The 57,363-nt window shown below is 72.5% G+C and carries 51 protein-coding genes and 1 pseudogene (1 of these 52 only partly in view); 14 read left to right on the forward strand and 38 right to left on the reverse strand.

Annotated elements, in window-relative coordinates:
• Positions 1 to 89 precede the first annotated feature (89 nt).
• The 5 genes and pseudogenes from ABZX96_RS07030 to hisI all read right to left on the reverse strand — a co-directional run.
• A pseudogene (locus ABZX96_RS07030) lies at positions 90 to 467 on the reverse strand (DUF2752 domain-containing protein); the annotation flags it as partial.
• A 516-nt stretch (positions 468 to 983) separates the two neighbouring features.
• Positions 984 to 1,217, reverse strand: a complete 234-nt coding sequence (locus ABZX96_RS07035; RefSeq protein ID WP_355539148.1) for an HGxxPAAW family protein — start codon at positions 1,215 to 1,217, stop codon at positions 984 to 986.
• A gap of 389 nt (positions 1,218 to 1,606) precedes the next feature.
• Entirely contained in the window at positions 1,607 to 2,263 is a 657-nt protein-coding gene (locus ABZX96_RS07040; protein ID WP_355539151.1) for a TIGR02234 family membrane protein, read from the reverse strand.
• A 523-nt stretch (positions 2,264 to 2,786) separates the two neighbouring features.
• Complete coding sequence (locus tag ABZX96_RS07045; protein ID WP_355539154.1) at positions 2,787 to 4,310, reverse strand: anthranilate synthase component I; 1,524 nt, start codon at positions 4,308 to 4,310, stop codon at positions 2,787 to 2,789.
• 129 nt (positions 4,311 to 4,439) lie between these two features.
• Positions 4,440 to 4,817: a phosphoribosyl-AMP cyclohydrolase gene (gene hisI, locus ABZX96_RS07050; protein WP_355539556.1), complete on the reverse strand. Its 378-nt coding sequence runs from the start codon at positions 4,815 to 4,817 to the stop codon at positions 4,440 to 4,442.
• A 24-nt stretch (positions 4,818 to 4,841) separates the two neighbouring features.
• Here hisI and ABZX96_RS07055 point away from each other — a divergent pair, with 24 nt between their 5' ends.
• Both ABZX96_RS07055 and ABZX96_RS07060 read left to right on the forward strand, forming a co-directional pair.
• Complete coding sequence (locus ABZX96_RS07055) at positions 4,842 to 4,982, forward strand: hypothetical protein (RefSeq protein ID WP_355539157.1); 141 nt, start codon at positions 4,842 to 4,844, stop codon at positions 4,980 to 4,982.
• Between the two features lie 199 nt (positions 4,983 to 5,181).
• Complete coding sequence (locus tag ABZX96_RS07060) at positions 5,182 to 5,814, forward strand: TIGR03085 family metal-binding protein (protein ID WP_355539160.1); 633 nt, start codon at positions 5,182 to 5,184, stop codon at positions 5,812 to 5,814.
• A gap of 58 nt (positions 5,815 to 5,872) precedes the next feature.
• Here the strand turns inward: ABZX96_RS07060 and ABZX96_RS07065 are convergent, their stop codons facing one another.
• The gene (locus ABZX96_RS07065) at positions 5,873 to 6,757 is read right to left on the reverse strand and encodes a LysR substrate-binding domain-containing protein (protein WP_355539163.1); all 885 of its coding nucleotides are present in this window, start codon (positions 6,755 to 6,757) and stop codon (positions 5,873 to 5,875) included.
• A 95-nt stretch (positions 6,758 to 6,852) separates the two neighbouring features.
• On the opposite strand from ABZX96_RS07065, the gene ABZX96_RS07070 reads away from it, so the two are divergent.
• The 3 genes from ABZX96_RS07070 to ABZX96_RS07080 are packed head-to-tail and all read left to right on the forward strand — an operon-like array spanning position 6,853 to position 10,413.
• On the forward strand, positions 6,853 to 7,665 hold the full coding sequence (locus ABZX96_RS07070) for a succinate dehydrogenase (RefSeq protein ID WP_355539166.1): 813 nt from the start codon (positions 6,853 to 6,855) through the stop codon (positions 7,663 to 7,665).
• Between the two features lie 25 nt (positions 7,666 to 7,690).
• Positions 7,691 to 9,676: a fumarate reductase/succinate dehydrogenase flavoprotein subunit gene (locus tag ABZX96_RS07075; RefSeq protein ID WP_355539169.1), complete on the forward strand. Its 1,986-nt coding sequence runs from the start codon at positions 7,691 to 7,693 to the stop codon at positions 9,674 to 9,676.
• Positions 9,673 to 10,413: a succinate dehydrogenase/fumarate reductase iron-sulfur subunit gene (locus ABZX96_RS07080; protein ID WP_355539172.1), complete on the forward strand. Its 741-nt coding sequence runs from the start codon at positions 9,673 to 9,675 to the stop codon at positions 10,411 to 10,413. Before ABZX96_RS07075 ends, ABZX96_RS07080 begins: the two co-directional genes overlap by 4 nt.
• Positions 10,414 to 10,674: 261 nt before the next feature.
• On the opposite strand, the gene ABZX96_RS07085 is transcribed toward ABZX96_RS07080, so the two are convergent.
• The 10 genes from ABZX96_RS07085 to hisD all read right to left on the reverse strand — a co-directional run bounded on the left by ABZX96_RS07085 (position 10,675) and on the right by hisD (position 18,150).
• Entirely contained in the window at positions 10,675 to 11,607 is a 933-nt protein-coding gene (locus ABZX96_RS07085) for an NmrA/HSCARG family protein (RefSeq protein ID WP_355539175.1), read from the reverse strand.
• Between the two features lie 394 nt (positions 11,608 to 12,001).
• Complete coding sequence (locus tag ABZX96_RS07090) at positions 12,002 to 12,238, reverse strand: hypothetical protein (protein WP_355539178.1); 237 nt, start codon at positions 12,236 to 12,238, stop codon at positions 12,002 to 12,004.
• A 105-nt stretch (positions 12,239 to 12,343) separates the two neighbouring features.
• Complete coding sequence (hisF, locus tag ABZX96_RS07095; RefSeq protein WP_355539181.1) at positions 12,344 to 13,108, reverse strand: imidazole glycerol phosphate synthase subunit HisF; 765 nt, start codon at positions 13,106 to 13,108, stop codon at positions 12,344 to 12,346.
• Positions 13,105 to 13,500 carry a RidA family protein gene (locus ABZX96_RS07100; protein ID WP_355539184.1) on the reverse strand — a complete coding sequence of 132 codons (396 nt, stop codon included), beginning with the start codon at positions 13,498 to 13,500 and terminating at the stop codon, positions 13,105 to 13,107. Before ABZX96_RS07100 ends, hisF begins: the two co-directional genes overlap by 4 nt.
• Before the next feature lie 44 nt (positions 13,501 to 13,544).
• Positions 13,545 to 14,273: a bifunctional 1-(5-phosphoribosyl)-5-((5-phosphoribosylamino)methylideneamino)imidazole-4-carboxamide isomerase/phosphoribosylanthranilate isomerase PriA gene (gene priA, locus ABZX96_RS07105; RefSeq protein ID WP_355539187.1), complete on the reverse strand. Its 729-nt coding sequence runs from the start codon at positions 14,271 to 14,273 to the stop codon at positions 13,545 to 13,547.
• 11 nt (positions 14,274 to 14,284) lie between these two features.
• Positions 14,285 to 14,929, reverse strand: coding sequence for an imidazole glycerol phosphate synthase subunit HisH (gene hisH / locus ABZX96_RS07110; protein ID WP_355539190.1), 645 nt, complete (start codon positions 14,927 to 14,929; stop codon positions 14,285 to 14,287).
• On the reverse strand, positions 14,926 to 15,093 hold the full coding sequence (locus ABZX96_RS07115) for a hypothetical protein (RefSeq protein WP_355539193.1): 168 nt from the start codon (positions 15,091 to 15,093) through the stop codon (positions 14,926 to 14,928). Before ABZX96_RS07115 ends, hisH begins: the two co-directional genes overlap by 4 nt.
• Positions 15,090 to 15,683 (reverse strand): imidazoleglycerol-phosphate dehydratase HisB, encoded by a 594-nt coding sequence (hisB, locus tag ABZX96_RS07120; RefSeq protein WP_355539196.1) that lies wholly within the window; start codon positions 15,681 to 15,683, stop codon positions 15,090 to 15,092. The genes ABZX96_RS07115 and hisB overlap by 4 nt, the downstream gene beginning before the upstream one ends.
• On the reverse strand, positions 15,680 to 16,831 hold the full coding sequence (locus tag ABZX96_RS07125) for a histidinol-phosphate transaminase (RefSeq protein ID WP_355539199.1): 1,152 nt from the start codon (positions 16,829 to 16,831) through the stop codon (positions 15,680 to 15,682). The genes hisB and ABZX96_RS07125 overlap by 4 nt, the downstream gene beginning before the upstream one ends.
• Entirely contained in the window at positions 16,828 to 18,150 is a 1,323-nt protein-coding gene (hisD, locus tag ABZX96_RS07130) for a histidinol dehydrogenase (protein WP_355539202.1), read from the reverse strand. Before hisD ends, ABZX96_RS07125 begins: the two co-directional genes overlap by 4 nt.
• A 330-nt stretch (positions 18,151 to 18,480) precedes the next feature.
• Here hisD and ABZX96_RS07135 point away from each other — a divergent pair, with 330 nt between their 5' ends.
• The 3 genes from ABZX96_RS07135 to ybaK all read left to right on the forward strand — a co-directional run bounded on the left by ABZX96_RS07135 (position 18,481) and on the right by ybaK (position 21,804).
• The gene (locus ABZX96_RS07135) at positions 18,481 to 20,025 is read left to right on the forward strand and encodes an oxidoreductase (RefSeq protein WP_355539559.1); all 1,545 of its coding nucleotides are present in this window, start codon (positions 18,481 to 18,483) and stop codon (positions 20,023 to 20,025) included.
• 431 nt (positions 20,026 to 20,456) lie between these two features.
• A complete protein-coding gene (locus ABZX96_RS07140) occupies positions 20,457 to 21,233 on the forward strand; it encodes an LON peptidase substrate-binding domain-containing protein (protein WP_355539205.1) in 777 nt (258 codons plus the stop codon).
• 49 nt (positions 21,234 to 21,282) lie between these two features.
• Complete coding sequence (ybaK, locus tag ABZX96_RS07145) at positions 21,283 to 21,804, forward strand: Cys-tRNA(Pro) deacylase (RefSeq protein ID WP_355539208.1); 522 nt, start codon at positions 21,283 to 21,285, stop codon at positions 21,802 to 21,804.
• A gap of 464 nt (positions 21,805 to 22,268) precedes the next feature.
• On the opposite strand, the gene ABZX96_RS07150 is transcribed toward ybaK, so the two are convergent.
• From ABZX96_RS07150 to ABZX96_RS07165, 4 genes are all read right to left on the reverse strand, one after another.
• The gene (locus ABZX96_RS07150) at positions 22,269 to 22,934 is read right to left on the reverse strand and encodes an ABC transporter permease (RefSeq protein WP_355539211.1); all 666 of its coding nucleotides are present in this window, start codon (positions 22,932 to 22,934) and stop codon (positions 22,269 to 22,271) included.
• A 68-nt stretch (positions 22,935 to 23,002) separates the two neighbouring features.
• A complete protein-coding gene (locus ABZX96_RS07155; RefSeq protein ID WP_355539562.1) occupies positions 23,003 to 23,815 on the reverse strand; it encodes an ABC transporter permease in 813 nt (270 codons plus the stop codon).
• Positions 23,816 to 23,835: 20 nt separating this feature from the next.
• Complete coding sequence (locus tag ABZX96_RS07160) at positions 23,836 to 24,849, reverse strand: ABC transporter ATP-binding protein (RefSeq protein ID WP_355539214.1); 1,014 nt, start codon at positions 24,847 to 24,849, stop codon at positions 23,836 to 23,838.
• 257 nt (positions 24,850 to 25,106) lie between these two features.
• Positions 25,107 to 26,408 (reverse strand): NYN domain-containing protein, encoded by a 1,302-nt coding sequence (locus ABZX96_RS07165; protein ID WP_355539217.1) that lies wholly within the window; start codon positions 26,406 to 26,408, stop codon positions 25,107 to 25,109.
• A 277-nt stretch (positions 26,409 to 26,685) separates the two neighbouring features.
• On the opposite strand from ABZX96_RS07165, the gene ABZX96_RS07170 reads away from it, so the two are divergent.
• Positions 26,686 to 26,862 carry a hypothetical protein gene (locus ABZX96_RS07170; RefSeq protein ID WP_355539220.1) on the forward strand — a complete coding sequence of 59 codons (177 nt, stop codon included), beginning with the start codon at positions 26,686 to 26,688 and terminating at the stop codon, positions 26,860 to 26,862.
• Between the two features lie 274 nt (positions 26,863 to 27,136).
• Here the strand turns inward: ABZX96_RS07170 and dnaE are convergent, their stop codons facing one another.
• Positions 27,137 to 30,679 (reverse strand): DNA polymerase III subunit alpha, encoded by a 3,543-nt coding sequence (dnaE, locus tag ABZX96_RS07175; RefSeq protein ID WP_355539223.1) that lies wholly within the window; start codon positions 30,677 to 30,679, stop codon positions 27,137 to 27,139.
• Between the two features lie 1,155 nt (positions 30,680 to 31,834).
• On the opposite strand from dnaE, the gene ABZX96_RS07180 reads away from it, so the two are divergent.
• The 3 genes from ABZX96_RS07180 to ABZX96_RS07190 all read left to right on the forward strand — a co-directional run bounded on the left by ABZX96_RS07180 (position 31,835) and on the right by ABZX96_RS07190 (position 34,952).
• Entirely contained in the window at positions 31,835 to 33,181 is a 1,347-nt protein-coding gene (locus tag ABZX96_RS07180; protein ID WP_355539226.1) for a DUF2252 domain-containing protein, read from the forward strand.
• 127 nt (positions 33,182 to 33,308) lie between these two features.
• Positions 33,309 to 33,974, forward strand: coding sequence for a hypothetical protein (locus tag ABZX96_RS07185; RefSeq protein WP_355539229.1), 666 nt, complete (start codon positions 33,309 to 33,311; stop codon positions 33,972 to 33,974).
• 132 nt (positions 33,975 to 34,106) lie between these two features.
• Positions 34,107 to 34,952: a thioredoxin domain-containing protein gene (locus ABZX96_RS07190; protein WP_355539232.1), complete on the forward strand. Its 846-nt coding sequence runs from the start codon at positions 34,107 to 34,109 to the stop codon at positions 34,950 to 34,952.
• 247 nt (positions 34,953 to 35,199) lie between these two features.
• Here the strand turns inward: ABZX96_RS07190 and ABZX96_RS07195 are convergent, their stop codons facing one another.
• Complete coding sequence (locus ABZX96_RS07195; RefSeq protein WP_355539235.1) at positions 35,200 to 35,829, reverse strand: dienelactone hydrolase family protein; 630 nt, start codon at positions 35,827 to 35,829, stop codon at positions 35,200 to 35,202.
• Between the two features lie 107 nt (positions 35,830 to 35,936).
• Between ABZX96_RS07195 and ABZX96_RS07200 the strand changes: the two genes are divergently transcribed.
• The gene (locus ABZX96_RS07200) at positions 35,937 to 37,127 is read left to right on the forward strand and encodes a mechanosensitive ion channel domain-containing protein (protein WP_355539565.1); all 1,191 of its coding nucleotides are present in this window, start codon (positions 35,937 to 35,939) and stop codon (positions 37,125 to 37,127) included.
• A gap of 126 nt (positions 37,128 to 37,253) precedes the next feature.
• Here ABZX96_RS07200 and ABZX96_RS07205 read toward each other — a convergent pair whose 3' ends face one another.
• The 5 genes from ABZX96_RS07205 to ABZX96_RS07225 form a co-directional block, all read right to left on the reverse strand.
• A complete protein-coding gene (locus ABZX96_RS07205; RefSeq protein WP_355539238.1) occupies positions 37,254 to 38,855 on the reverse strand; it encodes a Na+/H+ antiporter in 1,602 nt (533 codons plus the stop codon).
• 230 nt (positions 38,856 to 39,085) lie between these two features.
• A complete protein-coding gene (locus tag ABZX96_RS07210) occupies positions 39,086 to 39,538 on the reverse strand; it encodes a GNAT family N-acetyltransferase (protein WP_355539568.1) in 453 nt (150 codons plus the stop codon).
• Between the two features lie 56 nt (positions 39,539 to 39,594).
• A complete protein-coding gene (locus tag ABZX96_RS07215; RefSeq protein ID WP_355539241.1) occupies positions 39,595 to 40,536 on the reverse strand; it encodes an RluA family pseudouridine synthase in 942 nt (313 codons plus the stop codon).
• Between the two features lie 156 nt (positions 40,537 to 40,692).
• On the reverse strand, positions 40,693 to 41,337 hold the full coding sequence (lspA, locus tag ABZX96_RS07220) for a signal peptidase II (RefSeq protein WP_355539244.1): 645 nt from the start codon (positions 41,335 to 41,337) through the stop codon (positions 40,693 to 40,695).
• A 668-nt stretch (positions 41,338 to 42,005) separates the two neighbouring features.
• On the reverse strand, positions 42,006 to 42,848 hold the full coding sequence (locus tag ABZX96_RS07225) for a TraR/DksA C4-type zinc finger protein (protein ID WP_355539247.1): 843 nt from the start codon (positions 42,846 to 42,848) through the stop codon (positions 42,006 to 42,008).
• A 594-nt stretch (positions 42,849 to 43,442) separates the two neighbouring features.
• On the opposite strand from ABZX96_RS07225, the gene ileS reads away from it, so the two are divergent.
• Positions 43,443 to 46,583: an isoleucine--tRNA ligase gene (gene ileS / locus ABZX96_RS07230; RefSeq protein WP_355539250.1), complete on the forward strand. Its 3,141-nt coding sequence runs from the start codon at positions 43,443 to 43,445 to the stop codon at positions 46,581 to 46,583.
• A gap of 635 nt (positions 46,584 to 47,218) precedes the next feature.
• On the opposite strand, the gene ABZX96_RS07235 is transcribed toward ileS, so the two are convergent.
• The 11 genes from ABZX96_RS07235 to mraY form a co-directional block, all read right to left on the reverse strand.
• A complete protein-coding gene (locus ABZX96_RS07235) occupies positions 47,219 to 48,310 on the reverse strand; it encodes a DivIVA domain-containing protein (protein ID WP_355539253.1) in 1,092 nt (363 codons plus the stop codon).
• A 49-nt stretch (positions 48,311 to 48,359) separates the two neighbouring features.
• Complete coding sequence (locus tag ABZX96_RS07240) at positions 48,360 to 48,653, reverse strand: YggT family protein (protein WP_355539256.1); 294 nt, start codon at positions 48,651 to 48,653, stop codon at positions 48,360 to 48,362.
• 65 nt (positions 48,654 to 48,718) lie between these two features.
• Positions 48,719 to 49,339, reverse strand: coding sequence for a cell division protein SepF (gene sepF / locus ABZX96_RS07245; RefSeq protein ID WP_355539259.1), 621 nt, complete (start codon positions 49,337 to 49,339; stop codon positions 48,719 to 48,721).
• 124 nt (positions 49,340 to 49,463) lie between these two features.
• The gene (locus ABZX96_RS07250) at positions 49,464 to 50,183 is read right to left on the reverse strand and encodes a YggS family pyridoxal phosphate-dependent enzyme (protein WP_355539262.1); all 720 of its coding nucleotides are present in this window, start codon (positions 50,181 to 50,183) and stop codon (positions 49,464 to 49,466) included.
• A 3-nt stretch (positions 50,184 to 50,186) separates the two neighbouring features.
• Positions 50,187 to 50,933, reverse strand: coding sequence for a peptidoglycan editing factor PgeF (gene pgeF, locus ABZX96_RS07255; RefSeq protein ID WP_355539265.1), 747 nt, complete (start codon positions 50,931 to 50,933; stop codon positions 50,187 to 50,189).
• Between the two features lie 11 nt (positions 50,934 to 50,944).
• Positions 50,945 to 52,174 carry a cell division protein FtsZ gene (ftsZ, locus tag ABZX96_RS07260; protein WP_355539268.1) on the reverse strand — a complete coding sequence of 410 codons (1,230 nt, stop codon included), beginning with the start codon at positions 52,172 to 52,174 and terminating at the stop codon, positions 50,945 to 50,947.
• A gap of 277 nt (positions 52,175 to 52,451) precedes the next feature.
• Positions 52,452 to 53,309: an FtsQ-type POTRA domain-containing protein gene (locus tag ABZX96_RS07265; RefSeq protein ID WP_355539271.1), complete on the reverse strand. Its 858-nt coding sequence runs from the start codon at positions 53,307 to 53,309 to the stop codon at positions 52,452 to 52,454.
• An 84-nt stretch (positions 53,310 to 53,393) separates the two neighbouring features.
• Positions 53,394 to 54,488, reverse strand: a complete 1,095-nt coding sequence (murG, locus tag ABZX96_RS07270; RefSeq protein ID WP_355539273.1) for an undecaprenyldiphospho-muramoylpentapeptide beta-N-acetylglucosaminyltransferase — start codon at positions 54,486 to 54,488, stop codon at positions 53,394 to 53,396.
• A 6-nt stretch (positions 54,489 to 54,494) separates the two neighbouring features.
• Positions 54,495 to 55,832, reverse strand: coding sequence for a putative lipid II flippase FtsW (ftsW, locus tag ABZX96_RS07275; RefSeq protein WP_355539276.1), 1,338 nt, complete (start codon positions 55,830 to 55,832; stop codon positions 54,495 to 54,497).
• Positions 55,833 to 55,893: 61 nt separating this feature from the next.
• Positions 55,894 to 57,330, reverse strand: a complete 1,437-nt coding sequence (gene murD / locus ABZX96_RS07280; protein WP_355539279.1) for a UDP-N-acetylmuramoyl-L-alanine--D-glutamate ligase — start codon at positions 57,328 to 57,330, stop codon at positions 55,894 to 55,896.
• Positions 57,312 to 57,363: the final stretch of a phospho-N-acetylmuramoyl-pentapeptide-transferase gene (gene mraY, locus ABZX96_RS07285; RefSeq protein ID WP_355539282.1), read on the reverse strand. Its footprint extends 1,013 nt past the window's final position; 52 of the gene's 1,065 nt are visible here — the last part of the coding sequence; the start codon falls outside the window, past its right edge; its stop codon occupies positions 57,312 to 57,314. Before mraY ends, murD begins: the two co-directional genes overlap by 19 nt.

A 57,363-nucleotide genomic window follows, 5' to 3' on the forward strand; every position in this document is an offset into this window, starting at 1 on the left:
GGCGGCGGGGGGCCGGGGGGGGGGGCGCCCCCGGCGGGGGGGCCGGGGCCCCGCCGCCCCCCCCGCGGCCCCCGCCCCCCCCCCGCCCCGCCGAATGGCAGATTCCGGACGACGGTGAAGGCGAACAGCAGCCCGGCCAGGGCCCACCAGTGGAACGGGCGCGGCCGGGGCCCCACCGTCCGGCGGCCCCGCGCGGCCCGCAGCAGCCACCGGGCCAGGAAGACGGCGAACGCCGCGTAACCGAGCACCGCCACCGCGTTGGCGTGCAGCGCGGCGGCGAGGTCACCGTGCGCGAGGTCATAGGCGCCGCGCAGGCCGCCGCAGGCGGGGCAGTACAGGCCGGTGAGATGGAGCAGCGGGCAGACCGGGTAGCGGCCGGGGCGGTGCGGGTCGGCCGCGCCCACGCAGACGAAGGCCAGGACGGCGGCCGTCAGGACTCCCAGAGGGGCGGCCAGGCGGCGCGGCAGGGCGCGGGGGGCGGTGTGGGTCCGCGGGTCGGGGCCGGTCGGGCGGGAGGAGGCTGCTGAGGGGCCGGTCGGGCGGGACGACGCGCGCGAGCCGGACGGGCCGGGGCCGGTCGGGCAGGGCGACGTGCAGCCGCGTGCCCGCGCCGGGGGACGCGCACCGGGCCCGAGGTGGCGGGCGCGTGCCGGAGCGGCAACCGACTCACGCACGACGGACCGGGTGGCCGCGCGCCGGGCCTCCACGTCGGGGCCCGGCCCCCCGACGGCTGGGCCCGGCCCTCCGACGGCGGGGCGGGACGCCCCTTCGGCGGGCGCGGGATCGGTCACGGAACCGATTCTGCTCCGGTACGCACGAAGGCGCGGCCCCTCGGCCGCCGTACGGGGACGCCGTACGGCAGTCGGGAAGCCGCGCCCGGGAACCGGGCCGCCTCAAGGGCGGCCCGAAGCCGCGCGGACCACGCGGCCGGCGACCGTCGATCGGCGACCGGCCGGAAGGGTCCGCGGGCGGACGGCGCGGGGTCAGCCGTGCTGCGGCTGCGCCTCGGCGCGCTTGTGCGGCTTGGGGGTCTGGCCCAGGCCGGCCATCCGCATGATGCCGCCCACGACGGCGCCGAGGGCGATCAGGCCCATGCCGACCCAGAAACCGGGCACGTTCGCCAGCACGATGAAGGCGCCGCCGACACAGAAGCCGATGAACGCGATGATGACGCCGGTCCAGGCGGCGGGGGTGTGCCCGTGGCCACTGCTCGACATGAGTGCTCCTCGTAACTTGTCGCGTCCGGTCGGGGACGCGCCGATACCTCAAGGTCCATTGTTCCCGATGGCCCCGGACCGGCCACTACCGGGTCCGCCGGATCGCCCCGCGCACCCCGGCCGTCGGGCGGCACCCCGGCACGGACGCCACCGGGCCCCCGACACCGCCGTACGGGTGGGGGCATCGGCCCGGCTGCCGTGCGGACGAGACTCCGGCCCGACCGCCGTACGGATGGGGCTCCGGCCCGACCGCCGTACGGACGGGGCTCCGGCCCGACCGCCGTACGGATGGGGCTCCGGCCCGGCTGCCGTGCGGGCGGCGCGCCTTCCGGCCTAAGAGACGCCGAGAACGACGCTCCTCCGGGGAGGAGGCGTCGCCGGTCGCGGCGCTAGTCCGTCGGGTCCTCGCCCCGGTCCAGCGACTTCCACAGCTCCTCGGGGCGGTCCGGGTCGGACGCGGCGGCCCGGCGCGGGGCGCGGGCGGTGCCCCGGGCGCGCTCGTACCGCCCGGACATCGCGGGCCAGTGCCGCCCGCGCACCAGGGCCAGCACGCCGGCGACCAGCAGCAGGAGGCCGCCGACCGCCGCGGCCCACGGCCAGACGGTGTGGCTGACGCCGTGGACCTCCGCGTTGCTCAGGCCGATGGCGGTGGCGGCCTTCTCGCGCAGCGCGGCGGTGTCCGAGGCGCCCATGACGGCCGCGACGACGGTCCCCGCGCCGCTGAGCGCCAGCAGCGCCGCGACCACCACCCGGCCCGCCTTGCGCACCGCGAAGACGGCGACCAGCGCGGCGAGCCCCACGACGGCGAGCGCGCCGGGCACGCCCGTGACGTCCTGGCCCGTCGCGGTCTGCGGCAGGTCGCCCTGGGCCAGCGCGGCGGTGGCGGTGGCCCACGTCCGCCCGGAGGCGAGCAGGGTCAGCGCGGCGCCCGCCGCGCCCGCCAGCAGCGCGCACGCGAGGCTGCGCCGGGCACCGCGCGCGGGCGCGGCCGAGGTGGTCCGGACCGCGGTCCGGCGGTCGGTACGGGGCTGGGGTACGGCACTCACAACCCCCACTATGGCGCACGGACCGGACGAACCCCCCGCGCGGGGTCCGGCACCGGCTCCCGTCACGCGCCCGCGCGGCGTACGGCCGGACGGGTGAGGAGGGCCCCGTGGCCGTCCGAGCCGACGGGCCACGGGCGACGGCCACGACCGAACGGGGCGGGCGCCGGACGAACGGGGACGGCTGACGACCGAAACCGAACGACGGCGGACGACGGACGAACGGGAACGGCTGACGACCGAAACCGAACGACGGCGGACGCCGGACGAACGGGGCGGACGACGGACGAGGGCCGACGAAGGCCGAACGAAAACGGACGAAGGACCGAACGAGAACGGACGGGCCCCCGACGAAGGTGGCCGACAGCCGGACGGAGACGGGCAGGCGCCGAACGGGGGCATCAGCGGAGGGCATCAGCGGCCTGCCGCCTCACCCCCGCGAGGCCCCTGCCTGCCCCCGCGAGGCCCCTGCCGACCCCCGTGTGGCCCCTGCCGCCCCCCCGTGAGGACGCCTACCCGGCCGCCCTCACCGCCCCATCCGGTTCGCCGTGTGCACGGCCCGCAGCACCGCCGCCGCCTTGTTGCGGCACTCCGTGTCCTCGGCCACCGGGTCGGAGTCCGCCACGACGCCCGCGCCCGCCTGCACGTACGCGGTCCCGTCGCGCAGCAGCGCGGTGCGGATCGCGATGGCGGTGTCGGAGTCCCCGGCGAAGTCCAGGTAGCCGACGCAGCCGCCGTACAGGCCGCGCCGGGAGGGCTCCAGCTCGTCGATGATCTGCATGGCGCGCGGCTTGGGGGCGCCGGAGAGCGTGCCCGCCGGGAAGCAGGCGGTCAGCACGTCGAAGGCGGTGCGGCCGGGGGCGAGGCGCCCGGTCACCGTCGAGACGATGTGCATGACGTGGCTGTAGCGCTCGATGGACATGAAGTCGACGACCTCCACGCTGCCCGGTTCGCAGACCCGCCCGAGGTCGTTGCGCCCGAGGTCGACGAGCATCAGGTGCTCGGCGCGCTCCTTGGGGTCGGCCATCAGCTCGTCCGCGAGCGCCTGGTCCTCCTGCGGGGTGGCGCCGCGCGGCCGGGTGCCCGCGATCGGGTGCAGCAGCGCGTGCCCGTCCTCGACCTTGACCAGCGCCTCCGGGCTGGAGCCGACCACGTCGATGCCGCCCTCGAAGCGGAAGAGGTACATGTACGGGCTCGGGTTGGTGGCCCGCAGCACCCGGTAGACGTCCAGCGCGGAGGCGGTGCACCGGGTTTCGAACCGCTGCGAGGGCACCACCTGGAACGCCTCGCCCGCCCGGATGCGCTCCTTGATGTCCTCGACGGCCTCTTGGTACGAGGCGCCGCCCCACTTGGCGGTGTACTCGGGCAGCTCCGAGGGCGGCAGCGCGGCGGCGCTGAGGGACGCCGGGCGGGCCAGGTCCTCGGCCATGGCGTCCAGCCGGGCGACGGCGTCCGCGTACGCCTCGTCCACGCCGCTGTCCAGGTCGTTGTGGTTGATCGCGTTGGCGATCAGCAGGACCGTGCCGTCGCGGTGGTCCAGGACGGCGAGGTCCGAGGTGAGCAGCATGGTCAGCTCGGGCAGCCCGAGTTCGTCGGTGCCGCCGTCGCCGATCTTCTCCAGCCTGCGCACGATGTCGTACCCGAGGTAGCCGACCATGCCGCCGGTGAAGGGCGGCAGCCCCTGACCCTCTATCAGGTCGCGCGGCGTGTGCAGCATCTCGATGGTGGCGCGCAGCGCCTTGAGGGGGTCGCCGTCGGTGGGGACGCCTACGGGCGGGGTGCCCAGCCAGTGCGTCTGCCCGTCCCTGGCGGTCAGGGTGGCGGCGCTGCGGACGCCGATGAAGGAGTACCGCGACCAGGTGCGGCCGTTCTCGGCCGACTCCAGGAGGAAGGTGCCGGGGCGTTCGGCGGCGAGTTTGCGGTACAGGCCCACCGGGGTGTCCCCGTCGGCGAGAAGGCGCCGGGTGACGGGAATGACCCGGCGGCCCTTCGCGAGCGTACGGAAGTTCTCCAGGTCAGGCGTGGCCGTGCCGGCGGTTCCCGAGTTCATGGCAGCGGATCCTAGCGGCGCTCCGGTGCCTGAGGGACGGGTGCGCCGGATGCCGGACATGCCGGGCTCGCGAGGAAGCCGAACGCGGCCGGGGCCGGTGCCCGGGCGACGCATCCCAGGGGCCGGGCCTCAGCTCGTGACGGCCGGCAGCACGTCCGCGTCGAAGCAGGTGCGGTCGCCGGTGTGGCAGGCCGCGCCCACCTGGTCGACCTTGACGAGCAGGGTGTCCGCGTCGCAGTCCAGGGCGATGGACTTGACGTGCTGGACGTGGCCGGAGGTGTCGCCCTTGACCCAGTACTCCTGGCGGCTGCGGCTCCAGTAGGTGCAGCGCCCGGTGGTGAGCGTCCGGTGCAGCGCCTCGTCGTCCATCCACCCGAGCATCAGGACCTCGCCGGTGTCGTACTGCTGCGCGATGGCGGGGACCAGTCCGTCGTCGCCGCGCTTGAGACGGGCGGCGATGGCGGGATCCAGATTCGGCCGGGGGTCACGGGTGCTCATACGCACCATTGTGCCGTGCGGCATCCTTCCCCCATGAACCACCAGCCGCTCCCGCCGTTCCCCCCGCCCCGGCCCCCGGACCCGGACCGCACCGCGAAGGTCGCCACGACCGTCCTGCTGTCGGTGTTCGCGGCGGCGCTGCTGGTAGGCGTCTTCCTGCTGCTGCGGCACTGACGTCCGCGGGCACCGAGCGGCATACGGGCAGCGGGGCGGCGCCGACGCACCCCGGCCACAGGCCCCGCTCTCCGTAAGAACGACCGGCACCCACCCCGCCCCGTACAAGGCGGACGGCGCGCCCCGCCCCGCACCCGTCGCGGACGCCGCGCCGCGCGCCGCCGTGGCACCCTCCGCGCCCCGGTCGTAGGCTGGCCGCATGTCGACCCATGCCAAGCGTGAACGCCTTCTGCTCGCCGACCTGTTGGAGAGCTCCGGTCCGGACGCGCCGACCCTGTGCGAGGGCTGGACCACGCGCGACCTGACCGCGCACCTGGTGGTGCGCGAGCGGCGCTCGGACGCGGCGGGCGGCCTCCTGATCAAGGCGCTGGCCTCCCGTCTGGAGCGGGTGCAGGCGGAGTACGCCGCCAAGCCGTACGAGGAACTGGTCCAGCTGTTCCGGAGCGGCCCGCCCCGGATGTCCCCCTTCACCCTCAAGCAGATCGACGAGGCGTCCAACACCGTCGAGTTCTACGTCCACGCCGAGGACGTGCGCCGCGCCCAGCCGGAGTGGACGCCCCGGACGCTGGACCCGGTGTTCGCCAACGCCCTGTGGGCGCGGACGGAGCGGATGGCCCGGATGCTGGGCCGCAAGTCCCCGGTGGGCCTGGTGCTGCGCCGCCCGGACGGTCAGACGGCGGTCGCGCACCGCGGTACGCCCGTCGTCACGGTCGTCGGGGAGCCGGGCGAGCTGCTGCTGTTCACCTTCGGCCGCCAGTCCGCGGCGGACGTGGAGCTGGACGGCGACAAGGAAGCCGTCGCCAAGCTGCTGGACGCCAAGCTCGGCCTGTGAACGACCGGGGCGGCCACGGCGCGGGCCGCCCCTTTTCCCTCCTCGCCCCGCCCGTCGCTCACCCCACCTGCTCCCGCAGGATGCGCTCCAGTTCGCGGGCGGCCCGGGGCGGGGAGACGTCCGACCGGTGCGCCACCGAGATCACCCGGTGCATGCCGGCGGTGCTGAAGCGGGTGACGTGCAGGCCGGAGCGTTCGGCGACCATGGCGGGGACGACGGCGACGCCGAGCCCGGCGCGGACGAAGCCGAGCACCGCGTCCATCTCGCCGCCCTCCACCGTGAACACCGGGTCGAACCCCGCCGCGCGGCACGCCGCGATGGTGAACTCCCGCAGGTCGTAGCCGCGCCGGAACATCACGAGCGGCTGGTTGCGCAGGTCCCCGACCTGGAACCGCCGGCCGCGCCCCACCGGGGCGGGGCGGCCGGGAGCGGAGACCACGACCAGTTCCTCGCGCAGGAGTTCGCCGGTGGCCAGGGCCGGGGCCTGCACCGGCAGCGGGGTGATGATCAGCGCGAGGTCCAGCTCGCCGTCCGCGAGGACGCGTACGAGGTCCTGCGAGCCGTCCTCGCGGACCACCAGCTCCACGCCCGGGTAGGCGGCGTGGAACGCGCTCAGCACGTCGGGGACCAGGCTCGCGCACAGGCTGGGCGGCGCGCCCAGGCGCAACCGGCCGCGCCGGAGCTGGGCGACCTCCTGCACCTCGCGGCGGGCGGTGTCGGCGTCCGCGAGGATGCGGCGGGCCAGCGGCAGCAGGGTCTCGCCGGCGTCGGTGAGGGTGATGTGGCCGCGGGCCCGGTGGAAGAGCTCGGCGCCCAGCTCCCGTTCCAGGGACCGGATCTGCTGGGAGAGCGAGGGCTGCGCGACGTGGACGCGTTCGGCGGCCCGGGTGAAGTGGCGGGTGTCGGCGACGGCGGCGAAATACCGGAGCTGCTGGAGCTGCATGCGACCGATCATAGGCAGTGATAGGCATCGCCTATGGACTTCAGCCGCACCATGTCTTGGACCGATGGGCCCTGCGGTCCTTAGCGTCAGGACCTATGGCACTGGACACACGCACGGACCGCCACGGGCGGAAGGGCGCGCCACCCGGGACCGGCCGCCGCGCCGGAGGGACCGGAGCGGCCGGGACGGGTTCCCGCGCGGCGGGGAGCCGCGGCCCGCGTCCCGCCCGGCGGCCGTCCTTCCTCCGCCTCTTCTGGCACTCGACCATCGGCAAGAAGACCGTGATGGCCGTCAGCGGCGTGGTGATGCTGCTGTACCTGGTCGTCCACATGCTGGCCAACCTGAAGGTCTTCTTCGGCCCGGACGAACTCAACGGCTACGCCCACTGGTTGCGCACCATCGGGGAACCGTTCCTGGGGCACGAGTGGTTCCTGTGGCTGGCCCGGCTGGCCCTCGTCACCGCCGTGGTCCTGCACGCCGTGGCCGCGTACCAGCTCAGCCGCCGCGACCTGGCCGCCCGCCCCCGGCGCTACGCGCACCGCCCCCGGCGGACCAGCTACGCGACCCGCACCATGCGGTGGGGCGGGGTCATCCTCGGCCTGTTCATCGTCTGGCACGTCCTGGACCTGACGACGCTGACCGTCAACCCGCGCGCCGAGGCGGGTCACCCGTACGAGAACCTCGTGGCGTCCTTCTCCACCTGGTACAGCGACGTGATCTACATCGTGGCAATGCTCGCGGTCGGGCTGCACGTGCGCCACGGCTTCTGGAGCGCCGCGCAGACGCTGGGCGCCAACCGGCCCGGCCGCGACCGGGCGCTCAAGGCGCTGGCGAACGTGCTGGCGCTGGCGCTGACCGCCGGGTTCATCGCCGTCCCCGTCGCCGTGATGACCGGCGCGGTGCGCTGAGCGAGCCGACCGAAGGAACGAGGACATGACCACCCACGCCACCAAGGCCCCAGAGACCCCACACCACGCCCCGTACACCGACTACGCCACCGGCGACCCGATCGCCGACACCAAGGCCCCCGCCGGCCCCGTCCACGAGCGCTGGGACCACCGCCGCTTCACCGCGAAGCTCGTCAACCCGGCCAACCGCCGCCGGTACACCGTCATCGTCGTCGGCACCGGCCTGGCGGGTGGCGCGGCGGGCGCCACGCTCGCCGAGCAGGGGTACCGCGTGGTGCAGTTCTGCTACCAGGACTCGCCGCGCCGCGCCCACTCGATCGCCGCGCAGGGCGGCATCAACGCCGCCAAGAACTACCGCAACGACGGCGACTCGGTGTACCGCCTCTTCCACGACACCGTGAAGGGCGGCGACTTCCGCGCCCGGGAGTCCAACGTCCACCGGCTCGCGCAGATCTCGGTGGAGATCATCGATCAGTGCGTGGCCCAGGGCGTGCCGTTCGCCCGCGAGTACGGCGGCCTGCTGGACACCCGTTCCTTCGGCGGCGTCCAGGTCTCCCGCACGTTCTACGCACGCGGGCAGACCGGGCAGCAGCTCCTGCTCGGCGCCTACCAGGCGCTGTCCCGGCAGATCGCCGCCGGGAACGTCGAGATGCACGCCCGCACGGAGATGCTGGACCTGATCGTCATCGACGGCCGGGCGCGCGGCATCGTGGCCCGCGACCTGCTCACCGGCCGCGTCCAGGCGTACTTCGCGGACGCGGTGGTGCTGGCCAGCGGCGGCTACGGCAACGTCTTCCACCTCTCGACCAACGCCAAGAACTCCAACGCCACCGCCATCTGGCGGGCGCACCGGCGCGGCGCGTACTTCGCCAACCCCTGCTTCACCCAGATCCACCCCACCTGCGTGCCGCGCTCGGGCGACCACCAGTCCAAGCTGACGCTGATGAGCGAGTCGCTGCGCAACGACGGCCGCATCTGGGTGCCGAAGGCCGCCGGCGACACCCGCCCGCCGCACGAGATCCCCGAGGACGAGCGCGACTACTACCTGGAGCGCGCCTACCCCTCCTTCGGGAACCTCGTCCCGCGCGACATCGCCTCCCGCGCCGCCAAGAACGTCTGCGACCAGGGACGCGGCGTGGGCCCCGGCGGGCAGGGCGTCTACCTGGACTTCGCCGACGCGCTGGCCCGGATGGGCCGGGAGAAGGTCGCGGAGAAGTACGGCAACCTCTTCGAGATGTACGAGCGGATCACGGCGGAGAACCCGTACGAGGTCCCGATGCGCATCTATCCCGCCATCCACTACACGATGGGCGGCCTGTGGGTCGACTACGACCTCCAGACCACGATCCCTGGCCTCTTCGCCATCGGGGAGGCCAACTTCTCCGACCACGGCGCCAACCGGCTCGGCGCATCCGCCCTGATGCAGGGGCTGGCCGACGGCTACTTCGTCCTCCCCGCCACCATCGGCGACTACCTGGCCCGCCACCCGCACGCCGAGCCCGAGCCGGACCACCCCGCGGTGACCGAGGCGCTCGACGCGGTGGACGCACGCCTCGGCCGGCTGCTGGCCAACCAGGGCGACCGCACGCCGGAGTCCTTCCACCGCGAGCTCGGCGAGCTGCTGTGGGACGAGTGCGGCATGGCCCGGACGGACGCGGGGCTGCGCAAGGCGCTGGACCGCATCCCGGCGCTGCGCGAGGAGTTCTGGCGCCGCGTCACCGTGCCCGGCACCGGAGAGCAGTTGAACCAGTCCCTGGAGAAGGCCAACCGGGTCGCCGACTACCTGGAACTGGCCGAGTTGATGTGCCTGGACGCGCTGCAGCGCACCGAGTCCTGCGGCGGCCACTTCCGCGAGGAGAGCCAGACCGAGGACGGCGAGGCGCGCCGCGACGACGCCGCGTTCTCGTACGTCGCCGCCTGGGAGTTCACCGGTACCGGCCGCCCGCCCGTGCTCCACCGCGAGCCGTTGACCTTCGAGTACGTCCACCCCACCCAGCGGAGCTACACGTGAACCTCACCCTGCGCATCTGGCGCCAGAGCGGCCCCGAGGACGCCGGGGCCCTGACCACCTACGAGGTGCGGGACATCGCCCCGGAGATGTCCTTCCTCGAAATGCTCGACACCCTCAACGAGGAACTGATCCTCGCGGACGAGGAGCCGGTCGCCTTCGACCACGACTGCCGGGAGGGCATCTGCGGCGCCTGCGGCGTGGTGATCAACGGCCAGGCGCACGGCCCGGAGCGCACCACCACCTGCCAGCTCCATATGCGGCACTTCAACGACGGCGACACGATCGACGTCGAGCCGTGGCGCGCGGGCGCCTTCCCGGTCGTGAAGGACCTGGTGGTGGACCGCTCGGCCTTCGACCGCATCATCGGCGCCGGCGGCTACATCACGGCCCCCACCGGCAGCGCTCCGGAAGCCCACGCCACACCGGTCCCCAAGGCCGCCGCCGACACCGCCTTCGAACACGCCGAGTGCATCGGCTGCGGCGCCTGCGTCGCCGCCTGCCCCAACGGCTCCGCGATGCTCTTCACCGCCGCGAAGGTCGTCCACCTGAACTCCCTCCCCCAGGGCGCCCCCGAACGCGAGACCCGCGTCCTGGACATGGTCACCCAGATGGACGCCGAGGGCTTCGGCGGCTGCACCAACACCGGCGAATGCGCCGTCGCCTGCCCGAAGGGCATCCCGCTGTTCGGCATCGCCCGGATGAACCGGGAGTTCGTGCGGGCGGTGCGGAAGGGATGAGAAAGCGGGGCTCGTGAGCCGAAACGCGTGGGTTGTCACCTGGGCGGGCTTGCCGTCACCGCGGGCTTCGACCAGGTAGCGGTCGCGGTGGGCGACAGCGATTCTCCTCGGGCCCGCGGTCGGTCGTCACCGTCTCCGTGCCGAAGAACGGCAGGCCGGCCGATGGGCGCCCGGCGCATCCGGCATCCACCGCGGTGGGGGTGCCGGGGCAGGCCGTTCCCCCTGCTCGTTCCGGTCCGCCCCGGCGGGCGCCGCCGAAGGTCACAGCGCCGGATGCCCATGGCCGGACACGGGTGCCGGCTGCTCCTCCGCCCACTCGGCGAAGGTGGTGAGCGGGATGCCCAACTCCTGCGCGAATGCGGGCCGGGCGGGCTGGAGGACCACGTTGTTCCACTCGTGTCCGGCTCCCCACTGCGGCATGCCCGCGTCGAGGGCCTCTTCCAGGCTCATGGAAGGCGCGGTCACCGGCACGCCCCAGGCGGCGGACAGGGTCTGCGCGATCTGTTCCATCGTGCGCAGGTCACCGGCCAGTTCCAGTTCCACCCGGTGGAACCGGTCGGGGTCCAGGAGGGCGTGCGCCGCGGCCGTGCCGATGTCCCGCACGGCCACCAGGGCCAGTTCGGTGTCCGGTTTCAGTACCGTCAGCAGGCCGCCGCGGGGCCCCCGGGGCGCCAGCAGGGGCAGGTTCTCCATGAAGAAGGCGGGCTTGATCACCGTCCAGCGGGCAAAGCCCGCGTCGCGTACCGCGTCCATGATCGTCTGCTTGGTGTGGAAGTAGTCGGCCATCGCCGCCCAGCGGCCTTCGGCCCAACCGGGCGCCTGGGTGTGCTCGCCGACCCCACTGGTCGAGGACTGCACGAACTGCCGCACTCCCCCGGCCTTCGCCGCATCCACCAGGTTGCCGGCCTGGGCGAGCTCGCCCGCGAAGTCCACACCGGTCTCGGACATCGGCGGCATCTGCACGGAGAACACGGCGCGGACCCCCTCCACCGCCGGGCCGAGGCTGTCCCGGTCGGAAAGGTCCGCCCGCACCAGCTCGGCGCCCAGCGCCTCGATCGCCCGGGCGGGCTTCGACCACGGATCGCGTACGAGCGCGCGTACGGGCACCCCGGCCGCCAGGAGGGCGCGGGCCGTGGCCCCGCCTTGCCGGCCGGTGGCTCCGGTGACCAGGACGGTATCGCTGTCGACGGGCACGGCCGCTGCTCCTCCCGCACCGGGGAACGAAAACGGCGGGGCCCGCCGCTTTGCCTGCCGCGACGATATGGCGGGGTCCGCCGCCGGGCAATGGGGAGGCATGACCGGCCAACGCGCCCTGGCCACCGAGCGGCACGAGGGCCCCGCACCCAGACCGGCCGCCTCTTCCGCCTCGCCGTGGAAGGGCTCAGCCCCGAGCACGGCACCCGCTGGGGTGACCGGGAACTCCGGCTCGCTCTTCGGCACTGGTGGCAGAAAGCCCGCCGAACGAGCGCGTGTGACAAGCGGGATGCCCGGTCGGCGACGGCAAAGCCGCCTCGACCGGCCTTCTCCGCCGACCCGTCCGGCATCGCCGGTGACCACGCCCGAGCCGGGGACCTCGCCCCCTCAGGGGTCAGCTCGTCAACGCCGGGAAGCCCCGCGTCAGCGCGGCCTTGTGCATGCGTGTCGCCTTGTACACGAGTGCCGCCTGCACGGCTCCTTCGAGGGAGCGCCGGATCTGCCGCCGCCGCGCCAGGCTCGCGACCAGTACGTCATGGGCCCATCGCTCGGCTGTCGTTCCGCGTTCCGCCGCCTCGGCGCGCAGGAAAGCCAACTCGTCGTCGGTGAGGTCGATCATGATCTGAGGCATGGGGGAGAATTTATGGGCAACGCCGGCTCTCCGGGGTCGGCATCACCCCTCCGAGGGAGCGCGCAGCCGCGCCCCGTATAACCAACCTCCCCGCCCCGCCTGCGGCTACCGCACCGCCTCCCCCGCCTCCCGCAGCGTCTCCTTGACCTCCCCGATCCGCAGGTCACCGAAGTGGAAGACGGACGCGGCCAGGACGGCGTCGGCGCCGGCGGCGATGGCCGGGGGGAAGTGGGCGAGCTGTCCGGCGCCGCCGGAGGCGATGACCGGGATGGAGACGTGCTTGCGGACGGCGGCGATCAGCTCGGTGTCGTAGCCGTCCTTGGTGCCGTCGGCGTCCATGGAGTTCAGCAGGATCTCGCCGGCGCCCAACTCGGCCGCCCGGTGGGCCCACTCCACGGCGTCGATGCCGGTGCCGCGCCGGCCGCCGTGGGTGGTGACCTCGAAGCCGGAGGGGGTGCCGGCGGAGGTGCGGCGGGCGTCGACGGACAGGACGAGGACCTGGCGGCCGAACCGTTCGGCGATCTCGCGGATCACGTCGGGGCGGGCGATGGCGGCGGTGTTGACGCCGACCTTGTCGGCGCCGGCCCGCAGCAGCTTGTCGACGTCCTCGGGGGTGCGGACGCCGCCGCCGACGGTGAGCGGGATGAAGACCTGCTCGGCGGTGCGGCGCACCACGTCGTAGGTGGTCTCGCGGTTGCCGGAGGACGCGGTGATGTCGAGGAAGGTGAGTTCGTCCGCGCCCTCCTGGCCGTAGATCTTGGCCATTTCGACGGGGTCGCCCGCGTCGCGCAGGTTCGTGAAGTTCACGCCCTTGACGACCCGGCCGTTGTCGACGTCCAGGCAGGGGATGACTCGGACCGCCAGGGTCATGGCTGCGGTGCCTCTCTGAATGCTTCGAGTTCCACTTCGACCAGCACGCGGGAGTCGACGAAGCCGGAGACCACCACGAGGGTCGCGGCGGGTCGTACGGCGTCGAAGATCTCCTTGTGCGCGCGGCCGGCCTCCTCCACGTCGCGGGCGTGGGTGAGGTACATGCGGGTGCGGATGACGGATTTGGCGTCCAGGCCGAACCGCTCCAGGGCGGTCAGCGCGTTGCCGAAGGCGACCCGGGTCTGTTCGTAGGGGTCGCCCTCGCCGTACAGGACGCCGTCCACGAGCGGCATGGTGCCGGCGACCAGCACGCGGTCGCCGGCGGCCACCGCGCGCGCGAAGCCGATGGACTCTTCCCAAGGACTGTTGGACTGCGCGCGCTCGATGGTCATGTCGCCGGGGTTCCCTTCAGGTCACGGGCCCGGGTGCGGGCCCGTCAGGATGCGGATACCACCTGGAGTGCCTCTTCCAGGGTGAACGCCTTGGCGTACAGCGCCTTGCCCACGATGGCACCCTCGACCCCGTCGGGGACCAGCGTGGCCAGGGCCCGCAGGTCGTCCAGGGAGGAGACGCCGCCGGAGGCGACGACGGGCTTGTCGGTGGCGGCGCAGACGTTCTTGAGCAGCTCCAGGTTGGGGCCCTGGAGGGTGCCGTCCTTGTTGATGTCGGTGACGACGTAGCGGGCGCAGCCCTCGGAGTCCAGGCGGGCCAGCGTCTCGTAGAGGTCGCCGCCGTCGCGGGTCCAGCCCCGGCCGCGCAGGGTGGTGCCGCGCACGTCCAGGCCGACCGCGATCTTGTCGCCGTGCTCGGCGATGACCTTGGCGACCCACTCGGGGGTCTCCAGGGCGGCGGTGCCGAGGTTGACGCGGGTGCAGCCGGTGGCGAGGGCGGCGGCCAGGGAGGCGTCGTCGCGGATGCCGCCGGAGAGTTCGACCTTGATGTCCATGGACCGGGCGACCTCGGCGATCTGTGCCCGGTTGTCGCCGGTGCCGAAGGCCGCGTCCAGGTCCACCAGGTGCAGCCACTCGGCGCCCGCCCGCTGCCAGGCCAGGGCGGCCTGCAGGGGGTCCCCGTAGGACGTCTCGGAGCCGGACTCGCCGTGGACGAGGCGGACGGCCTGGCCGTCGCGGACGTCGACTGCGGGGAGGAGTTCGAGCTTGCTCATCTCACGGGGTCCTAGAGGGTGTCGATCCAGTTGGTCAGGAGCTGGGCGCCGGCGTCGCCGGACTTCTCGGGGTGGAACTGGGTGGCCCACAGGGGGCCGTTCTCCACGGCGGCGACGAACCGCTCGCCGTGGGTGGCCCAGGTCACCTTCGGGGCGCGCATGTGCGGGTTGCCGATCTCCAGCTCCCAGTCGCGCACGGCGTAGGAGTGCACGAAGTAGTAGCGGGTGTCCGCGTCCAGGCCCGCGAAGAGGCGGGAGCCCTCGGCGGCCTCGACGGTGTTCCAGCCCATGTGCGGGACGACGTCGGCCTTCAGGGGGCCGACGGTGCCGGGCCACTCGTCCAGGCCCTCGGTCTCCTCGCCGTGCTCGATGCCCCGGGAGAAGAGGATCTGCATGCCGACGCAGATGCCCATGACGGGGCGCCCGCCGGACAGCCGGCGGCCCACGACCCAGTCGCCGCGCGCCTCGCGCAGGCCCTTCATGCAGGCGGCGAAGGCGCCGACGCCGGGGACGAGCAGCCCGTCGGCGTTCATGGCGGCGTCGTAGTCGCCGGTGATCTCGACGTCGGCGCCGACGTGCGCGAGGGCGCGCTCGGCGGAGCGGACGTTGCCGAAGCCGTAGTCGAAGACCACGACCTTCTTGCGTGCCGTGCTCATGAGGCCCACACGTCCAGTCGCAGCACGCCGGCGACCAGGCACATGGCGGCGCCGATGCTCAGGAGGGTGATCAGGCCCTTGGACTGCTTCTGCTTGACGAAGGAGATGACGCCGCCGAGCAGGAACAGGCCCAGGACGATGAAGGCGGTGGACAGGCCGTTCACAGCGCCCCCTTGGTGGACGGGAGGATGCCGGCGGCGCGCGGGTCGCGCTCGCTGGCGTAGCGCAGCGCCCGGGCCAGCGCCTTGAACTGGCACTCCACGATGTGGTGCGCGTTGCGCCCGTAGGGGACGTGGACGTGCAGGGCGATCTGGGCCTGGGCGACGAAGGACTCCAGGATGTGCCGGGTCATCGTCGTGTCGTAGGTGCCGATCATCGGCGCCATGTTCTCCGGCTCGGTGTGCACCAGGTAGGGGCGGCCGGAGAGGTCCACCGTCACCTGGGCCAGCGACTCGTCCAGGGGGACGGTGCAGTTGCCGAACCGGTAGATGCCGACCTTGTCGCCGAGCGCCTGCTTGAAGGCGGCGCCGAGCGCGAGGGCGGTGTCCTCGATGGTGTGGTGGGTGTCGATGTGCAGGTCGCCCTCGGTCTTGACCCTGAGGTCGAACAGACCGTGCCGGCCGAGCTGGTCCAGCATGTGGTCGTAGAAGCCGACGCCGGTCGACACCTCGACCTGGCCGGTGCCGTCGAGGTCGATCTCGACGAGGACCGAGGTCTCCTTCGTGGTGCGCTCCACGCGCCCGACGCGGGTCATCGCTGGTTCTCCTTCAAGCTCTCCGAGCTGATCAAGCCGCTTTCCTTCCTGAGCGTGCGCGCCGCGTCCAGGAACGCGTCGTTCTCGGCGGGGGTGCCCGCGGTGACCCGCAGCCAGCCCGGCACGCCGTTGTCCCGGACCAGGACGCCCTGCTCCAGGAACGCCCGCCAGGCGGCGTGGGCGTCGGTGAAGCGGCCGAACTGGACGAAGTTGGCGTCGGACGGCACGACGTCGTACCCGGCCGCCCGCAGCTCGGTGACCACGCGGTCGCGCTCGGCCTTGAGGCGGTCGACGTACCGCAGGAGCGTATCGGTGTGCTCCAGCGCGGCGAGCGCGGTGGCCTGGGTGACGGACGAGAGGTGGTACGGCAGGCGGACGAGCTGCACGGCGTCCACCACGGCCGGGTCGGCGGCGAGGTAGCCCAGCCGCAGCCCGGCGGCGCCGAACGCCTTGGACATGGTGCGGGAGACGACCAGGTTCCGGCGGCCGGCGATCAGCGGCAGCAGGGAGGGCCGGTGGCTGAACTCGCCGTAGGCCTCGTCCACCACGACCATCGACGGCCCGGCCGCCTGCGCGGCCTCGTACAGCGCGAGGACGGTCTCGGCGTCCACGGCGGTGCCGGTGGGGTTGTTGGGCGAGCAGATGAAGACGACGTTGGGCCGGTGCTCGGCGATGGTTTTGACGGCCGCGTCGACGTCGATGGTGAAGTCGTCGTTGCGCGGGCCGGAGATCCAGCCGGTGCCGGTGCCGCGCGAGATCAGCGCGTGCATGGAGTACGACGGCTCGAAGCCCAGGGCGGTGCGGCCGGGTCCGGCGAAGGTCTGCAGGAGCTGCTGGAGGACCTCGTTGGAGCCGTTGGCGGCCCACACGTTCTCCGTGCCGACCTGGTGGCCCGCGGTGCGGGTGAGGTAGGCGGCGAGCTGGGTGCGCAGCTCGACGGCGTCCCGGTCCGGGTAGCGGTTCAGGTCGCGGGCGGCCTCGGTGACCCGCTCGGCGATGCGCGCCACCAGGGCCTCGGGCAGCGGGTAGGGGTTCTCGTTGGTGTTCAGGCGGACGGGGACGTCGAGCTGCGGCGCTCCGTACGGGGACTTGCCGCGCAGCTCGTCGCGCACCGGCAGGTCGTCCACCCGGTTCTCGTTCTGGCTCACTTGCTCTCCGGCACCTTCCAGCCAAACCGGGCCTTGAGCGCCGCGCCGTGCGCGGGCAGGTCCTCGGCCTCGGCGAGGGTGACGACGTGGTGGGTGACCTCGGCCAGGGCGTCGCGGGTGTAGTCCACGACGTGGATGCCGCGCAGGAAGGACTGCACGGACAGGCCGGAGGAGTGGCAGGCGCAGCCGCCGGTGGGCAGCACGTGGTTGGACCCGGCGCAGTAGTCGCCGAGGGAGACCGGCGCGTACGGGCCGACGAAGATCGCCCCGGCGTTGCGGACCCGGGCGGCCACGGCGGCGGCGTCGGCGGTCTGGATCTCCAGGTGCTCGGCGCCGTACGCGTCCACGACCTTCAGGCCCGCGTCCAGGTCGTCGACCAGGACGATCGCGGACTGCCGCCCGGCGAGCGCGGTGGTGATCCGCTCGCGGTGCCTGGTGGCCTCCACCTGGGGCTTGAGCTCCGCCTCGACGGCGTCGGCCAGCTCGGCGGAGTCGGTGACCAGGACGGCGGCGGCCAGCGTGTCGTGCTCGGCCTGGCTGATCAGGTCGGCGGCGACGTGCGCGGGGTCGGCGGTGGTGTCGGCGAGCACCGCGATCTCGGTGGGCCCGGCCTCCGCGTCGATGCCGATACGGCCCTTGAGCAGGCGCTTGGCGGCGGCGACGTAGATGTTGCCGGGGCCGGTGACGAGGTTCACCGGGCGGCACTCCTCGGTGCCGTACGCGAACATCGCGATGGCCTGGGCGCCGCCCGCCGCGTACACCTCGTCCACACCCAGCAGGGCGCAGGCGGCGAGGATCGTCGGGTGCGGCAGGCCGTCGAAGGCGGCCTGCGGCGGGGAGGTGACGGCGACCGCCTCGACACCGGCCTCCTGGGCCGGGACGACGTTCATGACGACGGAGGACGGGTAGACGGCCAGGCCGCCCGGCACGTACAGGCCGACCCGCTCGACGGGGACCCAGCGCTCGGTGACGGTGCCGCCGGGGACGACCTTGGTCGTCACGTCCGTACGGCGCTGCTCGCGGTGGACGATCCGGGCGCGGCGGATCGATTCCTCCAGGGCCGCGCGGACCGCCGGGTCCAGCTCGGCCAGCGCCCGGTCCAGCGCCTCCTGGGGCACCCGGACCCGCTCGATGGTGACCCCGTCGAACCGCCGCGCGTAGTCGATCAGCGCCGCGGTGCCGCGATGGCGTACGTCCTCGCAGATGGGCCGCACCTTCTCCAGGGCGGCCTCCACGTCGAACTCGGCACGGGGCAGCAGGTCGCGCAGGGCGGCACCCTCGGGGAGGGCGTCACCGCGCAGATCGATTCGGGAAATCACCACTCCAGTGTCTCAGACCCGTTCTCACGACCGGCCGCCCGTATCACTCAGTGATACACGGCGCCAGTGGGCCGCGGCCGTCCGGCCCGGGGCCGCGGGGCGGCGCGGGCCAGGGTTCCGGGGCGGGGCGCGGTCCCGCCGGTGGGGTCCGCGGTGCCGCTTCCGCCGGGCGCGTTCAAGCGGCCACCCAGAGGGAAAGGGTGAATCCGTACAGGCGTACGAAGTACGTACGCAGTGCGGAAAGGGTCAGGGGATGAGGGGGATGCCACGGTGACCACGCCCGAGGGCGACGCACCCGCCGGCCTGCAGCTCACCTCGGCGGAGTGGAGCATGTGGCAGGCGTTCCGCAACGGCAGCACCTGCGAGCTGTACAGCGGCGACCCGGTCACCGACGATCCGCAAGGGTCGCGGTCCTGGGGTCCCGAGCGCAGCGTACGGGCCCGGGTGCTGGCGCTGCTGCTCCTGGAAGGCCCGCCGGCGCAGCCCGGCCGGGTCTCCGCGCTCAAGCTCACCGGCGCCTACATCACCGACACCCTCGACCTGGCGGGCGGCACCGTCAAGCCGTTCGTGGAGCTGCGCGACTGCCGGTTCGAGCGGGAGGTGGTGCTGCCCGAGAGCCAGTTCACGACCTTACGGATGGTGGGCTGCGCCATACCCCGCCTGGAGGCGGCCCGCCTGCACACCGAGGGCGACCTGCACCTGTCGCGCTGCGTGGTCCGCGCCGGCATCCGGCTCACCGACGCGCACGTCGGCACCGACCTGCTGCTCAACCAGACCGTCACCTACAAGGACCGGCAGGGCCGCTCCCTGATGGCGGACGGGATGACCGTCGCCCAGGACTTCCAGGCCGAGATGATGGAGTCCTACGGCGAGGTCTCGCTGCGCGGCGCGACCATCGGCGTCTCGCTGAGCCTGCGCGGCAGCCGCCTGAGCAACCCCTACGGCCGCTGGGCGCTGAACGCCCCGCAGCTCACCGTCGAGCGCACCCTCTACCTCACCTCGGCCGGGCTGGCCGGCTCGCCGTACTCCGCCATCACCGGCACCACGCCCCAGTACGGCATCGCGCACACCCCCACCCGCGGCACCCGCATGCACCGCTTCGAGTGCGAGGGCGGGATGCGGCTGGACGACGGCCGGTTCGGCGACGCGGTCGACTTCGAACAGGCCCGCGTCACCATGGAGGGCGGCCAGGAGATGTCGCTGCGCCGCATCCAGACGCCGGAGCTGCGCTTCCTGTGCGAGAGACCGGAGCACGGCCGGGTGGTCCTCTCGGGCGCGCGCGTGGTCAACCTCGTCGACAAGGCGGCGAGCTGGCCCGGCCTGGGCGGTCTGTACATGGCCGGGTTCGCCTACGAGAACCTGATACCGCGCGGCCCCTTCCCGCTGGCCCGGCGGCTGGAGTGGGTGGCCGCCGCCACCCCGGAGTACGCCCCCGAGCCGTACGAGATGCTGGCCGCGTCCATGCGCGCCAGCGGCGAGGACTCCGACGCCCGCGAGGTGCTGCTCGCCAAACAGCGCCGCCGCCGCGAGACGCTCCCGCTGGCCGGCAAGGCGTGGGGCGTCCTCCAGGACTGGACCGTCGCGTACGGCTACCGCCCGGGCCGGGCCGCGGTGTGGATGGGCATCCTGTGGGCGATGGGCGTCCTCTACTTCTCCCTGAACCCGCCCCGCGCGCTCCAGGCGGGCCAGGCCCCGCAGTGGAACCCGTACCTGTACGCGCTCGACCTGCTGGTCCCCGTGATCGACCTGTACCAGGCCGCGGCCTGGCGGCCGGTGGGCGGGTCGCAGTGGGTGGCCGCGATCATGATCCTCACGGGGTGGGTGCTGGCGACGACGGTCGCGGCGGGGGCGTCGCGGTTGCTGCGGAGGCAGTGAGGGCAGGGGCGGGGCGGGCTCTCGGTTCCGGGGCGGGGGCGGGGGCGGGGGCGGGTCCTGGGTCCGTCCTCGGCTTCGGCCCGGCTTCGGACCGGCCCTCGTCTTTGGCTCCGGGCCGGCTCCGGCCCGGCCCCGGCTTCGGCCGGGCTCTGCTCCCGGCTCTTGCCTTGTCCTCGGCTCCTCACAGCCCCGGGCCCCGGCCTCGTCCTCAGCCCCGTCCCCCGTCGCGCCTCCCCCGGTCGTCGGCGAACGGCCGTGCGGAAGCGGACGCGGCCCGCGCCCGGGGCCCGGGGAACCGCGCGGCGGCAGGGCTCCGAGGCCTCGCGGGGGCGGCCGGGAAGGACGATGCGCCCCCTTGTGCCGCCCCTCCACGCCCCCGTGCACCCGGCCGCGCGCACCGCCTTCCTCCCCAGGCTCTAGGCTTACCGCCTGTGACTTCCGTGCGCCTGCCGCTCTTCCCGCTGAACTCGGTGCTGTTCCCGGGGCTCGTACTCCCCCTGAACGTGTTCGAGGCGCGGTACCGGGCGCTGATGCGCGATCTGCTGACGCTGCCGGAGGACCAGCGCCGCTTCGGCGTGGTGGCGATCCGCGACGGCCGCGAGGTGGCCCCCACCGCGCCCGGCCTCCCCGACCCCACCGCGGAGCCGGCCGCCGGCCCGGCCGCGGGGTTCGGCCCCGACCCGATCCACGCCTTCCACAGCGTCGGCTGCGTGGCGGACGCGGCCACCATCCGCGAGCGGGGCGCCGCCCCCGGCCCGTCGCCCGCACCGGCGGCCGGCCCCGACCCCGGTTACGAGGTGCTGGCCACCGGCACCACCCGCTTCCGGCTGCTGTCGGTGGACGCCTCCGGCCCGTACCTGATGGGCGAGGTCACCGAGCTGGAGGAGGACCCCGGCGAGGGCGCGGGCGCGCTCGCCTCCGGCGTCGTCCGCGCCTTCCGCACCTACCAGAAGCGGCTGGCCTGGGCGAACGAGCGGACCCTGGCCGGCGGCCAGGACCTGCCGGACGACCCCGCCGTCCTGTCCTACCTCGTCGCCGCCGCGGCCTTCCTGGACGTCCCGACCAAGCAGCGCCTCCTCCAGGCGCCCGACACCGCCACCCGCCTCTCGGAGGAGCTGCGGATCCTGCGCCAGGAGACGGCCGTGATCGGCAAGCTCCCGTCGCTGCCGGCCGTGGACCTGACCCGGCGGCCGACGAGCCCCAACTGAGCCGGGCCGCGCCCCCAGGAAACACCCCCGAGCCGAGGACGGAGCGAGCATGGCCAAGTCACAGCCCAAGAAGTCCAAGAAGAAGCAGGCCGCCGGGTCCGGCGGCACCCCCGCCACGGTGGCGCTCACCGAAGCGGGCGTCGGCTTCACCCTGCACGCCTACGAGCACGACCCGGCCACGCCCTCGTACGGCGCGGAGGCCGCCGAAGCGCTCGGCGTCCCGCCCGAGCAGGTGTTCAAGACGCTGCTCGCCGACGTGGACGGCACGCTCACCGTCGCCGTCGTCCCGGTGTCCGGCTCGCTGGACCTGAAGGCGCTGGCCTCGGCGGTCGGCGGCAAGCGGGCCGCGATGGCCGACCCGGCGGCGGCCGAACGCGCCACCGGCTACGTGCGCGGCGGCATCTCCCCCCTCGGCCAGCGCAAGCGCCTGCGGACGGTCGTGGACGCCTCGGCCCAGGACCGGGAGACGGTGTGCGTCTCGGCGGGCCGCCGCGGCCTGGAGGTCGAGCTGGCACCGGGCGACCTGGTGGCCCTCACGGGGGCGACGGTCGCGCCGATCGCGCGGGACTGAGGACGCACGCACCCGAGGGATGGCGACGGACGGAGATCGCTTCCCCCGCCCCCGTCCGTACGCGCTCGTCCCCGACGCTTGACGCCCGCGTCTCCCCCGCGCCACCTTTACGGCCCGCGCCTTCTCGGCTACCACCGGGAGAGGGGCGTACGCCCCCAGGACCGGCATCCGAACGGGCGCCCCGTACCGCGTCCGTACCGGCGCCGCGGCAGAAGCCCGTACGGACGGACGCTCGTACGGGCACCCGGCGGGAGGGGAGGACGGCATGTCGAAACGGACCCGCAAGCGGAAGTGGCGCGCCAAGAAGGGCGCGGCCAACCACGGGAAGCGACCCGCCTGAGCAGTGGGCGACGGGCCGGTGGGCGGCCCACCTGAGCGAGTGGCGGGCCGGTCGGCGGCCCGTCACTCCCCGTCGGGGATCGTCACCCTCCCGCTGGAGAGCGTCGCTCCCCCTCAGGGATTCGTCACTCCTCGTGAGGAGCGTCCGCAGGCTGGGCCGGGGTCGGCCACCCGGCGTGTTCCGGCTCCGGGTCGCGCGGCCCGAACAGGCCCGTCAGCACCAGTTGCACCAGCATCGCCGCGACCGGCCAGGCCAGCAGTGTGCCCTTGGCCTGGAGGCGCAGCGGGGCGTCGAACGTCACGCCCTTCCCGGCCTTCACCGCCTCCCGGGCGATCTCCGCGTCTCCCAGCCATGTGCCCAGCTGCCAGGCCACCAGGGAGGCGAGCAGCCCGCCCACCACCAGCGCCAGCACCAGGGGGACGCCCCCGCGGCGGCGCCACAGGAAGACCACGGCCGCGGTCACCACGCCGAAGGCGAGGGCCAGCAGGACGAACGTGCCGTCCGCGCCGATGGCCTCCTCCCCCTCCGTGTTCTTGAGGTAGACGTTCCGGCCGTCGGAGAAGAGGGGGACGCGCGGGGCCAGCCAGAGCCACAGCAGGCCCAGCAGCGCGCCGCTCACCGCCACCACGACGGCGAGCACCGCCGCCTCGCGGGCCTCGCGCCACAGTCCGGCCCGCCACTGCTCGGTCGCCCGTCGTTCGGCCTCGGCGGCCTCGGGGTCCAGCGGCCGGCTCCACGGGTTGGACGGCGGTTCGGGGGGCTGACTGTGGGGCGTCTGCGGTGCGGTCACCCCGTCATCGTGCCAGGTCGGTGCCGTCCGGTCGGCATCAGGACGCCCGTCCGGGCCTGCGGGCCCGGTCATCGGACGGCGGCCCTGCGGTACGCCCAGGTCGCCACGGCCAGCGACAGCACGCCGACGGCCGCGCAGACGCCGAGGTCGACGCCGACCACCGCCCAGTCGGGCCGGGCGGCGAAGCTGCGGGCCAGCGCCTCCACCCCGTAGGTGGAGGGCAGCAGGTCGCGGGCGTAGGAGATCGGGGCGGGCAGCCGGTCGGCCGGCAGCACGCCCAGCAGCAGCGCGGCGGACATGCCCAACTGGCCGCAGAGCGTGGCGAGTTCGGGGCGCGGCGCGAGCAGCCCGAGAGCCGCGCCGAGCCCGGCGAGGGCGGCGCCGGCCGGCGGCAGCACGGCGATCAGCACCCACAGGTGCCCCATCGGGAGCTGGAAGAGCAGGCACCCGGTCACCGCCGTGACGACCGTGCCGGGCACGGTGAACGACGCGTACGCGCCCGCGGCGCCGAGCACCACGGCGGCCGGCGGCACCGGCAGCGTCGCGTAGTGGTCCAGTCCGCCCCCGGCCCGTAGCTGCCCGAAGTACTGCGCGAGGAGGTTCAGCGCGACGAAGGCCACGACCAGCACGGCCGAGCCGGAGACCACGGCCCGCGCCTCGTCGCCGCCGTCCACCACGCCGCGCATCAGGATCATGATCCCGACGGACTGGAAGGTGGCGACGAACAGCAAGGGGATGCGGGCCACCCGCGCGCGGGAGAGCTGGGCCCGGTAGACGGCGGCCAGCGCGGGCAGCAGGCGCGCGCCGGGCGCCAGCGGCGCGGGCCCGTCCGGCCACCCGGGGTCCCCGGTGGCCGGTGCCTCCCGGCCGGTCCCGGCCACCGCCTCCGCGGGGATCACGCTCACGCCTTCACCAAGCCTTCCTCCGTACGGCCCCCCAGCGCGAGATACACGTCTTCCAGGCTCGGCGTGGCGAGCGTGAAGTCGTCCAGTGCGGCGAACGCGGGGCCGGCCGTCACGGCGGCCACGGCGCGGCGCGCCTCGGCGGGCGGCAGCCGCAGCGTCCAGCGGCGCCCGGCCGCCCGGGCCGTCGCGGCGAGCGCGGCGACCTCCGGGACGTGCAGCGGCGGGCGGTCCCGCCACACCAGTTCCAGGCGCACTTCCTCGCCCACCCTTTCCTTGAGCCCGCCCGGTGTGTCGCAGGCGATGACCCGTCCGCGGTCTATGACGGCGACCCGGTCCAGCACGCTCTCCGCCTCGATGACGTTGTGCGTGACCAGGAGGACGGTGGTGCCGCGCTCGGCCCGGCGGCGGTCCACGGCGGCCCACACGGCGCGCCGGGCCACCGGGTCCATGCCGGTGGTCGGCTCGTCCAGCACCAGCAGCGGGCGCTCGCCCACCAGCACGGCCGCGAAGCAGGCGAGCCTGCGCTGCCCGCCGGAAAGTTTCTTCAGCGGCCGGTCGGCGATCTCCGCCAGCCCCAGTTCGCCGATCACGGCGTCCCGCTGCGCGCGGGCCTCACGGACCGGCAGTCCGCGCAGCCGGCCGGTCGTCTCCGCGGCCAGCGCCACCGTCAGCTCGTCCAGGGCGGTGGACTCCTGCCCCAGGTAGCCCAGCAGCCGGGCGGCCCGCTCCGGGTGGCGCACCAGGTCGTGGCCAAGCACGGTCACACTGCCGGCGTCCGGCCGCAGCAGCCCGGTGAGCTGCCGGACGAGCGTCGACTTGCCCGCTCCGTTCGGCCCGAGCAGCCCGAAGATCTCCCCGCGCCGCACGTCCAGGCTGATGCCGTCGCTGGCCCGTACGGCGGGCGCGCCCGGCGCCCCGCGCCGTCCGCGCACCGCGGGGTAGGTCTTGACCAGGCCCCGCACGGCACACACCGTGGTGCCGCGCTCCGCCTGTTTTGTGCCCGTGCTCACGAGCTACGAGGGTACGCGTCCCACCGGCGCGCGCCGCTTCGGGGTCACCGTCTGTGTCCGGCCGGGGCGGGGCGGGCGCGGCGGGTGGCTGCCCCTTACAGGGGAGGCACAGCGCGGCCACGGCGGAGAGTGGCACGGGGCCGCCCCTACAGGCACGGGCAACTCTGCCCCTACAGGTACAGACGGCTGTCCCCTACAGGCACGGACGGCTGTCCCCTACAACGGAGGGCGCCGCCCGTCCGCGGCGGCGTCCGCCCTCACTCCCCCGCCGGGGCGTGCTCCGCCGCCGTCCGCAGGTCCACCTCGCGCCAGAAGCCGGCGCGGATCGCGTAGCGGTCGTGCTCGTCGATCTGGTCGTCCTTGTGGGCCAGCAGGCCGAAGCGGGCGGCGTACCGCAGGAGTTCGCCGTCGATGCGGTGCGGGATGCGCGGGTACTCGGTGGAGATCTGCTGGAGGTGGCCGGTGTCGGTGAGCCGCTCGGTCCAGCGGCGGGCGAAGACCTGGCCGACCTCGAAGGGGTCGCCGCTGACGGCGGTGATGTCCTCCTCGCGGTCGGCCCAGCGCTGCTCGGCGCTGGTGAGCTGGGCGAGGGTGGGCAGCGAGGCGGTCTCGGGCGGCTCGCCCACGGGGCCGCCGCGTTCGATCCAGCCCTTGTCGGAGGACCAGCGCAGGGTGGCCCCCGCCGCCGCGGCCGGGGAGGGCGCGGCGGGGGCCGCGCCGGGGGTGCGGCCCAGGTCGGCGAGGTCCTTGGGGGTGGGCACCCCGGGGAGGCCCTTGGCCGCGCCGGGGGCGGCGGCGCCGGGCGCGCCGTCCCGCGCGGCCACCCGCTCCGGGGACGCGTTGGCTCCCGGGCGGGTGCCGTTGGAGCCGTTGTGCTCGCGCCCGCGCTCCGCGGCGCCCTGCCCGGCCGCCGCGGCGGCTGCCGCGACCGCGGACTCCGGCAGCGGGGCCGAGAGGATCGCGGCGATCTCGGGGCGGGGCACCGGCTGCGGCGCGCAGGGCCCGCCGACCTCCTTGGCGCGGATGGCCCGGGTGATCCAGGCGCGGTCCAGCACCCGCCGCTCGTCGGCCTCGGCGACGAGGTCCTCGGACTGGTTGTAGTCGCCGTCCGCGGCCTGCACGGCCCAGAGGTGGACGGCGACGCCGTGCTCCTTGGCCGACATCAGGCCGGGCAGGAGGTCGCCGTCGCCGGTCACCAGAACGATGTCGGAACAGGCGCGGTTGCGGGCCAGCTCGGTCAACTCGGCGTGCATGGCGGCGTCCACGCCCTTCTGCGCCCACCGGCCGTCGCTGCGGGTCAGCGCGCCGAGCCGGACGGTGACGCGGGACATCACGCGCAGCCGCCGGTGCTCGGGCTGCGGGACGCGGTCGGGGGCGCCGTCGAACCAGTAGATGCGCAGCAGCGGCTGCTGGGTGTCGGCTTCGGCGCGCTGCCGCAGCGCCTGGATGAGCACGGCGTGGTCGACGGTGATCCGGGAGCGGGCGGGCTCTCCGGCAAGCAGGCTCGCGGCGGCGCCCAGCAAGTAACCGGCGTCCACCAGGACGACGCAGCGATCCACGTTCCACCCTCTTCCCTGAGGTGCTGAAGTCCGGACATCCCCCGGCTCGGCCCCCGTGGCACGAGGTTCCCTTCGGCTTTCCTTCGAGTCTGCCCGACCGAACGGAGCTTCACCGCCCGGACTGGATCAGCGGCGTGGCGGATTCGGCGGGGATTTGGGGAGCGGCACGTGAGGAGCCGCCTTACAGACGGTAATTGTCCGACATGCAGGCATTTATACGTCATGTAAGTCTGGTCCCGGGCCCCGCTCCCAGAATCCCGCTACAGGAGGCGCGACCGTGGCCAAGAACAAGAACCGTGACCGCAATCAGCAGAGCAAGGCGTCACAGGCCGAGCGCGGCAGGCAGGACGCCCAGCAGTCGGCACTGGAGGCCCAGGCCCAGCCGCAGGCGGAGGCCCAGGGCAGTCCGGCGGACGTGGCCCGCAAGCACCAGCGGCGCTTCGGCCACAACTGACCGTCCGGCCACCCGGCCCGGGGCGCGCCCGCTCGGGGCGCGCCCCCGCCGCGGGCTTCGTACGCAGCTCCCGCACGGAGTCCTACGCATCGAAGACCCCGCACGGAGTGCTCCGTAACGAAGGTCCCGCACGCGGTCCTACGCAACGAAGGTCCCTCGCGGAAGCCTTCGTACGAAGACACCGCAAGGAGAGACAACGGAGGGACCTCGGGGTCTCACCGCCGCCCGACCCGGGCCTCAGGGCGCTGCGGCCTTACAGCCTCACGGCCTCACGTCACCCCGCCAGGCAGGACGGCCCCAACAGCACCTTCAAGTCGCCGAACAGCGACGGGTCGGGCGTGACCCGGTGCCGGTCCAGGCGCAGGACCGTGGTCTTGCGCGTCCCCTGGAGCTTGATCCGCACCTCGGTCGAGCCGCGGTGACTGGTCAGCACCTCGCCCAGCTTCTCGACCAGCGGCGGGGTCACCTTCAGCGTCGGGATGGTGATCGTCACCGGCGCGTCCGCGCCCGCCTCGGAGAGGTCGGGGACCATCATCTCCATGGCGACCAGGCGCGGGACGTCCTCGCGCTTGTCCAGGCGGCCCTTGACGAAGACCACCGCGTCCTCGACGAGCTGCGTGGAGACGAGCTGGTACGTCGCCGGGAAGAACATGCAGTCGATGGAACCGGCCAGGTCCTCGACGGTGGCGATGGCCCAGGCGTTGCCCTGCTTGGTCATCTTGCGCTGGAGGCCGGAGATGATGCCGCCGATGGTGACGATCGAACCGTCGGAGTAGTCGCCGCCGGTGAGCTGGGAGATCGCGGCGTCCGCCTTGTCGCTCAGCACGTGCTCAAGACCGAACAGCGGGTGATCGGAGACGTACAGGCCGAGCATCTCGCGCTCCTGGGCGAGCAGGTAGGTCTTGTCCCACTCGACGTCGGAGAACTCCACGTCGAGCCCGAAGCCCGGCCCGTCGTCCGCCGTGTCGTCGCCCATGCCGCCGAAGAGGTCGAACTGCCCCTCGGCCTCCTTGCGCTTGACCTGCACCACGTTGTCGATCATCGACTCGTAGTGCGCCATCAGGCCCTTGCGGGTGTGGCCCATCTCGTCGAAGGCGCCCGCCTTGATCAGCGATTCGGTGGTCCGCTTGTTGCAGACCACGGCGTCGACCTTGTCGAGGTAGTCGGGGAAGGAGGCGTACTTCCCCTTCGCCTTCCGGCAACGGATGATCGAATCGACCACGTTCTGGCCCACGTTCCGGACCGCCGTGAGACCGAAGAGGATCACGTCGTCACCCTGGGCGGCGAAGTTCGCCTCGGACTCGTTGACGTTGGGCGGCAGCACCTTGATGCCCATGCGCCGGCACTCGTTCAGGTAGACCGCCGACTTGTCCTTGTCGTCGCGCACGGACGTGAGCAACGCGGACATGTACTCGGCCGGGTAGTTCGCCTTCAGGTACGCGGTCCAGTACGTGACCAGGCCGTACGCGGAGGAGTGCGCCTTGTTGAACGCGTAGCCGGCGAACGGCACCAGCACGTCCCACAGCGCCTGGATCGCCTCGTCGCTGTAGCCGTTCTTGCGGGCGCCCGCCTGGAAGATCGTGAAGTTCTTCGCCAGTTCCTCGGGCTTCTTCTTGCCCATGACGCGGCGGAGGATGTCGGCCTCGCCGAGCGAGTACCCGGCGATGATCTGGGCGGCCTTCTGGACCTGCTCCTGGTAGACGATCAGGCCGTAGGTCAGGCCGAGCGTCTCCTTGAGGGGCTCCTCCAGCTCCGGGTGGATCGGCGTGATCTCCTGCTGGCCGTTCTTGCGCAGCGCGTAGTTGGTGTGCGAGTTCATGCCCATCGGGCCCGGCCGGTACAGGGCCGAGACGGCGGAAATGTCCTCGAAGTTGTCGGGCTTCATCAGCCGCAGCAGCGAGCGCATGGGGCCGCCGTCGAACTGGAAGACGCCGAGGGTGTCACCGCGCTGGAGCAGGTCGTACGTCTTGGGGTCGTCGAGCGGGATCTCCAGGAGCTGGAGGTCGACGCCCTTGTTCTTCTTCACCATCTTGACGGCGTCGTCCATGATGGTCAGGTTGCGCAGGCCCAGGAAGTCCATCTTCAGCAGGCCGAGCGACTCGCAGCTCGGGTAGTCCCACTGCGTGATCGTGACGCCGTCGGTGTGCCGGACCCAGACCGGGACGTGGTCGGTGATCGTCTCGCTGGACATGATCACGCCGGCCGCGTGCACGCCCATCTGCCGCACCAGGCCCTCCACACCCTTGGCGGTGTCGATGACCTTCTTCACGTCCGGCTCGTTCTCGTACATCCCCCGGACCTCGCCCGCCTCGCTGTAGCGCGGGTGGGAGGGGTCGGTGATGCCGTTGAGGTCGATGCCCTTGCCCAGGACGTCGGCGGGCATCGCCTTGGTGATGCGGTCGCCCATCGCGTACGGGTAGCCCAGCACGCGGGCGGAGTCCTTGATCGCGTTCTTCGCCTTGATCGTGCCGTACGTGCCGATCATGGCGACCTTGTCGGCGCCGTACTTCTCGGTGACGTACCGGATCACCTCGGCGCGCCTGCGCTCGTCGAAGTCGATGTCGACATCGGGCATCGAGATGCGCTCGGGGTTCAGGAACCGCTCGAAGATCAGGCCGTGCTCGATCGGGTCGAGGTCGGTGATGCCCATCGCGTACGCCACGATCGAGCCCGCCGCCGAGCCACGGCCCGGGCCCACCGCGATGCCGTTGTTCTTGGCCCACATGATGAAGTCGGCGACCACGAGGAAGTAGCCGGGGAACCCCATCTGGATGATGACGTCCATCTCGTAGTCGGCCTGCTTCTGCCGGTCCTCGGGGACGCCGCCGGGGTAGCGGCGGGCCATGCCCCGGCGGACCTCCTCCTGGAACCAGGTGACCTCGGTGTAGCCCTCGGGCACCTCGAACTTCGGCATCAGGTCGCGCTTCTCGAACCACCCCTCGGTGTCGATCTGCTCGGCGACCAGCAGGGTGTTGGCGCACCCCTCCTGCCAGGCGTCGGAGGAGTCGATGGCGTACATCTGCTCCGTGGACTTCAGGTAGTAGCCCGTGCCGTCGAAGCGGAAGCGATCCGGGTCGGAGAGGTTCTTGCCGGTCTGGATGCACAGCAGCGCGTCGTGCGCCGCCGACTCGTGGTCGTAGGTGTAGTGCGAGTCGTTGGTGACCAGCGGCGGGATGCCCAGCTCCTTGCCGATCTTGAGCAGGTCCTCCCGCACCCGGCGCTCGATCTCGATGCCGTGGTCCATCAGCTCCAGGAAGTACCGGTCCTTGCCGAAGATGTCCTGGTACTCGCCCGCCGCCTTGCGGGCCTCCTCGTACTGGCCCAGCCGCAGCCGGGTCTGCAGCTCACCCGAGGGGCAGCCGGTGGAGGCGATCAGGCCCTCGGACCACTGGGCGATGGTCTCCTTGTCCATCCGGGGCCACTTCTGGAGCCAGCCCTCGGCGTACGCGTCCGAGGACAGGCGGAAGAGGTTGTGCAGACCGGTCTTGTTCGCCGCCCAGATCGTCTTGTGGGTGTAACCACCCGAACCCGAGACGTCATCGCGCTTCTGGTGCGGCTGTCCCCACTGGATCTTGCGCTTGTTGCGCCGCGACTCCGGCGCCACGTACGCCTCGATGCCGATGATCGGCGTGACCCCCGCCTTCTTCGCCTGATGGAAGAAGTCGTACGCGCCGTGCAGGTTGCCGTGGTCGGTCATGGCGATGTGCGTCATGCCCATCTCGTTGCACGCGCTGAACATGTCCTTCAGCCGCGCGGCACCGTCCAGCAGGGAGTACTGCGTGTGCACGTGCAGATGCGTGAAGGGCGGCTTGGCCACGGTGGAAGACCTCCGGGAACGGGTCGGCGACGGTCGAACGAATGAAGGGGGACGGTCTGGAAGTCTACGGCTCCCCACCGACATCCCGGCCGCCCGGAGGGCCCGGGGTGACGACCGCGACGCCCTTCCCCTCCGGGGAGGATTTGCCCGGATACGGAGGGTGAGGCGATGGGGCCCGGCTTGAGGACGGTGCCCGCCTCTTCCAGCCCGCCCGGCTTGCGTCAATGGACGGCGGCCCCGCCATTTCTAGCCCGTCCGGGTCGGCTGATGGGCGGCGGCCCGCCATTTCCAGCCCGTCCGGGTCGCCTGCTGGGCGGCGGCCCGCCATTTCCAGCCCGTCCGGCCCTCATCGATGGACGACGGTCCGCCATTTCAAGCCCGTCCGGCTCGGCTGATGGGCGGCGGCCCGCCATTTCAAGCCCGTCCGGGGCGGCTGATGGGCGGCGGCCCGCCATTTCCAGCCCGTCCGGCCTGCACGAATGGGCGGTGGCCCGCCATCTCCGGCCGCCAACCCGCGCCATCGGATGGCGGCCCGCCCAATCGAGCCCGTCCGGGTCGGCTGGTGGGCAGCGGCCCGCCAAATCAGGCCCGTCCGGCCTGCACGAGTGGACGATGGCCCGCCATTTCCAGCCCGTCCGGCGATTGAGGACAACGCCCCCGGCGTTCACCGGTACCAAAGAATCACCCCCCGCCCGCCCAAGAGCCCGTACCCGCGCTCACCGGGGTGTCCTCAAACGCCGGACGGGCTTGAGGTGGCGGGCTCGGCCCCCGGGGAACGGGGGTGAGCTGCGGCCTGTCGCGGCTCCCGTCACTGCGTCCTCAAACGCCGGACGGGCTGAAAGCGGCGTGCCCGGCCAAAAGGCGCAGGCCCCGCCCCGGGTAGCAGGCTGATGTCGCCGGCAAACGACAGCCCGCCGCCACTCCCGTCACCGTGTCCTCAAACGCCGGACGGGCTGAAAGCGGCGCGCTCGGCCCCCGGGGAACGGGGGTGAGCTGCGGCCCGTCACGGCCCCCGTCACCACGTCCTCAAACGCCGGACAGGCTGGAAATGACGCCCCACCGCCCGGAGGGCCTGGGCACTCCCCGATAGCCTCAGCCGTTGTTCCGATGGAACGTTTGTCTTATTCACCCGCCGCCCCCAGGAGGCCCCCCGCGATGTCGACCCCGCACGCCCCGGCGCAGGACGCCGCCCGCCGCGGCGACGAGATCCTCGCCGTCTTCGACACCGCCTTCGGAGAGCTGCTCGCCGCCGACCCGGCGGCCTTCCGCGTCAAGTTCCGGAAGATGGCCGCCTCCGCCTTCGCCTTCTACCGGGGCACCGCCTGCCTCTTCTACCGCGACCTGGAGGAGATGGCGGGCAACGGGCTCTCCACCGGCCCGTACCTGGACGAGCGCACCTCCCGGGTGTGGATCCACGGCGATCTGCACGCCGAGAACTTCGGCACCTACATGGACGCCACCGGCCGCCTGGTCTTCAACGTCAACGACTTCGACGAGGCGTACGTCGGGCCCTTCACCTGGGACCTGAAGCGGTTCGCCGCCTCCGTGGCGCTGATCGGGTACGCCAAGGCGCTCAGCGACGAGCAGATCACCGGCCTGGTCCGCACCTACGCCACCGCCTACCGGGAGCGCGTCCACGCGCTGGCCACCGGTGCCCGGGACGAGGACCTGCCGCCCTTCACCCTGGACACCGCGCAGGGCCCCCTCCTGGACGCGCTGCGCGACGCCCGCTCCCTCACCCGCTTCGGGCTGCTGGACTCGATGACCGAGATCCGCGACTTCGAGCGCCGCTTCTCCCCCGGCGGCGGCACCATCGAGCTCGACGCGGCCACCCGCTACAAGATCCTGGCCGCCTTCGACGGCTACCTGGAGACGCTGCCCGAGGCGAGCCTGGCCCGGCCCGACTCCTACCGCGTCAAGGACGTCGTGGGGCGGCGCGGCGTCGGCATCGGGTCGGCGGGCCTGCCCTCGTACAACATCCTCCTGGAGGGCAACAGCGACGCCCTGGAGAACGACGTCGTCATCTACATGAAGCAGGGGCAGACCCCGGCCGTCTCCCGGCACATCACCGATGCCCGGGTGCGCGACTACTTCCGGCACGAGGGCCACCGCACGGTGATCTCGCAGCGCGCCCTCCAGGCCAACGCGGACCCGTGGCTGGGCTGGACCGAGCTGGACGGCACCGGGCAGCTCGTGGCCGAGGTGTCGCCGTACGCGGTGGACCTGGACTGGTCGGACCTGGACGACCCGGCCGAGATCGCGGCGGTGGTGGCCGACCTGGGCCGGGCGACGGCCGCGATGCACTCAGCAGCGGACGACGACAGCGGCCACTCCCTGGTCCCCTTCTCGACCGAGCGCGCCATCGACGCGGCCATCGCCGCCGACGAGGACGGGTTCCCCGAGCTGCTGGTGGACTTCGCGCACTCCTACGGGGCGCGGGCCCGCGCGGACCACCAGATCTTCGTGGACCTCTTCCGCAACGGGCGCATACCGGGGGTGTGAGACAGCCGCGCCGGGCGGATACCGGGGTGTGAGGACGCCGTACCGGGCGCGGGCCGAAGGGCCCGGGCCCGGATCTGTTCCGTCCCCTTAGGCGCCGCTTACCCCGCCCCATGGCAGACTCGCAACGATGGACATCTCGACGGCACACCTGCGGGCCTTGCGCGCGGCGCTCTTCACGGCGCTCTGCGTGACACTGTCGGCTGCCTCGCACGTCCTGCTGTCCCGGATGCCGCTGCCGGTGACCACCGTCGCCGCCCTCTCCGTCGCCGTCTTCGCGCTCGCGTACGCGCTGGCCGGCCGGGAGCGCGGGTTCGGCCGGATCGCCGCCCTGCTCGTCCCGCTGGAACTGGCCGCCGACACGGTCTTCAGCGTCGGGCAGCACGCCTGTTACGGACCGGCGGGCGGCCCGGTCACCGGTCCGCTGCGTTCCCTGGGTGTGGACCTGCTGTGTGCCGGCGGCGACGTCGGCACCCCGTTGGCCAAGATCTCCGAGGAGCCCGCCGCGTCCGTCGGCTCCGCCTCGGCCTGGCTGCTGCTGGCCGCCCACGTGGCCGTCGGTCTGCTGGCCGCGGCCTGGCTGCGGCGCGGCGAGGCCGCGCTCGTCCGGCTCCTGGGCGCGGTGGCGGCGGTCGCCTTCCGGCCGCTGCTGATCGCGGTGGCGGTGGTCACCGCGCCGCGTGCGCCCCGCCGGTGGGTGCGCGGCCCCGTACGGACCGCGCCGGTCGCCCCCGCGCTGCCCCTGCTCGTGCACTGTGTCGTGCGCCGCGGGCCACCCTGTTCGCTCGCCGCCTGAGACCTTTTCCGGTCGGCCGCGAGCACGGGTGTCCTCCCCGTGCCCCACGGGTCTCCCCTTTCAGGGGTGTCTCCCGTCATCATCACGCACGTCGCACACTTCACTTCACACGGAACACGGAGCAGAACAGTCATGAGCAACCGCAACAGCCAGGCCAACAAGCAGGCAGCCCGCGAGCGGCTGCGCGCCGAGCGCGAGCGCCAGGCCAAGAGGGAGCGGACCCGCCGCCAGCTCACGGTCGCCGGCGTCATCGTCGCGGTGCTCGCCGTCGCGGGCGGCATCGGCATAGCCGTCGCCAACTCGGGCGGCGGGGACGGCGGTGGCGGGAGCGACTGGGCCAAGGCCAAGGACGCCAAGCTGGTCAAGCCCGCGAACACCAGCGGGGACAACGGCACGACGATCGTCATCGGCAAGAAGGACGCCAAGAACACGGTGGACCTGTTCGAGGACGCCCGCTGCCCGGGCTGCGCCAACTTCGAGCAGAAGGTGGGCGAGACCGTGCAGAAGGACATCAAGGACGGCAAGTACAAGGCGTCCTTCCACCTGGGCACCTTCCTCGACGACAACCTCCCCAGCGGCGGCACCGGCTCGAAGAACGCCCTCAGCGCCATGGGGGCCGCGCTCAACGTCGGCACCGACGCCTTCCTGAAGTACAAGGAGGCGCTGTTCTCGGCGAAGTACCACCCGGAGGAGTCGGGCCCGGACAAGTTCGGTGACGACAACTACCTGATCGAGGTCGCCGACACCGTGCCCGCACTGAAGGGCAACCAGGCGTTCCAGAAGGCCGTGAAGGACGGCACGTACGACCGGTGGGCCCTGGAGATGTCCGACGCCTTCAACTCCGTCAAGGACGTCCGCAGCACCCCGACGGTCAAGGTGAACGGCAAGGTCATCGGCCACGACACCCAGCAGGGCAAGGCCGCGCCCTCCACCCCGGAGGACTACAACTCCATGGTGGACGCGGCGCTGAAGTCCTGATCGGGGCCGGCGCCCCTGGCGGGTCTCTTCGGGGGCGGTCCGGATGACGGTCCGCTCCCGCCGAGGCCGCACCCCGGCCTCGGCGCTCGACGACGCGCATGCGTACGGCCCTGTGGCGGCGTTCCCCACAGGGCCGTACGTCATCCCGAGCCTCGCAGTGCCCCGGCCGTACGTCATACCCGAGCCGCACAGGGCCCCGGCCGTACGTCATCCCCCGACGACCGCCGCATCCCGGCGACGGCCGCCGCTACAGCGTCTCCAGGAAGCCCAGCGCCACCTTCCACGTGCTCTCGGCCGCTTCCTCGTCGTGGTCCGGCAGGTCCGCGTCGGTGTAGAGGTGGCCGGCGCCCGGGTAGCGGAAGACCTCCACGTCCGCGCCGGCCCGGCGCATGCGCAGGTACCAGGCGTTGAGCCAGTCGTGCGGCTCGAACGGGTCCGGGTCGGCGACGTGGAGCTGCACCGGCAGCTCGTCCACCGACGCGTCGTCCGCGAGATCGGACGTGCCGTGCAGCAGGAGCAGGCCGCGGGCCTTCTCGTCCGCCAGCGCGAGGTTCTGCGCGACCGAGCCGCCGAAGGAGAAGCCCGCGTAGACCAGGCCGCGGTCCGAGTAGGGCGCGGCGGCCGTCACGCCGCGGCGGAGCAGTTCGTCCTTGCCGATCTCGTCCTTGATGGTCATGCCGTCCGCGATGCCGTCCGCCGTCCGCCCGTCGAACAGGTCCGGGACGACCACCTCGTGTCCGGCGGCGCGCAGCCGGTCGGCGGCGGCGTGCACCGCGGGCCGCAGGCCGTACACCGAATGGAACAGGACAACCGTCAAACCTGAGGGTGCCGTGGGGGCGGCGGAGGTTTCAGACGGCTCAGAGGACGCAGACGTCACTGGATTCACTTCCCTGTCACTGGATCGCACTTCCCCCATCGTGCCAGCTACGGTCGATGGGGACCCGCACGACGCTGACCGACCACATGAGGAGATCTGACGTGTCCATGGAGGACGTGCTGCGTCCGCTCATCGTCATCGGCGGCTCGATCGTCGTCACCCTCATTCTCGGGTGGGTCGCCGACCGGGCCCTGCGCCGGGTCGACGCCGCCCGCCCGCACACCCCCCTGTGGGGCCTGCTGCGGCGCTGCCGCATACCGCTCCAAGTGGTACTGGGCGCGGCCCTGCTGCGGGGCTCGTACGACAGCACCGGCCTGGACATCGTCGACGACCACCACGAGGGCATCGGGCAGGTGCTCTCCCTGGTCCTGATCGCGGCCACCGCGTGGCTGATCATCCGGGTGTCCGCGGCCGTCGTGGAGTCCACCTACTCCCGGTACGCGGCGGGGGCGCGGGACGCGGCGCGGGTGCGCCGGGTGCGGACGCAGGTGACGCTGATCCAGCGGGTGGTGACCGCCGTCGTGATCGTCGTCGCGGCGGCCTCGATGCTGCTGACGTTCCCGGGGATGCGGGCGGTGGGCCAGTCCATGCTGGCGTCGGCCGGGCTGCTGGGCATCGTCGCCGGTATCGCGGCCCAGTCGACGCTGGGGAACCTGTTCGCGGGCCTGCAGATCGCCTTCGGCGACATGGTGCGGATCGGCGACACGGTGGTGGTGGAGGGCGAGTGGGGCACGGTCGAGGAGATCACCCTGACCTTCCTGACCGTCCGCACCTGGGACGAGCGGCGGATCACGATGCCGGTGTCCTACTTCACCGGCAAGCCCTTCGAGAACTGGTCGCGCGGCGGCGCCCAGATGACCGGCACCGTCTTCTTCCACCTCGACCACTCCGCGCCGATGGAGAAGATGCGGGACAAGCTGCACGAGATCCTCCAGGACTCCCCCGACTGGGACGGCCGCGCCTGGAACCTCGTCGTCACCGACACCACCCCGACCACGATCCTGGTGCGCGCCCTGGTCACCGCCCGGGACGCGGACGCGATCTGGACGGTGCGCTGCCAGGTCCGCGAGCGGATGATCGAGTGGCTGGCCGCGGAACACCCGTACGCGCTGCCGCGCATCGCCACCACGCCGGCCCCGGGCGACAACGGCTCCTCGGGAAGCGTCATCGGACGCCCGATGAGCGACGCGGACACCCACACCGGACGGAACGCGGCCGACGCCGAACGGGCGGGAGCCGAACGCGCGGGACGGAACGCGGTCCGGGACGGCGACGGACGGGCCCGCCGCGCCGGCTGACGCGACCGGGAGCCGGACGCCGACGGGTCAGCCGCGAAACCCCCTTCACGCCGACAAGCCACGCAAGCCGCCCTCACGCCGACGAGCCCCGGCAGCCCCCTCACCCCAACGGCGTCCTCCACGGACTCACGCCAACGGCGTCCCCCGCAGGCTGCGCACGTCCAGGTGGCGCAGCACCCGGTCGACGATCTCCGGATCGACCCCCGGCTCGGTGCGGGCCGCGAGCACCTCGTGGCGGGCCGCCGAGAGCAGCTCGCTCTGGATGCGCTGCACCTTCTTGGCGCGCGCGACCCGCTTCTCGAAGCTCTCCCGGCGGTCGTCCTCCACGATGTCCGGCGAGATCCGGGCGCCGATGTCGTAGGCCCTGCGGGAGAGCTGGTCGCGGACCTCCTCGGGCAGGTCCTCGACCTCCAGGATCTCCCGCAGCCGCCGTTTGGCCGCCTTGACCACCCGGCCCGCCAGCTCGCGTTCCATGGCGTCCTCGGCGTCGGTGTCCGCCCGGACCTTCAGCCGGCGCACCAGCCACGGCAGGGAGAGCCCCTGGATGACGAGCGTCCCGAGGACCACGGTGAAGGCGATGAACAGCAGTTCGTCGCGGGCCGGGAACCCCTCGCCGCTGTCGACGGTGTACGGGATCGCCAGGGCCAGGGCCACCGACGCCACGCCGCGCATCCCCGACCACCACATGATGATCGTCTCGCGCCAGGTCGCGGGCACATCCTCGTCCACGTCGCGGCGCCGGTGCATCCGTTTCGCCAGCCAGGCGGCCGGCAGCAGCCACAGCAGCCGCAGGACGACCACGGCCCCGACGACCGCGCCGCCCGCCGCCAGCAGCTCGCCCCAGTGGCCGGAGGCCGTGCCGACGACGTTGTGGAGTTCCAGGCCGATGAGCCCGAAGGCGACGCCGGTGACGAGGGTGTCGACGATCTCCCAGAACGTGTTCCCTGCCAGCCGCCCCATGACGTTGTCGGCGTCCACCGCGAACTCGGCCAGGAACAGCGCCGTGGTGAGCACCGCCAGCACGCCCGATCCCTCGAACTCCTCGGCGAGGACGTAGGCGACGAAGGGCACCAGCAGCGTCAGCCCGATCTGCAGCGTCGGGTCCCCGAGACGGCTCATCAGCTTGTTGGCGGCCCAGCCCAGGACCAGCCCGACCGCTATCGCGACCACCGCCGACAGGACCAGCGCGCCGACCGCCGAGGGAGCCGAGAAGGAGCCGCTCAGGGCCGCGGCCAGCGCCACGTGGTACACGACGATCGCGGTGACGTCGTTGAACAGCCCCTCGCCCTCCAGGATGGAGACCAGCCGTCGGGGCAGGCCGAGCTTGCCCGCGACGGCGGTGGCGGCTACCGGGTCCGGCGGCGCCACCAGCGCGCCCAGCACCACGGCCGGGGCCAGCGGCAACCCCGGGATGACCGCCTGCGTCACCGCCGCGACGGCCGCGATGGTGGCGAGCACCAGCCCGACCGCGAGCAGCAGGATGGGCCGGACGTTGGCCGTGAACTGCCTCCAGGACGTGCGCTGCACGGCCGCGTAGAGCAGCGGCGGCAGCACCAGCGGGAGGATGTACTCGGGCGGGATGTCCACGTTCGGGACGAACGGGAGCAGGGCGAGCACGGCCCCCGCGAGCGTCATCAGCACCGGCGCCGGGAAGCCCAGCCGGTCGCCGAGCGGGACCATGACCACGGCCCCTAGCAGGAGGACGAACAACAAGGCCAGCTGGTCCACGGCGAATGCGCTCCGGGGTCGGATCGATCAACTTCCGACACCAAGCGTGCCATGGAGGTGATCACATCGCCTCAAACGATCATCGAGCCGATCCGAACCGAACACGCACTCCGGCATGTGGCGTGCCCCTCACGCACTCCTGCGTGTGGCATGCCCCTGCCCCGCGTCCCCCGGTCGGTCCGCGTCAGCCCGGGCTCCCCCGCCGCGCCCCCGTCAGCCCAACGCCCCCGTCAGCCCAGACTCCGCCGCATCGCCCGATGCGGAATGCCGCTGCCCTCGTCGAACTCCGGGCCGTACGCCGCGTACCCCAGCCGCTCGTAGAAGCCCAGCGCGTGCGTCTGCGCCTCCAGGTAGACCGAGGTCAGGCCGAGCCGCCGCGCCTCGTCCTCCACGGCGCGGACCAGCAGCGCGCCCAGGCCGGTGCCCCGCGCGGCCTTGCCCACCGCGAGCCGCCCGAGAACGGCGGTGTCCCCGTCCACCGCGTACTTCTCGTGGGCGACCGGGCCGTGCAGGATGCGCGCCGTGCCGAGCGGGCGCCCGTCGGCGGCGGACGCCAGAAGGTGGACGGCGCGGGCGTCGTACGCGTCCATCTCGACCTCTTCGGGCACGCCCTGCTCGGCGACGAAGACCTCGCGGCGGACGGCGAAGCAGCCCGCGAGGTCACCGTCGGCGACGACCCGTATGGCGGGGCGGGCGTCCTGCGTGCTCACCTCCCGCTCGGCGACGCTCTCGTACCCGGTCACGCGCTCATGGCCCGGACCTCGTTCAGCGCGCCCTGGAGGTCGTCCGGGTACGCGCTCTCGAACTCCACCCAGCGCCCGTCCGCCGGGTGCTCGAAGCCCAGACGGACCGCGTGCAGCCACTGGCGGGTGATGCGCAGCCGCTTGGCCAGCGTGGGGTCGGCGCCGTAGGTCAGGTCGCCGACGCAGGGGTGGCGGTGGGCGGACATGTGGACCCGGATCTGGTGCGTGCGGCCGGTCTCCAGCTTGATGTCCAGCAGGCTGGCCGCGCGGAACGCCTCGATGAGGTCGTAGTGCGTGACGGAGGGCTTGCCGTCGGCCGTCACCGCCCACTTGTAGTCGTGCTGCGGGTGCCGTCCGATGGGGGCGTCGATGGTGCCGCTCATCGGGTCCGGGTGGCCCTGGACGAGGGCGTGGTAGCGCTTGTCGACCGTGCGCTCCCGGAACTGCTGCTTGAGCAGCGTGTACGCGCGCTCGGACTTGGCCACCACCATCAGGCCGGAGGTGCCCACGTCCAGGCGGTGGACGATGCCCTGGCGCTCGGCGGCGCCGGAGGTGGAGATGCGGTACCCGGCCGCGGCCAGGCCGCCGATGACGGTGGTGCCGGTCCAGCCGGGGCTGGGGTGCGCGGCGACGCCGACCGGCTTGACGATCACCACGATGTCGTCGTCGTCATGGACGATCTCCATGCCCTCCACGGGCTCGGCGACGATCTCCACGGCCGGCGCCGACCGCGGCATCTCGACCTCCAGCCAGGCGCCGCCCCGCACCCGCTCGGACTTCATGACCTCGGCCCCGTCGACCCGGACCTTGCCGGCGGCGGCCAGCTCGGCCGCCTTCGTACGAGAGAAGCCGAACATCCGGGCCAGCGCGGCGTCGACGCGCTCGCCCTCCAGGCCGTCCGGTACGGGCAGGGTGCGGATTTCGGGAATGGTGCTCACCTTTACGAGTATGTCAGTCGGTACCGACAGCCCCTCGCGGGGCGGCCGGGGGCTCACGGGGCGTCCCGCCGGCCCGCGCGCTCGCGCACGGGCCCACCTGGGCGAACGTCCCCGTCGAGGGACCGGTCGGTCGACGGCCGGGGCCGGGCCGCGGCCTCAGTCCCGGTGGATGGTGCCGTCCGGGTCCAGTCCCCGGAAGGACAGGAACACGATCAGGATGCCGCCGCAGACGATCCCGGAGTCGGCCAGGTTGAAGACCGCGAAGTGGGCGGGGGCGATGAAGTCGACGACCGCGCCCTCGAAGACGCCGGGCGCGCGGAAGATCCGGTCGGTGAGGTTGCCGCAGGCGCCGCCCAGCAGCAGCCCGAGCGCGATGGCCCACGGCAGGCTGTAGAGCTTGCGGGCGATCCGCGCGATCACAATGATCACCGCCGCCGCGATCAGTGTCAGGAAGACGGTCAGCGCCTCGCCGAAACCGAACGCCGCGCCCTGGTTGCGGATCACGTTCAGCCGCAGCAGCGTCCCGATGATCTCGATCGGCTCGTGGTGCTCCAGCTTGGCGACCACCAGCAGCTTGCTGCCCAGGTCCAGCAGGTAGACGAACGCGGCCACCAGCAGCAGCGCGACGATCCGCCGCTTGCCCTTGCGCTTGGGCGCGCCCTCGTCCGCGTTCTGCGCCTGCTCCGCCGTCCGGTCCGCACCGGTCTCCGGCGCGGTCCCCTCGCCGGAAGGTGTCTCCGGTTCCGGCCGCGCCGCCGGTCCGGTCTCCGGCGTACCGGTGATGCGTTCCGCCTCTGCCACTGTGTGCGTCCCTCAGCCCGTCGTGTCCGCGCGCCAGCCCGCGCCCGGCTGAGGACGAGGGTACGGCACACGCGTACGGACGCTCCGGCTCCGGGTCCCGACGCCACCGGATCGCCGGGCCGCGCGCCCGGCAGCGCCGCGGCTGCCCCCGAGGCGGCGGTGCGCTGAGGGTGCCCGGGGGTCGGGCCCGCCACTTTCAGCCCGCCCGGCCACGAAATCCAGCCCGTCCGGCCACGAATTCCAGCCCGCCCGACCACAAATTCCAGCCCGTCCGGCGCTTGAGGACACAGTGACAGGAGCCGCCACGAGCCGCAGCCCACCCCCATGCTCCGGGGGCCGGACCCGCCCCTTCCAGCCCGTCCGACCACAAAATCCAGCCCGTCCGGCGCTTGAGGACGCAGTGGCAGCAGCCACGACAGGCCGCAGCCGACCACACCCATGCTTCGGGACCGGGACCGGCCACCCCCAGCCCGTCCGGCGTTTGAGGACACCCCGGCGAGCGCGGGTACGGGCTCATGGGCGGGCGGTGGGTGATCTTCGGTACCGGTGAACGCCGGGGGCGTTGTCCTCAATCGCCGGACGGGCTTGATTGTGCCGGGCCATCACCCATCGGTGCGGGCCGGACGGCCCGATAGGGGCGAGCCCGCAACACATCGGCACCGCCGCCCTCACCCCCGCCGTTCCTGCTTCTGTTTGCACTCCACGCACAGCGTCGCCCGCGGGAACGCCTGCATCCGCGCCTTCCCGATCGGCTTGCCGCAGTTCTCGCACAGGCCGTACGTGCCCGCGTCCAGCCGCTCCAGCGCCCGTTCGGTCTGAAGGAGCATCTCGCGGGCGTTGGCCGCAAGCGACATCTCGTGCTCACGCGTGATGTTCTTGGTGCCGGTGTCCGCCTCGTCGTCGCCGGCGACGTCGCTGGAGTCCTGCATGAGGCGGGCGAGCGCGTCCTCGGCCGCCGCGATCTCCTCCCGCAGGCGCCGGACCTCGTCCTCCAGTCCGGTGCGGGCCTCGGCGACCTCTTCGGGGGTCCAGGGGTCCTCGCCGGGCCGTACGGCGAGCTCGTCCGCCGCCGCCCGGTCCGAACGGCCTCCGGACGCCGGACCGCCGTCGCTCCCGGCACCGCCCCCCGCGGGCGTCCCGGCCGCGCCGTGCTCGTCCGCGCGGTCCGGCCCGTCGCGCTCCTCGGGCGCGGCGGCCGGCGTCCCGCCCTGTGTCTCCTTCGCCACCACCGTCTTGGCTCCCGTCCTGTTCGCGGGCACCGCCCCTTCGGCCGGTACCGCCTTTTTCGCCGGCGCCGGCGCGGCTGCCGCCGTCTGCCCGGCCGCCGCGTCGAGTTCGGCCTGCCCCGGCGCGGCCCGTTCCACCGCGGCCCCGTCGGGCTCCGCCGGCCGGGCCGCGGCCCGCTTGCCCGCGGCGCCCTTCCCGGCTGCCTCGTCCCCCGCGGTCTGCTTCGCCGCGGGCTTCTTCCCCGGCGTCGTGCTCCGCTCCGCGGCGGACTTCTTCGCCACCATGGCCGCGACCCCTTCACGTATGTGATCATGCTCGCGAATCGTGACCGGAACGATAAAACGCCCCAAGGCACACGGCAACGGGACGCACCTCCCTTTCCCGGCCGGTCCACCCACCGGGGACCCGGGGTCTGCATCCGTTGTGCCCCGCCCTCCGCCCGGTAATCCGGCGGCCCACCAGGTACGGTCCCGCGGCGCCGCGCCCCCGCCGCCGGTCCGCCCGGGCGCCGTGTCCGGCGTATCGCCATTCGGGTCACGGACCCGGCGGTTCGTACACCAGTCGGCGCAGGCCGGAATTCCGGTCGGCCTTGGTCGTCATCGCGCCGTACACTGGCCGCAGCGAAAGGCGTGGATGGGACGAGTAGCGTCGTACGCAGCCATGAGCGACCCGGGGACGGTGCGAGCCCGGGGGTGTGCGCGATGTGAAGATCAGCCCGGAGCCGCCGGAAGAAAGCCCGCGGGGCGAGTAGAACCGGCAGCGCGACCCCAATGAGGGGGCGGTGGAGGACTTCACCGCCAAGGAGGGTGGTACCGCGGGAGCAGCGCTCTCGTCCCTCCGGTCGGAGAAGCAAGTGGTGTCCGCCGGAGGAAACCCCGATGACGCAACCGCAGTACCGCCAGGTGCCCGCCCAGGTCGACCTGCCCGCCCTGGAGCACGCCGTGCTCGACTTCTGGGCCGAGCAGAAGATCTTCGCCCGTACGCTCCAGCAGTCCGAGGGCCGCCCGGAGTGGGTCTTCTACGAGGGCCCGCCGACCGCGAACGGGATGCCCGGCGCCCACCACATCGAGGCGCGCGTCTTCAAGGACGTCTTCCCCCGGTTCCGCACGATGCAGGGCTACCACGTCGGCCGCAAGGCCGGCTGGGACTGCCACGGCCTCCCCGTCGAGCTGGCCGTGGAGAAGGAACTCGGCTTCAACGGCAAGAAGGACATCGAGGCGTACGGCATCGCCGAGTTCAACGCCAAGTGCCGGGAGTCGGTGACCCGCCACACCGACGCGTTCGCCGAGCTCACCACCCGCATGGGCTACTGGACGGACATGGACTCCCCGTACCGGACCATGGACCCCGACTACATCCAGTCGGTCTGGTGGTCGCTGAAGGAGATCTTCGACAAGGGCCTCCTCGTCCAGGACCACCGCGTCGCCCCCTGGTGCCCCCGTTGCGGCACGGGCCTCTCGGACCACGAGCTGGCCCAGGGCTACGAGACGGTCGTGGACCCCTCGGTCTTCGTCCGCCTGCCGCTGACCTCCGGCCCGCTGGCCGGCGAGGCCGCGCTGCTGGTGTGGACGACCACCCCGTGGACGCTGGTCTCCAACACCGCCGTCGCCGCGCACCCCGACGTCACCTACGTCGTGGCCACCGACGGCACCGAGCGGCTGGTCGTCGCCGAGCCGCTGCTGGAGAAGGCGCTCGGCGAGGGCTGGACGGCCACCGGGCAGACCTTCACCGGCCGCGAGATGGAGCGCTGGGCCTATCGGCGCCCGTTCGACCTGGTGGAGCTGGAGGGCGCCAACTTCGTCGTCAACGCCGAGTACGTCACCACCGACGACGGTACGGGCCTGGTCCACCAGGCGCCCGCCTTCGGTGAGGACGACCTCAAGACCTGCAAGGCGTACGACCTGCCGGTGATCAACCCGGTCCGCCCGGACGGCACGTTCGCCGAGGAGCTGCGCCTGGTGGGCGGCCAGTTCTTCAAGAAGGCCGACGAGGCGCTGGTCGCCGACCTCCAGGCGCGCGGCCTGCTGTTCAAGCACGTCGCGTACGAGCACAGCTACCCGCACTGCTGGCGCTGCCACACCGCGCTCCTGTACTACGCCCAGCCGTCCTGGTACATCCGCACCACCGCCGTCAAGGACGCCCTGCTGCGCGAGAACGAGGGCACCAACTGGTACCCCGACTCGGTCAAGCACGGCCGCTTCGGCGACTGGCTGAACAACAACATCGACTGGGCGCTGTCCCGCAACCGCTACTGGGGCACCCCGCTGCCCATCTGGCGCTGCGAGGAGGGCCACCTCACCTGCGTCGGCTCGCTCGCCGAGCTGACCGAGCTGACCGGCACCGACCAGTCCGGGCTGGACCCGCACCGCCCGTACATCGACGACGTCACCTTCCCCTGCCCGACCTGCCAGGACACCGCCACCCGCGTGCCCGAGGTGATCGACGCCTGGTACGACTCCGGCTCGATGCCGTTCGCGCAGTGGGGCTACCCGTACAAGAACAAGGAACTGTTCGAGAAGCGGTACCCGGCGCAGTTCATCTGCGAGGCCATCGACCAGACGCGCGGCTGGTTCTACACCCTGATGGCCGTCGGCACGCTCGTCTTCGACAAGTCGAGCTACGAGAACGTGGTCTGCCTCGGTCACATCCTGGCCGAAGACGGTCGGAAGATGTCCAAGCACCTGGGGAACATCCTCCAGCCGATCCCGCTGATGGACGAGCACGGCGCCGACGCGGTCCGCTGGTTCATGGCGGCCGGCGGCTCGCCGTGGGCCGCCCGCCGGGTCGGCCACGGCACGATCCAGGAGGTGGTGCGCAAGACGCTGCTCACCTACTGGAACACCGTCGCCTTCCAGGCCCTGTACGCGCGCACCTCCGGCTGGGCGCCGAGCGCGGCGGACCCGGCCCCGGCCGACCGCCCGATCCTGGACCGCTGGCTGCTGGGCGAGCTGAACACCCTGGTCGAGCAGGTCACCGAGGCGCTGGAGTCCTTCGACACCCAGCGCGCCGGCAAGCTGCTGTCCGCCTTCGTCGACGACCTGTCCAACTGGTACGTGCGCCGCTCCCGCCGCCGCTTCTGGCAGGGCGACGCGGCGGCGCTGCGCACCCTCCACGAGACGGTCGAGACGGTCACCCGCCTGATGGCGCCGCTGACCCCGTTCATCACCGAGCGGGTCTGGCAGGACCTGGTCGTGCCGGTCACCCCGGACGCGCCGGACTCCGTGCACCTGTCGACGTGGCCGGTCGCCGACCGGGAGCTGATCGACCCGGCGCTGTCCCGGCAGATGACGCTGGTGCGCCGGCTGGTCGAGCTGGGCCGCGCCACCCGCGCCGAGTCCGGCGTGAAGACCCGTCAGCCGCTGTCCCGCGCGCTGGTGGCGGCGGCCGGGTTCGAGGAGCTGACCGAGGCGCTGCGCGCGCAGATCGCCGAGGAGCTCAACGTCTCCGCGCTGGCCTCGCTCTCCGAGGTGGGCGGTTCCCTGGTCGACACCACGGCCAAGGCCAACTTCCGGGCGCTGGGCAAGCGGTTCGGCAAGGGCGTGCAGGCCGTCGCCAAGGCGGTGGCCGAGGCCGACGCCGCGGCGCTGTCGCTCGCCCTGCGCGAGGGCACCGCCACCGTCGAGGTGGACGGCGAGACCGTCACCCTCGCCCCGGACGAGGTCATCATCACCGAAACCCCGCGCGAGGGCTGGTCGGTGGCCTCCGACGCGGGCGCGACCGTCGCCCTCGACCTGGAGATCACCCCGGAGCTGCGCCGGGCAGGCCTGGCCCGCGACGCGATCCGGCTCATCCAGGAGGCCCGCAAGAACAGCGGCCTGGACGTCGCCGACCGCATCGCGCTGCGCTGGGCGAGCACGGACGAGGAGGTCCGCACGGCGCTGTCCGAGCACTCCGCCCTCATCGCCGACGAGGTGCTCGCCACCGACTTCGCCACCGGTGAGGCCGACGGCACCTACGGCGAGCCCTTCACCGACGAGGGCCTGGGCCTGACCTTCCGCCTCCGCAAGACCGGGGCGTGAGCGGCTCTCAGGAGCCGCCGGGGACGGTGACGAACCCGGCATGACGGACGCGTTGACGGCGGCCGTGTCCCTTCGGGGGCACGGCCGCCGTCGGCGTTTTCCCAAGCCCGGGACATATCCGAGGCACTCGGGGATTCCGTTCTCGTCCCCCTCCGCGATTGCCGCATCGGAATGCCGCATTCCGGCCTCCCGCACCACCGGCCCATCCCACCGCACCGCCTGACGACCCCATACCCGGATTCGCCACATCACCGGATTCGTCCGACCATCCGTCCCGTGGCGGCATGCGTCCCTTTTCCCCGCCGCATTCCCCGTCCGGCCCATTCGTCACACCGCTGCGATTCCCCCGTTTCCGCACCGGAATTCACCACCATGGCCGGGACATATCGCTCGGTGAGGATTTCCGTATCGCGTGCTGATCCTGTTCCCGCGCGGAAACTCGTACGACCGCCCCGCATTCCCCGGAAAGGACCGGTCGATGACGCGCGGAACACAGGCGGAGACACCAACGGTTGACCGGCCCCGCCAAAAGGAACGGGCCGAACACGGTCAAGAAACCGGAAAAGGGCCGGGCCCCGAGGAAAATCCTCGGGGCCCGGCCCTGATCACCGACTTCTACGCCCTGCGGCCGGGCGTCAGTTGTCGTCCTCGTCGATGAGGAACCCGCGCATCGGCGACGGCGCCTGCTGCATCGGCTGCTGGCCCTGCGGCCGGACCGGTGCCATCGGCTGCGTCATCGCGGGCGACATCTGCTGCTGACCGCCGTAGGACGGACCGCCGCTGCCCGGGCCGCCGTGGCCGCCCATCGACTGACCCCCGCCCATGCTGTGGTTGCCACCCATGGACCCGGCGCTGGCCGAGGCCATCGACGGGGACGGCGGCAGCGACGGAGCCGACGGCGTCCGCGGCGGGGCGAGCGAGTCGTCCGCCTGGTTCTCCAGCTGGCGCAGCTGGCTCTCCAGGTAGGACTTCAGGCGGGTGCGGTACTCGCGCTCGAAGCCGCGCAGGTCCTCGACCTTGCGCTCCAGCGTGGCGCGGGCCGACTCCAGCGAGCCCATCGCGACGCGGTGCTTCTCCTGCGCGTCCCGCTCCAGCGCGTCGGCCTTGGCGCGGGCGTCGCGCTCCAGGCCCTCGGCGCGGCTGCGCGCCTCGCCGACGATCTTGTTGGCCTCGGAACGGGCCTCCGCGATCGCCTGGTCCGCGGTCTGCTGAGCCAGCGACAGCACGCGCGCGGCGCTGTCCCCACCCGGCGCCTGGGGGGCCGGCGGGAGCTGCTGCTGCGGACCACCCGGGCCGCCCATGGGGCCGCCCAGCGGGCCACCGGGGCCCATCGGGCCGGGACCGTGCGGACCCTGCGGTCCGTGTCCGCCGGGCCCGGCCGGCAGCTGCGGCGCCCCACCGGGCAGCTGGGGAGGACCGCCCAGCTGCTGCTGCGGGGGCACCGGCTGCGGTCCGGATATGGCGGCGGGCACGGGAGCCCCGGCACGCTGGTCCGGGCCCTGCGCCTCCTGCTGCTGCTTGCGCATGTTCTGCTGCTGCTGGTTCTGCGCGGCGGCGCGGGTGGCCGCGGCCAGCTTCGCGCGCAGGTCCTCGTTCTCGCGCAGCAGGCGGGTCAGTTCGGCTTCGACCTCGTCGAGGAAGGCATCGACCTCGTCCTCGTCATAGCCTTCTCGGAGGCGGACGGTCGTGAACTGTTTGTTCCGCACGTCCTCGGGGGTCAACGGCATCTCTACTTCACCTCAACGTAGTCGTCGGCAATCGGCAAGACCGTATCGTTCACACCCCGAACACCGTCCTCACGACGGTAATCAGGATGTAGACGATGATCATCAATACGAAGAAGGACAGGTCGAGCGCCACGCCCCCGAGACGCAGCGGCGGAATGACCCGCCGCAGAAGCTTGAGTGGCGGATCGGTGACAGTGTAGGTGGCCTCCAGAACGACCACCATTGGCTTGCCTGGTTGCCATGAACGGGCGAACTGGAACACGTAGTCCATCACCAGTCGGAAGATCAACACGATCAGGAAGCAGTACAACGCGATGTAGATCACCTGACCAGCGATGCCCATCTCGCGTTTCCCTCTCCCCTTGCCTCGTGTCGGCCTCGCGGCCCTGGTGTGCCCGGTGTTGCGTCTCAGCTCTGGTTGAAGAACCCGCCCTCTGCGATCCGGGCCTTGTCCTCCGCCGTGACATCGACGTTAGCAGGCGACAACAGGAACACCTTCTGTGTCACCCGTTCAATACTTCCGTGCAGACCGAAGACCAAACCGGCCGCAAAGTCGACAAGTCGCTTCGCGTCCGTGTCGTCCATCTCCGTGAGATTCATGATCACCGGAGTGCCCTCGCGGAAGTGTTCCCCGATGGTACGGGCTTCGTTGTACGTCCGCGGGTGCAGCGTGGTGATGCGGTACGGCTCCCGCTCGGACACAACCTTGGGCATGATCACCGGTGCGTTCTTCTCCAGATTCGGACGGTCGGGTGTGATGGACGCCACGGGGGCAATTCGTGCGGGACGTCCGTTTTCTGACGCCAAGGGAGTGGCTTCACGCTGCGCCGGCGGCGGCACGACCCTGACCGGTTCGTCCCGTTCCACGTGCTGCTCCGTCGGTGCGGGATGCTGCTGCCGCCGGTTCCGGTCGGGCTCCGGGTCGAGCTCGGGCTCGAACTCGTCGTCGGGGTCGAATCCCCGGCCGTCGTACCCATCGTCCTCCACGAGGCCGAGGTAGACCGCCATCTTGCGCATCGCGCCGGCCATTCTCTGCGTCCTCCGCTCTGTGGTGGATCGGGTCCGTCACCGGGGGCCCTGAATCCACTCGGTCTGCCCACCTATTGGCGGTAATGACCATATTTTGTGCTGTGGTCCGACTTGCTTGGTGACGTTACCCGAGCCGGGGTCGTACGCCGAGTACCGCCGTACCGACGCGTACATGTGTCGCACCGGCCATCACCGCCTCTTCGAGGTCCCCGCTCATGCCCGCCGAGACCATGTTCGCAGTCGGATGGTCCGCGCGCAGGCTTGCCGAGATTTCCATCAGACGCTCGAACGCGGCCAGTTGGCGGCCCGCGTACGGACCCGCCAGCGGAGCCACCGTCATGAGACCGGCCACCCGCAGCCCTTCGGCCCCGGCGATCGCCTCCGCCAGCGCCGGCACCCCGTCCGGAGCCACCCCGCCACGCTCCCCCCGCTCGCCCGACTCGGCGTCAAAAGCCACCTGGATCAGGCAGCCCAGCTCGCGGCCGGCCCGCACGGCCTCCTTCGACAGCGCGGAGACCAGCTTGGTCCGGTCGACCGACTGCACGATATCGGCGTAACCGGTCACGCTGCGGACCTTGTTCGTCTGAAGCTGTCCGACGAAGTGCCAGGTAAGGGGCAGATCCGTACATGCCGCGGCCTTCGGCGCCGCGTCCTGGTCGCGGTTCTCGGCGACGTGACGGACCCCCAGCTCCGCGAGCAGGCGAACGTCACTCGCGGGGTAGGTCTTGGTGACCACGATCAGGGTCACCTCGTCGCGGTCGCGGCCGACCTTGGCGCAGGCGGCGGAGATACGGTTCTCCACCGCGGCCAGGTTGTCCGCCAATTGGGTTCTGCGGTCCGTCACAGCTCAGCCGTCCAGCCATACGTAGCTCGCGAGCCGCCCCGTCGTGCGGTCGCGCCGATAGGAGAAGTGGTCCGCGGACTCCCGCGTGCAGATGTGGGAATGCTCACGGATTTCCACCCCGAAAGGGGCCAGTTGGGCCCTAATCCCCGCGGCCATGTCCACCGCCGGGGTGCCCCAGCTCGTCGTCGACCAGGCCTCGGGCACCACCGCGGCGACCTCGTCGCGCATCGCCTCGGGCACCTCGTAACAGCGCCCGCAGACCGCGGGACCGGTGTGGGCGACGATCCGCCCGGGCTCGGCGCCCAGTTCCAGCATGGCCTCGGCCATCGCCGGGACCACCCCGGCCACCAGCCCCGGCCGCCCCGCGTGGGCCGCGCCCGCGACCCCGGCGACCGGGTCGGCCAGCAGCACCGGAGTGCAGTCGGCGGTCAGCACCGCCAGCGCCAGTCCCCGACGGGCCGTCACCACCGCGTCCACGCGCGGCGCGGGGCGCTCGCCCCACGGCCCGTCCACCACGGCCACGTCCCGGCCGTGGACCTGGTTCATCCAGACCACCGCGGCCGGGTCCAGGCCCAGCGCGGCGGCGGCCCGCTCGCGGTTGGTCCGCACGGCGCCGGGGTCGTCGCCAACCGCGCCGCCGAGGTTCAGCTCCGCATACGGAGCGGCGCTCACCCCGCCCCACCGGTCGGTGAAGGCGAAGTGCGCGCCGCTCGTGTCCTTCGTCAGCACCCTGTGCTGCTGCGCTATCACCGGGACGTCGGCTACTTCAGGAAGTCGGGGACGTCCAGCTCCTCCGCCGTGGTGTCCGCGTACGACGGCCGGGCCGGCGGAACCTGCGGGGAGGAGGCCGGGGGCGGCGGGACCTCGCCCAGCGACGACTTCTCGGCCTGGACCGGCTCCTCGTCGCGCACGGGCAGCGCGCCCAGGCCCCCGTAGGAGGGGGTGCGCGGCTCGGCGGCCGGGGCCGGGCGGCTCGGGGCCGGCGCGGGCTCGTCGCGCTTGGTCGAGCCGGAGCCCAGGACGGTGTCCCGGCGGGCCGGCGGCTGGCCGCCGTCGAACCCGGCGGCGATGACGGTCACCCGGACCTCGTCGCCCAGCGCGTCGTCGATGACCGCGCCGAAGATGATGTTGGCCTCCGGGTGCGCGGCCTCGCTGACGAGCTGCGCGGCCTCGTTGATCTCGAAGAGACCGAGGTCGGAGCCGCCGGAGATGGACAGCAGCACACCGCGGGCGCCGTCGATGGACGCCTCTAGGAGCGGCGAGGAGATCGCCATCTCCGCGGCGGCCACCGCGCGGTCGTCGCCGCGGGCGGAGCCGATGCCCATCAGGGCCGAGCCCGCCTCGGACATCACGGACTTGACGTCGGCGAAGTCGAGGTTGATCAGGCCGGGGGTGGTGATCAGGTCGGTGATGCCCTGGACACCGGAGAGCAGGACCTGGTCCGCGGACTTGAAGGCGTCCAGCACGCTCACCTGGCGGTCCGAGATGGACAGCAGACGGTCGTTGGGGATGACGATGAGGGTGTCGACCTCTTCGCGGAGGCTGGCGATGCCGTCCTCCGCCTGGTTGGCGCGCCGACGGCCCTCGAAGGTGAACGGACGGGTGACCACACCGATCGTCAGGGCGCCCAGCGAGCGGGCGATGTTGGCCACGACGGGGGCGCCACCGGTGCCGGTGCCGCCGCCCTCGCCCGCGGTCACGAAGACCATGTCGGCGCCCTTGAGGACCTCCTCGATCTCCTCGCGGTGGTCCTCGGCCGCCTTGCGGCCGACGTCCGGGTTCGCGCCGGCGCCGAGTCCGCGCGTCATCTCGCGGCCGACGTCGAGCTTGACGTCGGCGTCGCTCATCAGCAACGCCTGCGCGTCGGTGTTGATCGCGATGAACTCGACGCCCTTGAGCCCGACCTCGATCATCCGGTTGATGGCGTTCACGCCACCGCCGCCGATGCCGACGACCTTGATGACTGCGAGGTAGTTCTGCGGTGCTGCCACGTCGAAGGCCTCTCGCCTCGAGTTACGTGTCGCCGCCTCACCTTTTGTGAGGGCGCCGACTGATGCCGATTGGGACGGTCCGTGTTCGCCGACCCGAACCCTAACGTTGAACTTTAGGGTTACCTGTATCTGTGTTCCTTGGGTTCTTTGGAACGAGACACTAAGTCGACAAGCCGCGCGCGTTCAACGAACACGCCGAACCTCCCGTTTTTCTTTTCACCCTATGTGATCACCCGTAGTGGTAGCCATCCAGGGTGCTGGCCTGCGACGGAGAACGTCAACTGCGCGAGGCGGCGGGGGCGCTGGGCACACTGACGTCGAAGTGCCGCGCCCCGCGTGCCGCTTTCAGCAGCGCGGCGAACACCCGGGCCTTGGCCTCACCTTGTTCGCCGCTGCCCCACGCCACCGTCCGATCCCCCGTCAGTTCCAGCGTGAGGGAATCGTACGAGCGCACCCGGACCGCCCGGACATCCCGGTGCATTCTCTCCGGAAGCGCCGCGATCACCCCGGCCGCCTCGCGGCGCAGCCGGGCAATACCAAAACGGCGCAAACTCGGAGATTCGTCAGCGTCCATCACGAGCAGCGGGACGCCTTGGGGTGCGGCGGAAACCGTCGCGAAACGAACCCCTTCGTCGTCCACTTGGACAAATCCGTCACCCGTTCGTTCCACGACTTCCGGCGTTCTTTCGGTCACTTTCAGACCGATTCCGTGCGGCCAGGAGCGGACGATGTCCACGGTTTTGACGCGCGGCAGCGCGGCCCGCACCCGGGCGGCGACCGCTTCGGTGTCCACGGACACCAAGGGCGTGTCCATCGGCACCGCCGCGGCCTTGACGACCTCATCGTCCGTCAGAACCCGCGTCCCGGAGGCCGTGACGCGGGTGACGCGCAACCAGGAAGAGCCGTACAGCGCCCAGCCGCCGAACCCGGCCGCGACCGCGACCAGCACCGCGACGGCGATCATCGTGCGGCGCCGGGGCAGCCGATCCCGGAGGGCGGCCGGGCGCCGCTTGCCGGGGGGCCGCTTGCCTGGAGGCCGGCGCGGGGAGCGCGAGCCGGACGCGCGCGACGCGTCCGACGAACGGGACGCGTTCGTCTTCCGTCCGCCGCGTCGGGCGGTCGTCGGTCCGGCCACGCTCCCACTCCTTCCAGGTAGCACCCACGAAATTTCGCGGGTGCTACATAGCACCCCTCAATTTGAAGGGTGCTATGCCCGGTATTACCCGTTCCGATACGCCGAAACCGCCTCGTACACCATCCCCACCAACAAATCATCCGCATCCCGGCGCCCGAATTCGGAAGCCGCGCGGGACATCTCGTAAAGACGGTGGGCGTCGGCGAGCACCGGCAGGACGTTGCCCTGCACCCATTCCGGGGTGAGCTGGGCGTCGTCGACGAGCAGGCCGCCGCCGGCGTTGACCACCGGCTGGGCGTTCAGCCGCTGCTCGCCGTTGCCGATGGGCAGCGGGACGTACGCGGCGGGCAGCCCGACGGCGGAGAGTTCGGCGACGGTCATCGCGCCCGCGCGGCAGAGCATCATGTCCGCCGCGGCGTACGCGAGGTCCATCCGGTCCACGTACGGTACCGGGACATAGGGCGGCATCCCGGGCATGTTGTCGACGCGCGGCATCTCGTTCTTGGGGCCGACCGCGTGCAGCACCTGAATGCCGGAGCGCTGGAGCGCGGGGACGCTGGCCTGGATGACCTCGTTCAGGCGGCGGGCGCCCTGCGAGCCGCCGGAGACCAGCAGCGTCGGCAGGTTCGGGTCCAGGCCGAAGGCGGCGCGCGCCTCGGGGCGGACGGCCGCGCGGTCCAGGGTGGCGATGGAGCGGCGCAGCGGGATGCCGACGTAGCGGGCGCCGCGCAGCTTGCTGTCGGGCGTGCTGACGGCGACGTACTTGGCGTACCGCGAGCCGATCTTGTTGGCCAGGCCGGGGCGCGCGTTGGCCTCGTGGACGATGATCGGGACGCCGCGCCGCTTGGCCGCCAGGTAGCCGGGCAGCGCCACGTAACCGCCGAACCCGACCACGCAGTCCGCCTTGGTGCGCTCCAGGATCTGCTCGGCCGCCTTGATGGTGCCGCGCAGCCGCCCGGGGACGGTGATCAGCTCGGGGGTGGGCTTGCGCGGCAGTGGCACGGCCGGGATCAGGCCGAGTTCGTAGCCCCGCTCGGGTACGAGGCGGGTCTCCAGTCCGCGCTCCGTGCCGAGTGCCGTGATCCCCACGGTCGGGTCCTGCCTGCGCAGGGCGTCCGCGAGGGCGAGCGCGGGCTCGATGTGGCCGGCGGTCCCCCCACCGGCGAGTACGACATGCACCGAAATTCACCGCTCTCCGGACGGTCGCTTCTTGACGCGCCGTCTCATCGTCTTCCGTCTCACCCCAGCCCGCTTCCGGCCGAAGCCGAGCTTCCTGCCGAAAACAGACTGCCGCATGGCCAGTGCCGCCCGTGCAGCGGGCTCGTCTCGCGCGAAGGCGATCAGCAGACCGATGGCGAACATGGTCGGCAGCAGGGCGGAGCCCCCGTAGGAGAACAGCGGGAGCGGGACCCCGGCGATCGGCAGCAGTCCGAGCACCGCACCGATGTTGACCACGGCCTGCGCCATGATCCAGGTGGTGACCCCTCCCGCGGCGTATCTCACGAAGGGGTCCTCCGTGCGTCCGGCCACGCGGATACCCGCATAGCCTAGAGCGGCGAAGAGGGCGAGCACCGACAGCGTCCCCGCCAGTCCCAGTTCCTCCCCGGTGATGGCGAAGATGAAGTCGGTGTGCGGTTCGGGCAGTTCGCCCCATTTTTCCACACTCGCGCCGAGCCCCGAACCGAAGAGGCCGCCGGAGGCCAGCGCGTAGATGCCGTGGAGGGCCTGCCAGCACGCGTCCCCCGGCCCGGTGTCGGTGGGCAGCACGCAGCCGAGCCGGGACATCCGGTTGGCGCTGGTCTTGATGAGCAGCACTCCTATGACGGTCGCGGCGGCCAGGACGCCCGCGAACAGCCGCGTCGGAGCGCCCGCCAGCCACAGCAGCCCGAACAGGATCGCGGTGAGGATGATGGCGGTGCCCATGTCGCCGCCCAGCATGATCAGGCCGAGCAGCAGGAACGCCACCGGGATCAGCGGGACCAGGAGGTGCTTCCACTGGCCGAGCAGCTTCTTGTCCTGCTTGCGGGCCAGCAGGTCGGCGCCCCACATCACCAGCGCCAGCTTGCCGAACTCGCTGGGCTGCAACTGGAAGGGGCCGCCCAGGTTGATCCAGTTCTGGTTGCCGTTGATCTCGACCCCTATGCCGGGGACCTGCACCAGGCACATGAAGAAGACGGAGACCGCCAGCAGCGGGTACGCCAGCATCCGGTGCAGCCGGACCGACAGCCGCCCGGCGACCACCAGCAGGACCCCGCCGATGACCGCGGCCAGCAACTGCTTGCGGAAGAAGAAGCTCGGCGCGAGCCCGTAGCGCAGCGCCTGGATCTGGGACGCCGAGTAGACCATCACCAGACCCAGCAGTGTGATCAGCAGACTGCCGCCGAGGATCAGGTAATAGGCCATCAGCGGCCGGTCCCAGGCGCGCTTCGCGCGGGCGTACAGCCGCAGCGGGCCCCCGCCGGAGCGGGGGCCACGTGGTGCGGGGGCGGGGCGCGGCGCCGCCTTCGCCGATCGGGCCGTCATTCTCGTCCCCTCCCGGGTGGACTGCGCCGTACGTCCGCGACGGCGACGGGGACGTACGGACCTACCGCGCGGTCAGCTCGCGGACCGCCTCGGCGAAGGCCTCGCCCCTCTTGTTGTAGTTGACGAACATGTCCATCGAGGCGCAGGCGGGCGCCAACAGGACCGTGTCGCCCGGCTTCGCCAGCCGCGACGCCTCCCGGACCGCCTCGGACATCGCCCCAGTGTCGGTCCGGCCGAGGTCGACCACCGGCACATCCGGGGCGTGTCGCGCCAGGGCGTCGCGGATCAGCGCGCGGTCGGCGCCCATGAGGACCGCGCCGCGCAGCCGCGGCGCGGCCTTGGCGACCAGCTCGTCGAAGGTCGCGCCCTTGGCGAGGCCGCCGGCGATCCACACGATGTGCTCGTAGGCCGCCAGCGACGCCTCGGCGGCGTGGGTGTTGGTGGCCTTGGAGTCGTCGATGTAGGTGACGCCGTCGTGCTCGGCGACGTGCGCGATGCGGTGCGCGTCGGGCCGGAAGGCGCGCAGGCCCTCCCGCACGGAGCGGGGCTGGACGCCGTAGGCGCGCGCCAGCGCCGCCGCCGCGAGGGCGTTGGCGACGTTGTGTGGCGCGGCCGGGGTGATGTCGGCGACCTCCGCCAGCTCCTGGGCCTGCTGCTGCCGGTTCGGCACGAAGGCGCGGTCGACGAGGATGCCCTCGACGACGCCCAACTGGGAGGGGCCCGGGGTGCCGAGGGTGAAGCCGATCGCCCGGCAGCCCTCCTCGACATCGGCCGCGCGGACCAGGTTCTCGGTCGCCGGGTCGGCCGTGTTGTAGACGCAGGCGATGGTGTTGCCCTCGTAGATGCGGCCCTTGTCGGCGGCGTACGCCTCCATGGAGCCGTGCCAGTCCAGGTGGTCCGGCGCGAGGTTGAGCACCGCGGCGGAGTGCGCGCGCACGGAGGGCGCCCAGTGCAGCTGGTAGCTGGAGAGCTCGACGGCCAGCACGTCGTACGGCTCGTCGGAGAGCACCACGTCCACCAGCGGCACCCCGATGTTGCCGACGGCGGCGGTGCGCAGCCCCTCGGCCTCCAGGATGGCGGCGAGCATCCGCACCGTCGTGGTCTTGCCGTTGGTGCCGGTGACCGCGAGCCAGGGCGGGGCGTCCGGGCCGCGCAGCCGCCAGGCCAGCTCCACGTCGCCCCACACGGGGACGCCGGCGGCCTCGGCCGCCAGGAAGAGCGGGCTGGTGGGCTTCCAGCCGGGGGTGGTGACGACCAGTTCGGTGCCCTCGGGGAGGGTGTCGCCGTCGCCGAGGCGGACGGTGACGCCCAGTTCCTCCAGGGGGGCGGCCTCGGCGCGCTGCCGCTCGCCGTCGCTGCCGTTGACGACGGTGACGGCGGCGCCGAGGCCGGCCAGGGCGCGGGCGGCGGGGACGCCGCTCACGCCGAGGCCGGCGACGGTCACGCGCAGGCCGGCGAAGTCCTCGAAGGGTGCCGTGGTCACTTGGCCGCCTGCCATCCGCCGTAGAAGATGCCGAGGCCGACGATCACG

The organism is Streptomyces sp. NPDC003077 (assembly GCF_040611095.1).
Taxonomy (GTDB): Bacteria; Actinomycetota; Actinomycetes; order Streptomycetales; family Streptomycetaceae; genus Streptomyces.

Coding starts and splice junctions, on each gene's coding strand:
- ABZX96_RS07035 (WP_355539148.1), bottom strand. CDS start 1,217: ATGTCGAGCAGTGGCCACGGGCACACCCCCGCCGCCTGGACCGGCGTC.
- ABZX96_RS07045 (WP_355539154.1), bottom strand. CDS start 4,310: ATGAACTCGGGAACCGCCGGCACGGCCACGCCTGACCTGGAGAACTTC.
- hisI (WP_355539556.1), bottom strand. CDS start 4,817: ATGGTGCGTATGAGCACCCGTGACCCCCGGCCGAATCTGGATCCCGCC.
- ABZX96_RS07055 (WP_355539157.1), top strand. CDS start 4,842: ATGAACCACCAGCCGCTCCCGCCGTTCCCCCCGCCCCGGCCCCCGGAC.
- ABZX96_RS07060 (WP_355539160.1), top strand. CDS start 5,182: ATGTCGACCCATGCCAAGCGTGAACGCCTTCTGCTCGCCGACCTGTTG.
- ABZX96_RS07065 (WP_355539163.1), bottom strand. CDS start 6,757: ATGCAGCTCCAGCAGCTCCGGTATTTCGCCGCCGTCGCCGACACCCGC.
- ABZX96_RS07070 (WP_355539166.1), top strand. CDS start 6,853: ATGGCACTGGACACACGCACGGACCGCCACGGGCGGAAGGGCGCGCCA.
- ABZX96_RS07075 (WP_355539169.1), top strand. CDS start 7,691: ATGACCACCCACGCCACCAAGGCCCCAGAGACCCCACACCACGCCCCG.
- ABZX96_RS07090 (WP_355539178.1), bottom strand. CDS start 12,238: ATGCCTCAGATCATGATCGACCTCACCGACGACGAGTTGGCTTTCCTG.
- hisF (WP_355539181.1), bottom strand. CDS start 13,108: ATGACCCTGGCGGTCCGAGTCATCCCCTGCCTGGACGTCGACAACGGC.
- ABZX96_RS07100 (WP_355539184.1), bottom strand. CDS start 13,500: ATGACCATCGAGCGCGCGCAGTCCAACAGTCCTTGGGAAGAGTCCATC.
- priA (WP_355539187.1), bottom strand. CDS start 14,273: ATGAGCAAGCTCGAACTCCTCCCCGCAGTCGACGTCCGCGACGGCCAG.
- hisH (WP_355539190.1), bottom strand. CDS start 14,929: ATGAGCACGGCACGCAAGAAGGTCGTGGTCTTCGACTACGGCTTCGGC.
- hisB (WP_355539196.1), bottom strand. CDS start 15,683: ATGACCCGCGTCGGGCGCGTGGAGCGCACCACGAAGGAGACCTCGGTC.
- ABZX96_RS07135 (WP_355539559.1), top strand. CDS start 18,481: ATGTGGCAGGCGTTCCGCAACGGCAGCACCTGCGAGCTGTACAGCGGC.
- ybaK (WP_355539208.1), top strand. CDS start 21,283: ATGGCCAAGTCACAGCCCAAGAAGTCCAAGAAGAAGCAGGCCGCCGGG.
- ABZX96_RS07180 (WP_355539226.1), top strand. CDS start 31,835: ATGTCGACCCCGCACGCCCCGGCGCAGGACGCCGCCCGCCGCGGCGAC.
- ABZX96_RS07185 (WP_355539229.1), top strand. CDS start 33,309: ATGGACATCTCGACGGCACACCTGCGGGCCTTGCGCGCGGCGCTCTTC.
- ABZX96_RS07190 (WP_355539232.1), top strand. CDS start 34,107: ATGAGCAACCGCAACAGCCAGGCCAACAAGCAGGCAGCCCGCGAGCGG.
- ABZX96_RS07200 (WP_355539565.1), top strand. CDS start 35,937: ATGGAGGACGTGCTGCGTCCGCTCATCGTCATCGGCGGCTCGATCGTC.
- ABZX96_RS07225 (WP_355539247.1), bottom strand. CDS start 42,848: ATGGTGGCGAAGAAGTCCGCCGCGGAGCGGAGCACGACGCCGGGGAAG.
- ileS (WP_355539250.1), top strand. CDS start 43,443: ATGACGCAACCGCAGTACCGCCAGGTGCCCGCCCAGGTCGACCTGCCC.
- ABZX96_RS07235 (WP_355539253.1), bottom strand. CDS start 48,310: ATGCCGTTGACCCCCGAGGACGTGCGGAACAAACAGTTCACGACCGTC.
- ABZX96_RS07240 (WP_355539256.1), bottom strand. CDS start 48,653: ATGGGCATCGCTGGTCAGGTGATCTACATCGCGTTGTACTGCTTCCTG.
- sepF (WP_355539259.1), bottom strand. CDS start 49,339: ATGGCCGGCGCGATGCGCAAGATGGCGGTCTACCTCGGCCTCGTGGAG.
- ftsW (WP_355539276.1), bottom strand. CDS start 55,832: ATGACGGCCCGATCGGCGAAGGCGGCGCCGCGCCCCGCCCCCGCACCA.
- murD (WP_355539279.1), bottom strand. CDS start 57,330: ATGGCAGGCGGCCAAGTGACCACGGCACCCTTCGAGGACTTCGCCGGC.